This is a genomic window from Vibrio sp. EA2 (assembly GCF_033042495.1).
Classification (GTDB): Bacteria; Pseudomonadota; Gammaproteobacteria; order Enterobacterales; family Vibrionaceae; genus Vibrio.
Genome location: NZ_JAWLID010000006.1, coordinates 173,014 through 228,644, shown reverse-complemented (window position 1 = coordinate 228,644; position 55,631 = coordinate 173,014). Strand labels below are relative to the sequence as shown.

48 protein-coding genes, 1 tRNA gene and 1 pseudogene are annotated in these 55,631 nt (G+C 42.9%); 26 read left to right on the top strand and 24 right to left on the bottom strand.

Translation table 11 applies throughout. The annotated features are described in order from the left end of the window. The 7 genes from RXX31_RS14985 to RXX31_RS14955 all read left to right on the top strand — a co-directional run. Positions 1–512 (top strand): GlxA family transcriptional regulator (locus tag RXX31_RS14985; RefSeq protein WP_317590339.1); only part of this gene is annotated, 512 nt, incomplete at its 5' end. A 225-nt stretch (positions 513–737) separates the two neighbouring features. Beyond that, complete coding sequence (locus tag RXX31_RS14980) at positions 738–1,514, top strand: choline kinase (RefSeq protein ID WP_317590338.1); 777 nt, start codon at positions 738–740, stop codon at positions 1,512–1,514. A gap of 436 nt (positions 1,515–1,950) precedes the next feature. Beyond that, positions 1,951–2,268: a helix-turn-helix transcriptional regulator gene (locus RXX31_RS14975; protein WP_317590337.1), complete on the top strand. Its 318-nt coding sequence runs from the start codon at positions 1,951–1,953 to the stop codon at positions 2,266–2,268. 705 nt (positions 2,269–2,973) lie between these two features. Continuing rightward, entirely contained in the window at positions 2,974–3,462 is a 489-nt protein-coding gene (locus RXX31_RS14970) for a hypothetical protein (RefSeq protein ID WP_317590336.1), read from the top strand. Between the two features lie 245 nt (positions 3,463–3,707). Continuing rightward, positions 3,708–4,496, top strand: coding sequence for a DUF5677 domain-containing protein (locus tag RXX31_RS14965; protein ID WP_317590335.1), 789 nt, complete (start codon positions 3,708–3,710; stop codon positions 4,494–4,496). 52 nt (positions 4,497–4,548) lie between these two features. Continuing rightward, the gene (locus tag RXX31_RS14960) at positions 4,549–4,983 is read left to right on the top strand and encodes a hypothetical protein (RefSeq protein WP_140345759.1); all 435 of its coding nucleotides are present in this window, start codon (positions 4,549–4,551) and stop codon (positions 4,981–4,983) included. 40 nt (positions 4,984–5,023) lie between these two features. After that, positions 5,024–5,827, top strand: coding sequence for a hypothetical protein (locus tag RXX31_RS14955; protein WP_317590334.1), 804 nt, complete (start codon positions 5,024–5,026; stop codon positions 5,825–5,827). 647 nt (positions 5,828–6,474) lie between these two features. On the opposite strand, the gene RXX31_RS14950 is transcribed toward RXX31_RS14955, so the two are convergent. From RXX31_RS14950 to RXX31_RS14925, 6 genes are all read right to left on the bottom strand, one after another. Further along, positions 6,475–7,155, bottom strand: a complete 681-nt coding sequence (locus tag RXX31_RS14950; RefSeq protein ID WP_317590333.1) for a 4'-phosphopantetheinyl transferase family protein — start codon at positions 7,153–7,155, stop codon at positions 6,475–6,477. A 51-nt stretch (positions 7,156–7,206) separates the two neighbouring features. Next, entirely contained in the window at positions 7,207–7,692 is a 486-nt protein-coding gene (locus RXX31_RS14945; RefSeq protein WP_317590332.1) for a MarR family winged helix-turn-helix transcriptional regulator, read from the bottom strand. Between the two features lie 116 nt (positions 7,693–7,808). Next, the gene (locus tag RXX31_RS14940) at positions 7,809–8,729 is read right to left on the bottom strand and encodes a pseudouridine-5'-phosphate glycosidase (protein ID WP_317590331.1); all 921 of its coding nucleotides are present in this window, start codon (positions 8,727–8,729) and stop codon (positions 7,809–7,811) included. Between the two features lie 10 nt (positions 8,730–8,739). After that, positions 8,740–11,391: a thioesterase domain-containing protein gene (locus RXX31_RS14935; RefSeq protein ID WP_317590330.1), complete on the bottom strand. Its 2,652-nt coding sequence runs from the start codon at positions 11,389–11,391 to the stop codon at positions 8,740–8,742. 20 nt (positions 11,392–11,411) lie between these two features. Further along, positions 11,412–12,608 (bottom strand): AMP-binding protein, encoded by a 1,197-nt coding sequence (locus tag RXX31_RS14930; RefSeq protein ID WP_317590329.1) that lies wholly within the window; start codon positions 12,606–12,608, stop codon positions 11,412–11,414. Positions 12,609–12,757: 149 nt separating this feature from the next. Continuing rightward, positions 12,758–13,243, bottom strand: a complete 486-nt coding sequence (locus RXX31_RS14925) for a MarR family transcriptional regulator (protein WP_317590328.1) — start codon at positions 13,241–13,243, stop codon at positions 12,758–12,760. Between the two features lie 156 nt (positions 13,244–13,399). On the opposite strand from RXX31_RS14925, the gene upp reads away from it, so the two are divergent. The 7 genes from upp to RXX31_RS14890 all read left to right on the top strand — a co-directional run bounded on the left by upp (position 13,400) and on the right by RXX31_RS14890 (position 18,355). Beyond that, the gene (upp, locus tag RXX31_RS14920) at positions 13,400–14,065 is read left to right on the top strand and encodes a uracil phosphoribosyltransferase (protein WP_317590326.1); all 666 of its coding nucleotides are present in this window, start codon (positions 13,400–13,402) and stop codon (positions 14,063–14,065) included. Then, complete coding sequence (locus RXX31_RS14915; RefSeq protein WP_317590324.1) at positions 14,058–14,966, top strand: EamA family transporter; 909 nt, start codon at positions 14,058–14,060, stop codon at positions 14,964–14,966. Before upp ends, RXX31_RS14915 begins: the two co-directional genes overlap by 8 nt. 11 nt (positions 14,967–14,977) lie before the next feature. Then, positions 14,978–15,574, top strand: a complete 597-nt coding sequence (locus RXX31_RS14910) for an NAD(P)H-dependent oxidoreductase (protein WP_317590322.1) — start codon at positions 14,978–14,980, stop codon at positions 15,572–15,574. A 13-nt stretch (positions 15,575–15,587) separates the two neighbouring features. Next, the gene (pptA, locus tag RXX31_RS14905; RefSeq protein ID WP_317590320.1) at positions 15,588–15,812 is read left to right on the top strand and encodes a tautomerase PptA; all 225 of its coding nucleotides are present in this window, start codon (positions 15,588–15,590) and stop codon (positions 15,810–15,812) included. Positions 15,813–15,864: 52 nt separating this feature from the next. Further along, on the top strand, positions 15,865–16,539 hold the full coding sequence (locus RXX31_RS14900) for an HAD family hydrolase (RefSeq protein WP_317590318.1): 675 nt from the start codon (positions 15,865–15,867) through the stop codon (positions 16,537–16,539). Between the two features lie 545 nt (positions 16,540–17,084). Then, positions 17,085–17,723 carry a 2OG-Fe dioxygenase family protein gene (locus RXX31_RS14895; RefSeq protein WP_317590317.1) on the top strand — a complete coding sequence of 213 codons (639 nt, stop codon included), beginning with the start codon at positions 17,085–17,087 and terminating at the stop codon, positions 17,721–17,723. 5 nt (positions 17,724–17,728) lie between these two features. Continuing rightward, positions 17,729–18,355, top strand: coding sequence for a LysE family translocator (locus RXX31_RS14890; RefSeq protein ID WP_317590316.1), 627 nt, complete (start codon positions 17,729–17,731; stop codon positions 18,353–18,355). 760 nt (positions 18,356–19,115) lie between these two features. Here RXX31_RS14890 and RXX31_RS14885 read toward each other — a convergent pair. Then, positions 19,116–19,310, bottom strand: a pseudogene (locus RXX31_RS14885) (hypothetical protein). Positions 19,311–19,531: 221 nt separating this feature from the next. On the opposite strand from RXX31_RS14885, the gene RXX31_RS14880 reads away from it, so the two are divergent. The 5 genes from RXX31_RS14880 to RXX31_RS14860 are packed head-to-tail and all read left to right on the top strand — an operon-like array spanning position 19,532 to position 27,165. Next, positions 19,532–20,365 carry a TnsA endonuclease N-terminal domain-containing protein gene (locus tag RXX31_RS14880; RefSeq protein WP_317590315.1) on the top strand — a complete coding sequence of 278 codons (834 nt, stop codon included), beginning with the start codon at positions 19,532–19,534 and terminating at the stop codon, positions 20,363–20,365. Beyond that, a complete protein-coding gene (locus RXX31_RS14875; RefSeq protein WP_317590314.1) occupies positions 20,349–22,439 on the top strand; it encodes a Mu transposase C-terminal domain-containing protein in 2,091 nt (696 codons plus the stop codon). Before RXX31_RS14880 ends, RXX31_RS14875 begins: the two co-directional genes overlap by 17 nt. Continuing rightward, positions 22,436–24,064, top strand: a complete 1,629-nt coding sequence (locus tag RXX31_RS14870; RefSeq protein ID WP_317590312.1) for an AAA family ATPase — start codon at positions 22,436–22,438, stop codon at positions 24,062–24,064. The genes RXX31_RS14875 and RXX31_RS14870 overlap by 4 nt, the downstream gene beginning before the upstream one ends. Further along, on the top strand, positions 24,065–25,609 hold the full coding sequence (locus tag RXX31_RS14865; protein WP_317590311.1) for a TnsD family Tn7-like transposition protein: 1,545 nt from the start codon (positions 24,065–24,067) through the stop codon (positions 25,607–25,609). Then, the gene (locus RXX31_RS14860) at positions 25,567–27,165 is read left to right on the top strand and encodes a Tn7-like element transposition protein TnsE (RefSeq protein ID WP_317590310.1); all 1,599 of its coding nucleotides are present in this window, start codon (positions 25,567–25,569) and stop codon (positions 27,163–27,165) included. The genes RXX31_RS14865 and RXX31_RS14860 overlap by 43 nt, the downstream gene beginning before the upstream one ends. 221 nt (positions 27,166–27,386) lie before the next feature. On the opposite strand, the gene RXX31_RS14855 is transcribed toward RXX31_RS14860, so the two are convergent. Then, positions 27,387–28,097, bottom strand: coding sequence for a hypothetical protein (locus RXX31_RS14855; RefSeq protein ID WP_317590309.1), 711 nt, complete (start codon positions 28,095–28,097; stop codon positions 27,387–27,389). 188 nt (positions 28,098–28,285) lie between these two features. Here RXX31_RS14855 and RXX31_RS14850 point away from each other — a divergent pair, with 188 nt between their 5' ends. After that, positions 28,286–29,293 carry an LLM class flavin-dependent oxidoreductase gene (locus RXX31_RS14850; RefSeq protein WP_317590308.1) on the top strand — a complete coding sequence of 336 codons (1,008 nt, stop codon included), beginning with the start codon at positions 28,286–28,288 and terminating at the stop codon, positions 29,291–29,293. A gap of 163 nt (positions 29,294–29,456) precedes the next feature. Here RXX31_RS14850 and RXX31_RS14845 read toward each other — a convergent pair whose 3' ends face one another. The 5 genes from RXX31_RS14845 to RXX31_RS14825 form a co-directional block, all read right to left on the bottom strand. Continuing rightward, entirely contained in the window at positions 29,457–30,419 is a 963-nt protein-coding gene (locus RXX31_RS14845) for a nuclear transport factor 2 family protein (RefSeq protein WP_317590307.1), read from the bottom strand. 371 nt (positions 30,420–30,790) lie between these two features. After that, complete coding sequence (locus RXX31_RS14840) at positions 30,791–31,321, bottom strand: MltR family transcriptional regulator (RefSeq protein ID WP_014230740.1); 531 nt, start codon at positions 31,319–31,321, stop codon at positions 30,791–30,793. A 58-nt stretch (positions 31,322–31,379) separates the two neighbouring features. Continuing rightward, complete coding sequence (locus RXX31_RS14835) at positions 31,380–32,528, bottom strand: mannitol-1-phosphate 5-dehydrogenase (protein ID WP_317590306.1); 1,149 nt, start codon at positions 32,526–32,528, stop codon at positions 31,380–31,382. Positions 32,529–32,639: 111 nt separating this feature from the next. After that, on the bottom strand, positions 32,640–34,589 hold the full coding sequence (locus RXX31_RS14830) for a PTS mannitol transporter subunit IICBA (protein WP_317590305.1): 1,950 nt from the start codon (positions 34,587–34,589) through the stop codon (positions 32,640–32,642). Between the two features lie 579 nt (positions 34,590–35,168). Beyond that, positions 35,169–36,923, bottom strand: a complete 1,755-nt coding sequence (locus tag RXX31_RS14825; RefSeq protein ID WP_317590303.1) for a lysophospholipid acyltransferase family protein — start codon at positions 36,921–36,923, stop codon at positions 35,169–35,171. 315 nt (positions 36,924–37,238) lie between these two features. Between RXX31_RS14825 and RXX31_RS14820 the strand changes: the two genes are divergently transcribed. Further along, positions 37,239–38,597, top strand: a complete 1,359-nt coding sequence (locus tag RXX31_RS14820; protein WP_317590302.1) for an 8-oxoguanine deaminase — start codon at positions 37,239–37,241, stop codon at positions 38,595–38,597. A gap of 74 nt (positions 38,598–38,671) precedes the next feature. Here RXX31_RS14820 and RXX31_RS14815 read toward each other — a convergent pair whose 3' ends face one another. After that, entirely contained in the window at positions 38,672–39,754 is a 1,083-nt protein-coding gene (locus RXX31_RS14815; protein WP_317590300.1) for a DUF4382 domain-containing protein, read from the bottom strand. Positions 39,755–40,070: 316 nt separating this feature from the next. On the opposite strand from RXX31_RS14815, the gene RXX31_RS14810 reads away from it, so the two are divergent. Further along, positions 40,071–40,361 carry a D-fructose-6-phosphate amidotransferase gene (locus RXX31_RS14810; protein WP_317590299.1) on the top strand — a complete coding sequence of 97 codons (291 nt, stop codon included), beginning with the start codon at positions 40,071–40,073 and terminating at the stop codon, positions 40,359–40,361. Between the two features lie 110 nt (positions 40,362–40,471). Here RXX31_RS14810 and RXX31_RS14805 read toward each other — a convergent pair whose 3' ends face one another. Further along, a complete protein-coding gene (locus tag RXX31_RS14805) occupies positions 40,472–41,275 on the bottom strand; it encodes a MetQ/NlpA family ABC transporter substrate-binding protein (protein WP_317590298.1) in 804 nt (267 codons plus the stop codon). A gap of 316 nt (positions 41,276–41,591) precedes the next feature. Here RXX31_RS14805 and RXX31_RS14800 point away from each other — a divergent pair, with 316 nt between their 5' ends. Further along, positions 41,592–42,725, top strand: a complete 1,134-nt coding sequence (locus RXX31_RS14800; protein ID WP_317590297.1) for a flagellin — start codon at positions 41,592–41,594, stop codon at positions 42,723–42,725. A 323-nt stretch (positions 42,726–43,048) separates the two neighbouring features. Continuing rightward, positions 43,049–43,603, top strand: coding sequence for a porin family protein (locus tag RXX31_RS14795; RefSeq protein ID WP_317590296.1), 555 nt, complete (start codon positions 43,049–43,051; stop codon positions 43,601–43,603). Positions 43,604–43,753: 150 nt separating this feature from the next. Here RXX31_RS14795 and RXX31_RS14790 read toward each other — a convergent pair whose 3' ends face one another. The 8 genes from RXX31_RS14790 to rpsU form a co-directional block, all read right to left on the bottom strand. Next, positions 43,754–45,160 carry a HipA domain-containing protein gene (locus tag RXX31_RS14790; RefSeq protein ID WP_317590295.1) on the bottom strand — a complete coding sequence of 469 codons (1,407 nt, stop codon included), beginning with the start codon at positions 45,158–45,160 and terminating at the stop codon, positions 43,754–43,756. Further along, the gene (locus RXX31_RS14785) at positions 45,153–45,488 is read right to left on the bottom strand and encodes a helix-turn-helix domain-containing protein (protein ID WP_020904247.1); all 336 of its coding nucleotides are present in this window, start codon (positions 45,486–45,488) and stop codon (positions 45,153–45,155) included. Before RXX31_RS14785 ends, RXX31_RS14790 begins: the two co-directional genes overlap by 8 nt. Positions 45,489–46,500: 1,012 nt before the next feature. Then, the gene (locus tag RXX31_RS14780) at positions 46,501–46,845 is read right to left on the bottom strand and encodes a hypothetical protein (RefSeq protein ID WP_317590294.1); all 345 of its coding nucleotides are present in this window, start codon (positions 46,843–46,845) and stop codon (positions 46,501–46,503) included. A 922-nt stretch (positions 46,846–47,767) separates the two neighbouring features. Beyond that, positions 47,768–47,843: transfer RNA gene (locus RXX31_RS14775), tRNA-Ile, on the bottom strand. 154 nt (positions 47,844–47,997) lie between these two features. After that, positions 47,998–49,869, bottom strand: a complete 1,872-nt coding sequence (rpoD, locus tag RXX31_RS14770) for an RNA polymerase sigma factor RpoD (protein ID WP_317590293.1) — start codon at positions 49,867–49,869, stop codon at positions 47,998–48,000. A gap of 99 nt (positions 49,870–49,968) precedes the next feature. Further along, positions 49,969–51,726 carry a DNA primase gene (gene dnaG, locus RXX31_RS14765; RefSeq protein ID WP_317590291.1) on the bottom strand — a complete coding sequence of 586 codons (1,758 nt, stop codon included), beginning with the start codon at positions 51,724–51,726 and terminating at the stop codon, positions 49,969–49,971. 142 nt (positions 51,727–51,868) lie between these two features. After that, on the bottom strand, positions 51,869–52,312 hold the full coding sequence (locus RXX31_RS14760) for a GatB/YqeY domain-containing protein (protein WP_317590289.1): 444 nt from the start codon (positions 52,310–52,312) through the stop codon (positions 51,869–51,871). Positions 52,313–52,340: 28 nt separating this feature from the next. Continuing rightward, positions 52,341–52,556, bottom strand: a complete 216-nt coding sequence (gene rpsU, locus RXX31_RS14755; RefSeq protein ID WP_001145625.1) for a 30S ribosomal protein S21 — start codon at positions 52,554–52,556, stop codon at positions 52,341–52,343. 229 nt (positions 52,557–52,785) lie between these two features. Here rpsU and tsaD point away from each other — a divergent pair, with 229 nt between their 5' ends. Both tsaD and RXX31_RS14745 read left to right on the top strand, forming a co-directional pair. Beyond that, the gene (gene tsaD / locus RXX31_RS14750) at positions 52,786–53,802 is read left to right on the top strand and encodes a tRNA (adenosine(37)-N6)-threonylcarbamoyltransferase complex transferase subunit TsaD (RefSeq protein WP_317590343.1); all 1,017 of its coding nucleotides are present in this window, start codon (positions 52,786–52,788) and stop codon (positions 53,800–53,802) included. Between the two features lie 150 nt (positions 53,803–53,952). Further along, the gene (locus tag RXX31_RS14745; protein WP_317590288.1) at positions 53,953–54,768 is read left to right on the top strand and encodes an alpha/beta fold hydrolase; all 816 of its coding nucleotides are present in this window, start codon (positions 53,953–53,955) and stop codon (positions 54,766–54,768) included. Positions 54,769–54,792: 24 nt separating this feature from the next. On the opposite strand, the gene plsY is transcribed toward RXX31_RS14745, so the two are convergent. Next, the gene (gene plsY, locus RXX31_RS14740; protein WP_317590287.1) at positions 54,793–55,404 is read right to left on the bottom strand and encodes a glycerol-3-phosphate 1-O-acyltransferase PlsY; all 612 of its coding nucleotides are present in this window, start codon (positions 55,402–55,404) and stop codon (positions 54,793–54,795) included. Between the last annotated feature and the right edge of the window lie 227 nt (positions 55,405–55,631).

Here is a 55,631-nt window from a genome sequence, read left to right as displayed (position 1 = left end):
ATAAGATATTGATCGATCACGGTGACATAGTGACGGCGGGCGGTATGATGTCGTGGCTGGATCTCGGGTTTGAACTGGTCTCTAAATATTCTTCTCCCAGGGTTGTTCGCCAACTTGGTAAAACACTTGTTATCGACACCGCGCAGAGAGAACAGAGCTATTATCAACAATTCAAACCATCGTTCGCTCATGGTGATATGGTGATTGTTTCGGTTCAACAAATAATGCATCAAGGTCATATGGAACCGTTATCGATACATCAGTTAGCGAAGCAAGTAAACCTTACTGAACGTACTATGCAAAGACGGTTCCTAAAGGCTACGGGTTACAATCCAAATCAGTATTTGCAGCGTCTCAGAATACAGAATGCATGTGACTACCTGGAAAGTACAAAACACTCATTTGAATGGATAGCCAACCAAGTTGGTTACGAAGATATCAGTGCATGTCGAAAGGCCTTTATCAATATTGTTGGATTAACACCACGCGAGTTTCGAAAGAGGTTTTCCTGATTCAGATTCTGACTGAATCGAATCTGCCCCATTATCATTTTGAGGTTAGTGACATTCACTGTTCCTTCTAGCCCTTTTCCATACCTGAAATTATGCGAAAACTTTTGGTAATCCACTGATATTTTTAAAATGCCACTTGTAATAAGCACAATGTGTTCACAATATAGACAGAGCAAGTTAATTGGTAAAAGTGTTTCAAAAAACAGTTATACGTAAAGGGAATTAATGAAATCTCAAGATTTATCAAGGATGGGATCTGCTCTCGTATCGCTAGAAGAATATGAGGGAGTGCGGTGCATTAAAAAGCAAAATGTCTCTCCCGTAGAAATGGGCTTTTATCAATTTGCAGCCAAGCAACTTGTAGGCGTGAAGACACCCAAGTTACTCAAAATAGATGGTAATAATTTGTTCATTGAATACATCCCCAATAAGATTACTTTAGATGAACTAAATAACAATATTGGGACACTTAAGCAATTAGCTCATATCCACCAATCCCACTATAGACCGTCGTTTTCCGTAAAAGGGCATTCATGGTCTTTAGATGCTACAGAATTGGCACTAGAGACGTTAAAGTTTCCTAAAGTGATTCAAGACTCCATTTTAAGTATTCAATCTCGTTCAGAAGAGTTGTTTGAACATTCGGGGTTGATTTCTGGTGATAGTAATGATGGAAATTGGGGAACAAGAAATAATGGCGAGCTTGTACTGTTCGATTGGGAGCGATTTGGTTTCGGTAGCCCTGCTATTGACTTAGCTCCATTAGTTCGAGGTCTGGGGAATTCTCACGACTATCAGTCAATTGCCGAGAAGTACGCTAGCTTTAACTCCAAATTTTCTTCCAAATTGCTAGAGAAACATTTGGTTATAGCCAAGACATGGATTCTTATTGAAGTGACAAACATTTTAACTAGTCGAAATAAACCAGACGCATCAATATACATGAACTGGTACAGAGCCAACGTACCAACGTGGATTGAATCTGTGGGAAAAACTCTATAACTACACTAGATCTCATACCTACGATCTTTGCAGCTCAGTTATGCCCCATTCGAACTTACACCTAATTGATTCACAGTATCACCGAGCCGTGATTTGACATACTTTTGCTCATTCAAAAAGTGGTTACTATATTGGTGGCTATTCAAATTCAAAAACAGCCAAGGTGCGTATTTTCTGTGAACGATGACAGGAGGTGCTCAATTCTTCTATTGGAGCTCTACTTGCTCTACCTTCCTAACTAACGATAACTTTCGCCTTATAGGTGTTTTACTTAATTTTAATAAGATCGGAGCGTTTAATACACAATATATAAGTTGTATATTGCCAACAATACAACATATTTGTTGTATTAAACTATGGGGACAATCAATATGTTGTATGCCCAACTTGATACAACTAATATGTTGTTTGAAATAAAATGTTGTGTGGTGGCTCAATGGACGACGATGTTAAAAAAATAGCTCTGTTTTTGTTGGAGCGGAGGAAGTATTTAAAGCTGGAACAAAAAGATATGTACATGCGGATAGGGATGAAGCAGCAGCAATATTCACGTATTGAGGCTGGTCATGATGTTAGATTAAGCACATTGCTCAGAGTAATTGAGGGGCTGGGTCTAGAAATGAGTATACAACCAAAATCCCAAAGAGTGGGTTTTGGCGCGAATAGTGTAGTACAAATTGGAAACCAAGAACCTAGTTACGAAGATGATACGGATGATTTAGATTTTTGGTTTGACTCAAATGGTGAGAGTTAAAATACGACAGAGTCGCTTGGTGATCACAAGTGCTCACCACTGACTCGTTCATGCCCCAAAGTGTGCCAGCCTAAAATTTGGGACACATTTCTTTTGCCATCATTTGACCTACTTTTCTAATAACTAAATATGTAGTTAGTTTTGTATGGGATGTTATAGCGCCCCCTGTCTTCATATTTAATAGAGTGAGATCTATAGCGTTTAATTTTTGCTATAGATCTCAATATTGTGCATGGATAAAAAACTACTTGGCGGTACAGTTCGATTGCCAGAACGTTTTTCCTTCGGTAGTAATGGCAAACACCATTGTATGTTTATCTATTACACTGTCTTTTTTGAGATATCCATGATCACATAACTCGGATAGTGCTTGATACTCATCCATTCGGGGACATTCTATCCAGTTCCACTCAGAACCATGTACATATTTTAACTTACCATGTTGGTAGATGATGAATCCATCGTGCTGGATAGCTGCATTAAGAGTAGTGAAGGAACTTCTAAGTCTAAGCATTTCAATAACCTCATGTGTAAAATAAGTGTTTATTGTATTGGCTGTTAATCGAGGTAAGCAAAAGTTGTGTATGATTGGATAAAAGTACATATCAAGGCGCTAAAGGCTAACTACTAACGCTTGGTGGTTTTAGTTCATATCGGCTAGTGTGTTTAAGGTTATTATTTTAGGTTAGGTTGATAAGGGCATATATGAACAAGTACGAAATTTTGCGTAAAGGCAATCAAGTAGCAGCAGTTGAACTAAACTGCGCTGAAAGTGAAGAGAAAATTTACGCTTACAAAAGTCAGCGCTTTATAGCGCAACGGGTCGAAATCGAAGCTGAATCAGAAGAACAAGCCATAAAGATATTTTCTCAGAGTAATGTTGAAAACCTCCAAGTAGCTTCGGCAAAAGAAGTTAGCTCGAATTATAGTACAGGGAAAAAAGTATACAGTTTTGTAGAAGGAGTTGGTTGGCTACTGGTTGTCATAGGTGTGCTTTTCACTATTGCCATACTGGCACAACTAGGCTCCACATATAATACATCTTCAGTCGTAGTGATCAGCGGTATTATACCGGGCTTGGGACTTGCGCTAGGTGGATTGCTCTCAATTGCTTCGGCACAAGTTATGAAGGCAACGATCGCAACAGCCGAAAACAGTCAAAAAATTCTCGAACAACTTTCTACCAAAAACTAGTGGATATGAACCCACTCGGAAGTGGGAGTTGAACCTGCGTTCAACTTTCTGAAAATAACTTCTGTCCATCTTCGTTTCAGCCTGATCTGGCTGAAACATTTCTGCCCTATTCTTAGTTTGAGCTAGCCTTAATAATTTACTAGAAACTCTATTTTTATGTAGCATATCTAATGCATCTAGTGTGATATTAAGCGTAAATCGTTTCGGTAGCGATTTAGCCATATTCGAACAGCAGGGGGTAGTTTGTGGTAAAAAGTGATGATTACGCTTTGTTCTATAAAGTCGCGTGTAATATATTCGAGTCTGGCTACGAGTTTATCAACGAAACTGATGAAAATTATTATTTCCTGAATGTTGCTGCTATTAAACTATTGAAGCACATCAATACGACCGAAATGCTCATGACTAGTGAGCTTGACCTCAACCATATCGAAGGTGGGTTCACTTCTTACGATACATCCAGCGTAGTTGCACTTTTACGGGTGTGTTATGAAAACTTAGTGACTATTGCGTATCACTACTTTGTTGAAGAACTGAATTATGATCGACTTAATTGGTATCAACTGTGTGGTTATAAAAATAGGGCGAAAAATACAGATCTGGTTACTTCCCCTGATTTAGCAGAGAAAATGCGCTATGAACAAAGGTTAATTGAGGATTTAACTACAAAGCTTAAAAAAAACGAATTTGAGAAGCCTAAAAAGAATGACTGGAAACCTTTGCCTTGGTATCAACTTGGACAAGAGCTTGGTATCCCAAAATACGTTTGTAATAAGTATTCATTCTGGTCATCCCATACTCACACAGGTTTTGACTCTTTGATGCAAGTAAATACTGCTCACAACGTTCACCCGATGGAAGAAGTCGAGCGAAACAAAGTAAACTACCTATTCCTTTGCAGTGTTCTTGTGTTTTTTATTGAGGGTTATGTCGAGGTACTTAGAAAACTAGGTTATCCACTGCTTGAAGACTTAGATTTAACTGATGTCAGCGGCTTTGCGAAATTTATGAAATTACTAGATGATACGATATAGATAGAATAACGATGTTAAGCTCCTAATAACTATTTAATATAAGGAATTGAAAATGAGAAAAATTCTATTGGTATCTCTTGCTTCTATCGCTATCGTTAGTGGTTTTGTCGGTTACCACTTCACAGATAGTTCTATTCAAAGTCGAGCAAAGGACGTAGCTCTTAATAGTGATGCTTGTTTGTTCTTTAGTAGTTCATCTGAATATGGAGAAAAAACCGAGATTTATTGTTCGTATAGAAATTCACTTAGTGTTATCAAAGGGGCGACATTTGGTATAGGAAGCACTCCAATAATCACGAACGAAACCCTGAAAGGGTTGGATGATGTCGTGGTATTCGAGACGTTCAAGATCAAAGATATAGAGTCAACCAATGTTAAGTTGTACCAATACGGTAATCTATTTGAATTGAAAAATATGAATGCGTCTGATATTTCTGGATATTCAATCGCAGTTAAACGAGCTGTAGTGGGTGCTTTATACAGATAGGTGACATTATCCATAACATTTTTTAGTTTTTAGGAGAATTATGTCGGTATTCGATATTTACGACAAATCAAAGCACTGGGAAAGGGCTAAGGCATTACTAAGTTCTAATTCTCCTGTTGATCACTACTACGCATGCTTAGAACTAAGATTTAGCATTGAGGCTATTGTCTACCAGAAAATACTTCATGGACTGAACAAGTTACCTAAAGCTGTTGTTGAGACTTGGCAGCCACATAAGGCAATGAAAATACTGGAAGAAATTGACAGTCTGGCCACTTCTAACTGTGTTGTTCATTTCAATTTAGAGCAAACGAAAGAACCCCCAACAGAAGGTTGGTTAAAGCTTGGTGAGCAGAAAATACCAGAAGTTAAATGGTTAACAAAAAATTATCACAAGCTAGGTAACTTCCTTCACCTAGCAGAGCCAAGAAAGGCTGTTAAGCATGAGTCTAGAAACGTTCGAGAAAAGATAGCCCAAATAGCTAGAGATCTCGAACCTTATATGTCTGGTAATTTAGTACTGACCACAAATAGTATTGAGATCGGCTGTTGTCCTATATGTAATGACGGTTTTGCTTTCTCTCCTGCCAAAGTTAAAAATGGAGAATGCAGGCGCTGTAATAACCCTAAATGTGGTGCTGTGTTTACTGCGAGTCGAGAAGAGAATGAATCACAAGTAACTTTTAACTATAAAACGTTTGATATTGATTGCCCAAACTGTGGTAATAGCCTCGTTATACCTGAGGAAAAAGTTAGAAACTTGGAAGGTTTTAAATGTGATAAATGTGAATCACATTATGCTATTAAACCAAATTATGAGTTTGCACTACGGTCTGATAGGTAAACCTGCCACCCTACTGTCGCTCCTGACTACTTGCTGATGGGGATTGCAATACCTCAGATAATCCGCCAAGTGCTAATTTAGTAAAATATGTAAAACGTATTTGTCCAAAAACGAGTTTGAAAGCGTTGGTTGGGGCTGTGATGAAGAAACCAGTATGATACTTTAATACTCAGTGATAGCCCGATTCAGACTTGGTTGTAGAAATTAGTATGAATCTTTTTTTGGGGTTACGTATCATTTAGAACGGTACGAACAGGGTTATTTGACTGTTTAGTATGAAACTTTATTCCTCTCCCACAATTGGTGTGTGAGAGTAATAAAGTCTCATACTAAGTAATAAAGATTCATACTTAGTATTAAAGTATCATACTAAAATGGCAGCGATCACATAGGTACGCTGCCAGAACAGCGCTTCATACGACTTCACGTCGCACGCCCCATAGCGCGTTAGTGCGATTACTCAGCAATGGTTCACGCTGTTGAGTTTGCAATACTTGTAGTTATAGCAGGGCATAGTTTAGTTAGTGCTGCTCAGCTCAGAACCTCCAAGTTTCTTTCACTGTTAACAATTTCTGCTGTGATTAGCATTTGCATATCTATTCCAATACAAAATTTATCCACTACACCTTCTTTTTTGAATTAGGGAGTCAAGACTTTATCGGAGTATAAAATCCTATGTTGTCGATTTGCATGAAACTAATATCCCCGATTGGTATATCACTTTGCCAGCAGACACTTAGAGTTCCCCAACCTAGACAAATGGTTTTTATCTTGTAGTTCTTTCCTTGCCAGCGTAGTTTGTACGATTTGTCAACTAAGCTCGCGGCACAGTTTATGGTGTTTAATCTATCATCTAGCCCACAACCAACTGCCTTGAGTAGGGATTCTTTGGCTGTCCATATTTTAAGAAACCCTTGATTTATATTCGGTGTAGCCGTTAAGTGGTTCCTTTCTGCTGGGTGCAATATGCTCTTTGTGAGTTCCGAAATATCCTCTCTATTTTTATAGACCTCAATATCGATACCTATATTGAGTTGGTTATTCCCATTTAGAACAGCTAAGGCGACTGCTCCTGAGCTATGACTTAAGTTAAATGATAATGGCTCTTTTACAAATGGCTTACCGTTCTCATTTGTAAAGAACTGCCATTTCATTTTGTCCTTTTCTGGGTAATTCTGACTTAGTATGTGGCGTTTCAAGCTATGTGCAAAAGCGTATTCGATCTGTTCTTTTTCAAACTGAAATCGATTAAAACGCTGGTATTCAGTGGCATCTAAACATTTCTCCAGTTCGAAAGGGCATTTGGTGAAAAAAATATGTAGCTGCATTGAGGTGACTCCCTTTTCTCGACATGTTTTTGATGTTGGACGAAAAATTGTTTAATTTCGCGTTAATCTTGGTGAAGAAGAGGTCTTGTCACTAGAGCCAAGTGAAATTTTGGATAGAGTACTCTTGAGCTCTGCTTGGTTGAGAGAATGGAAAGTACGTTTACAAATCTGGTTCAGGTCTTTGCGATATTGAAGTGTTCGCTCCTGACCTTTCTCAGTCAACTGAACTCTGATGCTTCGACGGTCAACCGGATCAGAATAACGTAACGTTAATTCTTTGCGCTCTAGCGAGTCCAAGCGTCCCGTGATCGTCCCAGTAGTGACTCTTGTGTAGTAAGCAAGCTCAGAGGGTGTGAGATATCCCTTGGTGCTATGCTGTTGTAAAACGTCAAGAATCGTAAACTCGTTAGGGGTGATTCGATGATGTTTGAGCTCTGTCCGTTTTAGATCGTTGATGTAGTTGGTAATGTTCCTAAACTGATGATACAGGCGCATCGCACAATCGTCTCCAGTGCGGGCAGTATCTGTTGTTTTCACAGCGCATTTTCCTTGTCGATGTGTTTTGATGTTTCTGTGGCCTGAAGGTCATAGAGCAGCCTCTCATTGAGAAGCGACTTCAGGCCAAATGGTGTCAGAAGGGAATCTGCTCAGGGCTATTTCTGTGGATAATGGCGGTGGTGTGCCACCGCGAGTTCTCCTGCTACTCGAGCGGTATTAATCAGCACTGCTTGATTTGCTTCAGCAGAACGCCCAGCAGTGGATTTTTCGATCGCTTTCATAATGAACTTGGTCACCGAATTTCCTGTTACTCCCTCTCGTTTTGCTCTCGCTACAGCATCTTGAACCAACAGCTGGATATCCTGGCTATCGATAGCATCTTCATCTCGGGTTGGCGTTGTTATCAGTAAGCCACCTGCTCCAGGGAGAGAGCGGTTGATTTCAATGGCTCTGGCTATCTCATCTGCATGATCCATTCTCACTGGGCTTTTGTGTCCACTGCTCTGACAATAAAACGCAGGAAAATCGTCAGATCGGTATGATACCACTGGTACGCATTGGGTTTCTAAATATTCCAGAGTCAGACCGATATCGAGAATATTTTTTGCTCCGGCACAGACGATGGCCACTTTGGAACGCGTAAATTGAATCAAATCCGAAGATATATCCATCGAGGTTTCAGCTCCACGGTGAACACCTCCTATCCCTGCAGAACTGAAAAATAAGATGCCTGCAAGTTCGGCGATAACAAGGGACGACGCTACGGTTGTTGCCCCCATTTTTCCTGAAGCCAAAACAAAAGGTAGGTCTCTGCTCGAGACTTTCGGAATATTTGGGGTTGATGCAAAGCGCTCGATCTGTTCGCGATTCATCCCTACTAACACCACGCCATTGTCGATGCCGATTGTTGCGGGGATGGCACCAGATTCACGCACGGCGTCTTCCACCTTGAGGGCCGTGTTGACGTTGTCAGGATAGTCTAACCCATGAGTAATCACATTGGATTCTAGTGCTACAACGGCTTGACCTGCTTTAAGTGCGGCTTTTACTTCTGGGTGAAATTCAAGTGTAATCATTTCCTTCATCCTACTTTTGTTGTTCTTGGGTGTTGGCCCACAGTTTTTGTTTGAGCTCCTGCACTCCGAAGGCTTTTAGGACCTGATAGTGGTCGGCATCTAGCTCAACATAGGTTGGTCTTTCTCTGCTAAAGGTTGTAGCTTTTTCAAGGAATGAATAATGATCATCTTGTGCCTTAACAATGGTAACTGGTGCGTTTAAGCAGCGATTTTTTAACTCCTCGAACTGATAGCTAAAGCCATACGTCATGGTGACGATACGAATAATACGTTTGACTAAATCGGGCTCCAACATAGGGAATCGTTCACAGATGAATGCGACAAAGTCTTGCTCTGAATGACACAGTTCAAGACACCGCTCCATCAGGCGACCTTCCACTTTGTGAGCAAACACAGAGAACAAAATGGCCAGAAATACTGGATTTTTGAAGCTGGCGTTATGCTCAAATTTTTGCTCTCTTTCCATCTGTGTGATCGGAGCTCCGGGGGCCAGCAGGTAGAGTGCATCAACAGTTTCACCCATGGCTTCCAACTGAGCGGCGGCTTCAAACGCTACTCGCGCACCAAAGGAGTATCCCCAAAGTGTATAGGGACCTTCAGGTTGAACTTTTTTTATTTGTTGGATGTCTGCTTTGGCCATGTCACTGATCGACGCGCGTGGAGTTTCATCGGCATTAATTCCTTCAGCCTGAACGCCGTAGAAAGCTCGCTCGGTGAACAACTCATTGGCAAGGTGCTTTAGATTAAGTGGATAGCCACCAAGACCGGGCCAGCAGAATACTGGACTGTGAAGACTTTGGTTTAGATGGACTAATCTTGAACATGGGTCTTGTGCTGATGAATTATTATCAATCCAATGAGCCAAACCGCTGACACTTGGTGTATGGAACAAAACTTGCAGCGGCATTTTGATACCAAAATGACTGTTTATACGGTTGACGAGAGCCACTGCCGTTAGAGAGTTTCCGCCAGACTCAAAGAAGTTGTCTGTGGCTGAAACAGACTCCCATTTCATTATACGGCACCAAATCTCACCGATTTTCTGCTCTGTCTCTGTAGTGAGTGGCTCGAGTGCTCGATTAGCATTAATCTGCTTTAGTTCGTCTAACTGGGATAGAGCAATATAGTCAACCTTTCCATTGGCTGTCTGCGGCAGTTTATTCAGCAGCAGAACTTTGTTTGGAATCATGTACTGTGGCAGTAATAAGGCCAGTTCGTCTTTGAGTATTTCTGTTGGTCCCTGCATATGGACTCGATCTTCATTCATGCCTTCACTCGTATACTGAGCTTCGCTAATCGGTCCGCCGACACCAAAGTAAAGACACTTCATCGGTTGACCATGCTCGGCTAGGATTGTTCGCATTTTGATGGCGGCTGGCAGATCATTATCGGTTTTAGAGCTGTACCCCGAAGACATGATCCCAATTCGTGACGTGTTGCTTTGCAGGCGGTGAAGTGCACGACCTAGGTTGATATAGTGGTCATCTATGTTTTCGTCATTACACACAAGACCGATACCAAAACTTGAGCGTTCGAAGACTTTCTGGTTGATAGCAATAACATCATTCTTTTGTAACATCTGGTCAGTCAACCAATGTAGGTCACCATCTTGATATTGATATAAGCCAGGTAGCAGTCCCGCTACTTTATCGTCATGTATTTGTACAAGGCATTGCGGACTGGTTGGTTGATGAGTGACTCGGTAGGGTTCAAAACGGTAGCTACCGAGGTAAACGTCTTCACTTTCCCCATCATACCAAGACGGTAACTTGTCGTGTTCGATCGAGTGATCTTGAAGTAGCGATAGGCCATGTTCGGGCAGTAATTCATCAAATAGACCCAGCATATGGCCAGTTTCCATTTCCAGTACTTCTAACAGATTGTTTTTATATACAGGCTCGATAGCACTCCATTTTCCGATGAAGTGGACATTTAGCGTAGGAACATGTGCTGTTGGCAGGGTGTGGATTTTGATCAAGCAGTGTTCTGCTGGATGATAATAGTAGATCCCTGGTGTAATCCCGAGCAGTCCACGGATCTCAAAATACATTTGCGTCGCGTATAAGGCGCCTGGCGATGCGTACGCGTATTTTGGAAGCAGACGCTCTTCACTGATGAACTGGCCAAAGTTTCTTATGAGGCGACCAAACGCAGAAAGGGAAAGAGTCTCAACATCACGTGAATGTTGAGCGGACGTAGGTTGACGTTCCAATACACTCAGCAGCATTGCTTTTGACACGGGAGTTTGGCCTTCAAAAAAACGGTACGTTTTTCGGCCAAAGGCGTTCGCTCGTTGAGTGACTGTTGCTGTTTTTCCCGGTAATGGAAGAACATCAATGGTATCACAGTGGTTCAGATCGCGACATCCGGAGTTCGATAGTTGTGCTTTTACCTGAAGCTTATTGGATTTTGATTGATGATGGCTGTCATGATTGCCTTGATCCATCAGAGCTGCTTGTCTTTCATCGAGCTCTACGCAAGCGATTAAGTTCTGGTGACCAGTACGTGGATCATTTTTGACCACCATAGCGGCCGTTTTAACCCATTGATGATTCTCTATCGCCAAGCGTATTTCATCGAGTTCAACGCGGTACCCACGGAGTTTTATTTGGCTATCGGCTCTGCCGACAAAGTGTGTGTAGCCCTGAATATCTTGTTTCACAAGATCTCCGGTTTTATACATCACTTCATGACCTTTTCATTCGTCATATCAGGGCGTTGATAGTAGCCTTTCGCAACTTGTACGCCGGAAATATGCAATTCACCGATTTCACCGACTCGTGCTGGCTGACCATCTTCTCGCAATACATGGTACAAGGTGTTCGCGACAGGCTTGCCAATCGAAATGGCGTCTGGGTAATTGGCCAACGCATCGCGAGATAGAGTAAATGTAGAAGAGTTGATCGTACATTCAGTCGGCCCGTACAAGTTGGTCAGCTCAGCATGAGGTAAACATTGCAAGAATTCACCAGCCAGCTTGCGAGTTAATGTTTCACCACCACTAAATACCTTGTTCAAGCAAAGGCAATCAGTAAATAGCGGGTGATCCACCAATGCCTGAAGGAGCGTGGGTACACACTGTAGTATAGAAATATCATGATTTAGCAAAGTCTCAATCATGGCATCTGGATCGCGGTAGCAATCTTTCGGGCCGATCACTACTTGGCTACCAAATGCTGGCGCAAGAATTTCCCACTGAGCGGCATCAAAGCTGGCTGGAGTCTTCTGAAGGATCCGATCATGCTGATTGAAATTAAACTGTTCTTTCATAAAGGCGATTTGATGAGAGATATTTGCGTAGGTCACCATCACACCCTTAGGTTTACCTGAGCTGCCAGAGGTATAGATGATGTAGGCCAGCTGATTGTCATCGGGAACACTGCGCTCAACCGTATGCATAGTGTCACTCTTGTCTAGGCACTGCAGCTCGGCTTGTGTCAATACAGTGACATCTCGCGGAACAATAGACTCTAACTGGGATTTTAGGTGTGGTTGAGTGAGGATCACTCTAACACCAGAGTCGGCAACCATATACCTTATTCGCTCTTCTGGGTATTCAGGTGCCAGAGGCAGGTACGCGTGCTCGGATGCGAGAATACTCCATGCGCCCGTTATCATCTCTAATGACGGGTCACAGTAAAGACCAACACATGGCCCATCGGCTTCGATATGTTGATTGATAAGCTGTGCATTATGTGCCACCAATGCTTTAAATGTCGCGTAATCAATAGATGAATCACAATCTTGGACCGCAATATGCTCAGGGTACATCTCCACTTGAGAGTCAAGCATAGTGAATAAGCATGGCTGATGGATGGTGGTTTGGAGCTCTGAATCTAGCTCCGGCAGAATCTCAAGTTGATCTAATAAAGTACTCATAGCAAGTTAATTTCCCTATATGCAATTAGTATATCGGAAAGTAAGATACTAGCACATTGCATTTTGTCAAGTAACTTTTCAAAGAGATACTCATCTTGGAGTTATTGAGTTGGAGTAAAAAAAACCTGCAAAACTGCAGGCTTGAGAAATTAAGATTCGTTGGTCAACAGCCAGGTTCTAAGTAGGCTGGCCAATTGCTCACGTTGTTCGTCAGTAAGTGGGTCAAGGATGGCCTTTTCATTGATAACATGCCCCTCAACAACCTTATCTATCAATTCCTTACCTTTTTTTGTTAGTACGACTCTACAGCTTCTTCTGTCTTCTGGACTTGCGATACGTTCAATCAACTCCCGTTTCACTAACTGCTCAATACGCGTACTCATTGCGCCGGAGGATAGCATCAGTGTCTGATACAGTTCGGTGGGGGTCATCGGTTCGTTAAAGCGTCTCAATGTGGCTAGGATATCGAACTCAATTTCACTTAAATTGTTGTTTTTAAATGTCTTGTTTAGTTTTTTGTCAACAATTCGACTCATTCGACTTAATCGGCCAATGACACCCATCGGTGAGCAGTCTAGATCTGGTCGTTGATGTTGCCACTGTACCAACAACCTGTCTACATGATCGTAATTCATTTTTACTCCTTAATATATTTTTTGAAAAGATACTTGAAAAAAAGCATTTTCGTCGGTATCGTCTGTGGTATATCTTTTATGAAAGATACTCACTTAAAAGTTACAGGCATTCTACCACCAATCTTGTCAGTAACAAGCACTAAAAGGAAAAGTATTATGTGTCTTCAAGGAAATGTTCATGTTTTACCCCATACCTCCTATCTGGCCTATCTGCATACTAAAATCCGCGACAAGCACGCTGACTTAAGTACATTCACGCATTTTAGTGATCAGGTTATTCGTCAGTTGCTGATTAAAGCGTCAGAATTGCTGGATTATTCAGAGCAGCATGTCACGACACCGATTGGTGATGTGTATCAGGGAAAAGTGCTATCAAAAGGTCTCTGTGGCGTCTCCGTTATTCGTGCAGGCGAAAGTATGGAGCGTGAGTTTAAGCAGATGTTTCCAGAACAGCCTATCGGCAAGATACTGATTCAAAGAGATAAAGTTACCAAACTACCAGAATATTTCTATTCTCACTTTCCTTCAGAGATCGCACAAAAAACCGTGTTCTTATTTGAACCTATGCTTGCAACGGGTGGTTCGTTACTTAAAGCGATCGATGTGCTGCTGGAGCAGGGCGTTTCTATCGAAAATATTATTGTGGTGAATTTTCTGGCGTCTCCCGTAGGGCTGGATCGGTTAATGACCGCACACCCTTCCGTTCAACTGATCACCGCATCTATCGAAGAGACCATGAATGATGAAGCGTTCATGAGACCTGGCATTGGAGATTTTGGAGACCGTTATTTCGGTACATACCTGGTACAAAGCTATGAATAAATATCAAACCTTGATGAATGTGGCTCTGACAGCACTGGCTCCCATTGTATGGGGTAGTACGTATATCGTCACAACAGAGCTGTTGCCTGCAGACTTGCCTTTATTAGCCTCTGTTATTAGAGCACTTGGTGCGGGATTGGTTCTATTGTTGTTTTGCAAGATCCGGCCAAGTGGCATTTGGTGGGGAAAAATCGCAGTGCTTGGACTGCTTAATATTGGGTTGTTCTTTTATTGCTTGTTTGCAGCAGCGTACTACTTGCCTGGTGGGCTCGCAGCTCTGGTTATGTCGATTCAACCGCTCATTGTTATGGGATTGGGAGTTATTTTCTTTCAAAACAAACTCAGCGTAACTCATGTCGCCTCTGCCGTGGTGGGCGTCGCTGGTATTAGCCTCTTAGTTCTGAACAGCGCGCTCGAACTGAATTGGTGGGGAGTTTTAATCGGTTTAATAGGTACATGCAGTATGGCTCTGGGCATTTTACTGACTAAGCACTGGGGACGCCCAAAAGGCATGTCTTTACTTGGTTTTACTGGCTGGCAGTTGACGCTGGGTGGTTTGATGCTGTTGCCGATTGCCCTTTGGTATGAAGATTTCCCTCAAACACTGACGTCTCTAAATATTACTGGTTATGCCTATTTAAGTCTGATCGGTGGGGTATTTGGTTACTTTGTTTGGTTCCGTGGTATTGAAAAGTTAAATCCGGTCACGACGTCGTTTCTTGGTTTTCTCAGTTCAGTCTCCGCCTGTTTGCTGGGGTATATCTTCCTTGGTCAGTCGTTTACTCAGCTACAAATTGTTGGTTCTGTTGCCATTATTGTCTCTGTATATATGGCTCGTCCGAAACCAGAAAAACAACCGAGCGCGTTAACTCAAGCGCCAATGACATCTTTACACCGATAAGAGATTGAACCATGAAACTTAGTATTATTTCAGGAAGCCACCGAAGCAACTCATACAGCTTAAAGGTAGCTACCTATTTACAGCGTCTGGCCCGATTGGAAGAGTTTCAAGAGACACAAATCATGGATTTGAGTGTCCTAGATTTTCCTTTTTGGAATGAAGGCGTTTGGAATGGCAGCGAACAGTGGAACGATTGGAGAGCTACAGCTCAAGAGTTGCAGCAATCAGATGCCATAGTACTGATTACGCCAGAATGGCATGGCATGGTGACACCGGCTTTGAAGAACTTTCTTCTACTTTGCACTAATCAAGAGTTGGGCCATAAGCCTGTACTACTTGTTAGTGTATCTGCAAGCGTTAATGGTGTTTATCCAATCAGTGAGTTGCGGATGACTGGTAGTAAAAATAACCATGCCTGTTTTATCCCGGATCATTTGATTTTCCGTCATTGTGAGAGCCTTCTTTTATCTGATCAGGCTGTCAGTGATGAGCAATTCGATCGCCGATCTAAATACAGCATGAAGTCATTAAAGGCGTACGCTAAAGCACTCGGTACGGTTCGTCTAACGCTGGAAGAAAACATGCAGCAATTTCCATTTGGTATGTAATAAGGAGAGCTTCATGCCACACATATCTATCAAGCATTTCCCTGCCGAGTTGACTCAGCAGGAGAGAAAAGACTTATCCGACGTTATATCTTCTTCTATTCAAAGAGCGCTTCAATGCAGTGAAGACGTTATTTCAGTTTCTATGGAGGAAGTTGCGCCAGAGGACTGGATGGCTGATGTTTTTCATCCAGAGATCGCAGCTAAACGCCAGTACTTAATTAAGCAACCGAACTACTAGTCATCTAGAGCCCCGTGGACTCTGGGCTACTGAGTTAATGAAGGAATAATAAATGAAACACAGCTCCCCGGTCATTATGTTCGATCTAGATGGCACATTGTTCGACACTGCCCAAGCTATTGCCACCGCATTTAACGCTACGTTTGCATCTAAGCAACTGCCAGCAAAGGAGAGTAAGGATATCTGCGATACGATAGGGTTACCGCTAGAAAAAGCGTTTTCCCACCTTCTCAATCAACCGGAGCACACCCGAATTGTGGAGGAATGTGTAACTGAATATCAGCGTCAGTTTCGGGAGGTAATACTTCCTGCTGCAAAACAGCTGTTATTTCCTGGTGTGCTCGATGGGTTAAGTCACCTAAAAAATCATCAGTTTAAACTTGCTGTTACGACCAATAAGTTTTCACGCAGTGCAAATGCGTTACTCGCAGCTGCGGGGATCGCAGATTTTTTTGATGTAATTGTTTGCGCCGATGAAGTTGAAGAGAAAAAACCGGCACCTGAATCTGGCCAGAAGATTCTAGATCACTTCCAAGCCTCAAAAGAACAAGTGTTGATGGTCGGGGATACCACACATGACATCTTTATGGCGAACAATCTCGGATGCAAAGCCATTGCGGTGAATTACGGCATTCATTCTGAAACGGAACTTAATAAAGCTAGCCCAACTTGGATGGCAGCGGACTTTCGCAGTGTGGTCGATATATGTGAACGGCATTTCATGTGAGTGGATCATTTTTCGTAAGTCCACCATGTACAAATATATAACTATCTTCTACTTATTCACCTTTGGAGGAGATGAAATATGGTAAATATTTATATTGCTATCACATCAACTTACATCAATATAGGTTACCTAGTAACATTATACACTATTGTATTTTTTATTTTTACGGGTTCGACAATTTTTGACGATAACCATAATCAGATAATGCCATTAAGATACAAATTAAGCTTTGTACTTGTATCTGTGATTCTCATGCCATATCTGTACATTGTCTACGTTACTGAAATTTGGTCTCTATACCGAAAAGGAATGAATATATCTACGAAATCTAAGCCGTAAATTAGTTATCATTAATATAAGGCATTAATATTAATATTTTTGATTTAAATAATCCTATTAGGAGATATTATTAAAATGGAAGAGTTGGCAAAGGTTACTAGAAATCAATATTCATGCAATAGGATTTCTGAAAATATTTTGAATCACGGATACAGCTTTATGCCTGCCGAGAAGTCACAAAAAATCCATGTAAGGTATTAAGTGATATGCCTCTTAGCGAGTGGGAGTGGTTTTGCAAATCATGGGAGGAGTTAGTCTTAGATGAGTATATGAATGATAATGGTAAATATCGTTATCGTAAACATGCAGTCTTAATAAGTGAGAAGTACACAAATAATATCGTGCAACTTTTTGATATACCCCATTACCAGAGTAAGTATTATAACACTCTAAATGGAGATGTTGAGAGATGGTACACTCCTATTTCTCAAGATATTGTTAATTCTCGTGTTTTTGGTAAGTTTATTGAGCATGCACTACAAGTATTTAACTTGTGTGAAATAAACCACATGGACCCCAATTGGTCAAATTGGTACATAGAAGTACATCAATTTAGAATTTTTTCAAAAGAAAAGTCGGAGGGTAAACCAACTCCTGAAGGGATTCACAAAGATGGTGTATCATATATCTTTATGATTCCTATAAAGCGTTTTAATGTTGGAGGCGGAATATCTACTATTTATGACAATGATATGAAAGATATTTTTTCTACTACAATGCAAGTTGGCGATATTGTATATGTTGATGAATCAAGAGTTTATCATGGCGTATCACCGATATACTCTCAGATTGATAAAAATGGGATTAGAGATATGCTAGTCATTACATTTAAGAAGGAAATATAGCATATATGGAACAATACTATTCTGAAATACTAACGGTAACAACAATAGCTATAGTAATGGTAATAAGTCCTGGGCAAGATTTTGCTATGATTACAAGAAACTCACTACTTTATTCACGGCGAGCAGGTATGCTTGGAGCCTTAGGTATTAGTGTGGCTATATGGCTACATGTAACTTATTCACTTGCGGGAATAGCATTAATTATTTCACAAACTCCATTCCTATATAACATCATCAAGTATGCCGGAGCTGCGTATTTATGTTATTTGGGGATCAGTGCGTTGTTTTATAAGAAGGGTGATAGCTGTCAAAGTGACCTGAGTAGTAAGACTGATAATATATCTGATATTAAGGCATTTAGGGCTGGATTTATATCAAATGCTCTTAATCCTAAAACAACGTTATTTTTTCTCAGTATATTTACACAAGTTGTATCACCTGAAACTCCTATCTACATTCAGCTGATATTCGGAGCGATAATTAGTATTGCTCACTTTCTTTGGTTTGTGATTGTCGCATTAGTATTATCTTCCGAAGTTGTTACCTCAAAGATAGATACATTCAAACTTTGGATTGAAAGAATTATGGGAACAATTTTATGTGCTCTTGCAGCCAAAATTCTTTTGACTTAATAAGTGTTAGTTTTACGGAATTGTATTACATATTGAGTAATTCATTGAAAATGATTTTGTGAGTTTTAAGTTAAAATGTGTAGTGGCTAAGTACAATTGGCCACTACTTTTTAGTTTTAAAAATGTATTCGCACTTCTCAGCTTTGTAGAGTCTAACTCTGATATTAACTCTTTTTACCATACTGTTTAGTAATTTTTTTGAACTCTATTGACGTTTTGTACTTATACTTAACTCCTTTCCCAACCTTTCAGTATTCAAGGACAGATAATTCACACCGCTGAAGTGTATAAATCAAAAAAGGTTATCGATGTATATTGCCGAAGAGGTCGTCGATTTAAAGTGGTTGAGGTTGAGGTTGAGGTTGAGGTTGAGGTTGAGTTGCAAGAATCTTGTACCGTTATCACTTATGTTTTCCGAACCGTTTATGACTTACCGATAAGTGGGGCATTATTCCGTGAGACATTAGTAGTGTTGTGTGTTGTTACTTGTCGTGCCTGAACAATTAACTGGATAATATGGCTTCTGTTCAAAAATTGCTTGCAATGAGTATTATTTTTGTTGCTGAAAAGATACAAATGTGGTTAAAGCATAGTGGGAGCCTGTAAATAGCGTGTCTATTATTTTTATGAAATTTGTATTTACATGAATCATGTAAATTTTAAAGTTGTGTATTTTTATTTCTTTAAATTATCCTCTCCTAGGAAAATTTAATTTCAGTTTGTTTATATAGGCTATTTAATTTATTGCTATTACTTGTTTTTACTTAAGTGCTTTAATATCACCGCGGTTAACTATCATACAGAAACGAGCGTAATCATGACTGTATATAAACACTCGATGAGGAACACTAGAACCGCGCATAAAATTATCGAAGGCTGCTAATGTCTATGGTGGTAATGATGATGGATCAACGACCTTAAAAGATACACCGGGCAGTTCGAATTTTTCCAAGATGGGTACATTAGTTCATCGTGATCAGACATTTTTGGGCCTCCTAGCATTGTTGTATGGCATTAGTTGGAACTACTCAATGCAATAAGTATAACGCGTATTTTTTCTGTAGCTTGTTGTAGAAGTGAAAAATTTAGACTATAAGTCTTTGTAAGTATTAAAGTTGCATACTGAAATATTTTATGTTTATGATTGATTTATAAGGAATATTGTTAAGAATTAAGATGGTAAGAAGAAGTAGATATGCACCTTCAGAGACAAAATACAAACGCTGGATAAAAGAAGGCAGGGGTAATGGCTTGGGTGCTGATTATCTTCCTTGGATAACTGTTCGGGATGTCCCATCCGATGGTCGATCTCATCGTGTCTTTGGTCATAAAAGCCAGCGCACTCATCATTTACTTTCCGATTTAGAGCTTGCCGTATTTTTAACCCTTGAATGGAACTCCCAAACTACAGATATTCGAGAGCAGTTTCCTCTTAAACGTGAAGAAACACTTGATATTGCCCTTGATAATGGAATTAAGCACCCCGCCGAAGCTGGCGTTAAATTGTACATGTCATCCGATTTTATCGTCGACAGTTTAGACCTCCAATTACCACAGTACGTAATTCAAGCTAAGTACACTAATTTTTTAAAAGACCCCCGTGTTATTGAAAAGCTAGAAATTGAACGCCGTTATTGGTTACTAAAAAAGGTTCCTTGGTTTCTGGTCACAGAAAACGATGTATCCCCAATTCTTGTCCAGAATATTAGCTGGATATACCCGGCTGAGCAGGATGAGATTGATGATGAAGTCTTGTTAGACAGGACTGCGTACTATGGTGATCTTTTTCAGCAAAATCCGAATAAAACGGTTACTGATATCTGTAAGTTGACTGACCGTATTTACAATCAGCCTGATGGTTCTTCTATTTATGAAATCAGGCAATTACTGGCTAATCGCTGTTTCTACTTTGATATGTTGTCCCAACCGTTCCATCTGCTAAAAGGTAAGGATTTCGTTGTTGAGAATATGGGAAACTTAATAGGAGCTCGTCATGTTTCGAATCAATGAGGTCCTGGAGTATGAGAACGAGCGATTCCGGGTTTTGAGTCGATTCGGAAGCAATTTTGTTTGGATATCGATCGATAATAAAAGCGCCTTCCCCAGCATTATTGACTTATATTCGCTGGATTTGGCGATTCAAGATGAATTGTTACACCGAGTCGAAGATCCTTATTCCTATTTGATCATGCTCTCTCCTGAAGATGGTAGTACCGCTCAAGTAAAACGAGATTACAACTATAAACTGATAAGCCCTATCATTCATCTTGAAGAATACTATCAGCCGAAACAACGCGCTAAAGCCATTGAATTGGTCATGGCCAATCACAAAACAACCAAGCAAACATTATATCGTCTAATCCGCCAGTACTGGCAGAGGGGGCAGATTGTTAACGCGCTTCTTCCTGATTACAAAAACTCCGGGGCAAAAGGCAAAAAACGAACTCCGGGAGAGACAAAATTAGGTCGACCCAGAAAGTATAATCCGGGCTCTGGTGTCAATGTTGATGAGTTCATCGAAAAGTTATTCCGGATTGCTATTCAGAAGTATTTGTTAACTGAAAAAGGTTATTCATTTCCCTACGCTCATCGGCGTTTTAAAGATATGTATGAAACCTATTTCCCTGATGTGCCTGAGGCGGAGATTCCAACCAATTGGCAGATGAAGCACTTCTATCTGCGTGAATACACCCAGATAGAAAAAATCAAAAGCCGGGCAAGTCAGAATTCCTACAACAAAGATATTCGACCTTTGACCGGAACGGCGACTATGCATGCTTTAGGACCGGGCTCCCGCTTTGAAATTGATGCGACCATCGCAGATATTTACGTGGTGTCTGATGTGAACCGAGGCTGGATTGTTGGGCGTCCGGTTGTTTATATCGTTATCGACGTATTCAGTCGTCTGATAGTTGGGTGTTACATTGGTTTTGAAAACCCCTCATATGTAGCAGCTATGCTGGCTTTACAAGTCGCGATGACTGATAAGGTTGAGCTATGTCGTCAATATGGGATAGATATCGAATCTCAAGATTGGCCTGCTATCGGATTTCCTGATGCTATTTTGGCAGACAGGGGAGAATTGCTTGGCTATCAGATAGAAAATCTCGAAAAAAGCTTCTCAGTACGAATTGAAAATACACCACCGTTTCGAGGCGACGCCAAGGGAATTGTTGAGCGCAATTTCAAGACGTTGCAAGCAGACTTTACTCCATTTGCTCCTGGTGTCGTGACGGGAACCATCGTTAAAAAACGTGGTGGTAAGGATTATCGTCTTGATGCCAAGTTATCTATTTCAGATTTTAAAGAAATTATCCTGTCCTCAATTCTTTATCACAATCAGTACCATGTGATGAAGACCTATGACAGTTCTGCCGATATGCCAGTTGATTTGCCTTCGGTGCCATTAGAACTGTGGAACTGGGGGATCCAACACCGTACTGGCCGCTTGCGCTCAGCTCCTGAAGAAGCCGTAAGATTAAGTTTACTTCCCAGAGCAGATGCAACGGTCTCTGATTTGGGGATATGCATTTTTGGTATCTACTACACCTGCCAAGAGGCGATCGTCGAAGGTTGGATGCATAGAGCTCAAGAAGTGACTCGTCCGCAAAAAGTTTTGGTGGCCTATGATCCTGACCTTGCCGATGAAATTTATCTGTTTCCTAGCCGAAACAGTGTCGAGCACTGGGTTTGCAAACTTTCAGCACGATCCAGAGAGTTTGTTAATTGCACTTTCTGGGAAGTGTGGCAGCGACAAGAGCAGAAAAAATTCACTCACGCTGAAAGTAAAGTCAGAGCTGATCAGCAAAAACGAAAGCATGAACAGCGAGTGATCGACAAAATCAGACAAGCAGAGAAATTAAGCCCGGATACTTCAAGCATCCCGAATACTGAACGCATCGGTGATATTCGGTCGAACCGAAAGGCTGAGCTACAAAATGAACGCGACAGTAGAAAACCGAAAATACAAACAGATGTGAAAGACACGGCAGATATCATTCCTTTACATGGTGTTCCGGAGGAAGATTATGACTACCCGAGTTATGTCGATGAGTTATTCGATGATGAGGATGATAACGAATGAGTTTGCCAAGTGAATATGTTAACGCCATATATAAAAATACTGGTAATCCAGCCTATAAAGGAAATCCATTTATCGAGGCTTTGACACCAATCATGGAGCTTAAGCAACTAAAAGAAGGATTGGAAGGTAAAGTCGATTTTTCTTTGAATGATCTTCAGGATAAGCCCCGACAACGGGCTCATATGGTTGCAGCTTTACTTGATGATTTCTTCCAGCCTTTATCCCAGCATGTTCTTCTGGAAGAGCGTATATCGATTATGATCCGGCGTGGTTATGTGAGCCGAAATTTACTGGATGGTTCATTGAATAAGCATTTACAAAATGGCTACGAACGGGTGATGTCTGGTGATTTGCAGAGTTATAAATTCAGAAATGTCCTAACGACAGCAACTTGTTTATCTCTTATCGGATGTTCAGGTAGTGGTAAAAGTTCAACCCTTGAGCGCATTCTTGCCACCTACCCTCAGGTTATTTATCACGAACAACATAACTTTTTTCAACTCAGCTATCTGAAAATCGAATGCCCGAATAATGGATCACAGCAAAGTTTGTGTCTGAATTTTTTCCGTGAGGTGGATAAGCGGCTGGGTACTAATTATGAAAATACGCATGGCCGCAAACGTCACGGGGTGCCAACGTTACTGGCTCTAATGAGCCAGGTTGCGAATGAACGTGCTATAGGTGTCCTGGTTATTGATGAAATTCAACGCTTGAAAATTCGCAAGACGGTTGGCCGTGAGCAAATGTTGGAGTTTTTCGTCGAACTGGTTAACACAGTTGGTATTCCGGTGATCTTGGTCGGTACACCGAAAGCTCGCCCATTGTTTGAAGTCGAATTGCAGTCAGCAAGGCGAACTACCGGCATTGGTTCTGTTTATTGGCAACCCATGCCGCAATATCCAGAAAATCCGAACGCCAGAAGTGAATGGGTTGCTTTTACGAATAAGCTTTGGAAATACCAGTGGCTTAATCGGCGTGATGAGGTGCTTACCGATGAGATCAGAGATTGTTGGTATGAGCTATCTCAAGGGGTTTTGGATATCGTGGTTAAGTTGTTTGTCCTGGCTCAGCTACGGGCCATAGCGTCTAAACTGGAACGTATAACGGTTAACGTTTTACGCTCTGTTTATGACGATGAACTTAAACCAGTACACCCTATGCTGAATGCTATTCGCCGAGGTAACCCAACCTTGATAGCCAAATACTCTGATCTCCGAATAGAAGATATCGACAAACGACTGCTTAGCCTTCACCAAAAAATCAATCAGATCCCTGATGAGCCGGAATTACCTTTCAGTAATAACGAACAAGCGATGCGGCTTTACAAGCTACTCGTACAAACCGATTGTCAGTCTGAAATTATCATTCCTTTGGTTGAAAAAATTTTCCGTGAACAACCCAAACTGACGATGCGAGAAATGATGCCGGTCGTACTTGATTGGTATGACGAAAGTAAGCAGTTTGTCGATCAGCAACCGAAAGCGACCGTAGTTAAACGTGCAGATTGGTCAAGCCTTGAAACTGGCGATTTACGATTTGTGTATTCACAACTAACCAAGAAAGAAGGTATGTACAGTGCGCTCAAAGCCAATAAACTTATCTTGGATTTGAAAAAGATCAGTTAAATGCTCGGTTTCCCCGTTCCGTATCCAAATGAGTTGATTTACAGCTTGGTTGCCAGGGCTGGGGTTCATAGCGGAACCATATCGCCTAAGCGGCTATTGGATGAGGTTTATGGAGATCGCAAGGTTATCGCTACGGTTGACCTACCGAGTCATCTGGCTCAAATTTCCGGGCAATATCCATCGGTTTTAAATATTACGACGGCTTCACTGATATACCAGCACACGCTTTTCCCTATTTACGCGCCTTTTATTGAAGAAAGAAAAAGGCTGGCTGGCATGCGCTGGATGGCAAATCAATCCAAAGGGCTCATACACTTGGTTTTCGGAATTGCTGCTTCAATTGTTAAGCAGCCGAAGCTACTCAGATATTGTCCTCAGTGTTTTGAAGAGCAATTAGGCCAATATGGTGAGAGGTATTGGATGCGTAGCTGGCAAGTGTCAGGAGCCACATGGTGCAAAAAGCACTCAACCCCTTTGTGTGAATTTTCTATTCAACCACATTACGAACATCGTCATGAATTTTATGCGGCAGACACAACACCGGATGACAGACCAATACGGCATCATAAAAGGGAATCTTTACGCATCAGCCATGTTGTCGAACAACTTCTGCAAGTGGAACCACAAACATCGCCAACTTTTCATCAATGGAACTGCTATTACCATGATTTGGTTGTGATAGCCAGTTGTAACAGAGGTTCCAATGTAAAACATGATGAAGTTCGGGAGCGTATCCATTCGTACTGGAGTAGAGATTGGTTGGCGGATAACCAAATCACACTGACGAAGCGAGATACCGGTTGGGCCAGAACTATTTTACGAAAGCACCGAAAATCCTTCAGTTTTATACAGCACCTGATCATTCAGTCAAGTTTACTAGACCGAGATATTTCACCATCTGACATTTTGACTAACGTAAAGCGTTACCCGCAAAAGCAAAGTAATGTCTATCCAGTGGTTTTGCCGAAGCAGATCAATAGAGACAAAAGAACTCAATGGCTGAAGCTCTTGAAAGAGTGCGGGTGTAAACACGCTCGATTACATGGATCGCAAGGTTTGTACATGTGGTTGTACCGACATGATTACAAGTGGCTGATGAAAATTAACCGACGTTACGAACATCCTATCATATATGAAGATAGGCGGGTCGATTGGCCTAAGCGAGATCGTTCGCTCGTTCGTCGATTATGTCAGTTGCGACAGGCGTGTGAACAAGATGACTCTTCTCCCCGTATGACGAGTACATTCTTGCTGTCAAAACTAAAAATTGGTGCTACGCCGGAGAGGAAATTTAGGTATTTACCCTTAACTAAACAATTTCTTGCTAAGTACTCGGAATCGGTTGCTCAATACCAAATCCGACGATTGAGCAATCAGTACATCTCACTCTATTTACAAAATATTCAGATTGAACGGTGGCGTTTACTGCGAGGCTCTGGGCTGAGTGAAGAGCGTTTAACTCCACTGGCTAGATGTTTTTTAACAGGAATAACGGAAGGTATATGGGAGATTACAGATTTAAGCACATCCCGGAAGATGCGTTAGTGTTGGGCATTGGTTCGCTGTTTAAGAAAAATAGCAACGTGTTTTGGGGAATTAACCTCAGCTTTTCAAAAAAGCTTGATCGTCCATCAATCCCCATTGCTGGTGTTCCATTGATTCGACGCTACAAATCATTAAGTGCCAATCAGTCTAATCAGTTAAAAGGAAGACAGTTAACTTTTACCATTAGGGATGCTCAGCTGTGGGGCAGAAAGCGTTTAAGGGACTGCCCGGCTTTTCGTTCAATGGGGAATGGGCACAATTCTGAACAGTGGTGCTTTGAATTTGATGTGCCTGATGGTCCAACTGTTTTCCTACCTCAGCTTGAATTAGCACGTGTTCTTTTTCTACATGATAACTATATGTCCAGAATCTGTTTGGAACACGGAAAACTGTTATCAGATTTCAATATCACCAATATAAACGGGCATTGGCAGATTGATGTGATGCCAAGTTCTAGCTATCCGATCGCCGCTTTTAATGATGAGCGTTCACGACGATTCTTAAGTTGGATATTGATGGACCCTGAGGCTCGAACTTCATTTGAAAGTATTCACCAGACAATGATTAGAGAGCATACATCCAGTGGGCAGTATAAATTTTGGGATTTCTCTTTTACACCTCCTCGCTTAAGTAGAACAAAACTAGAAGTGTCAGGGTGGCTCGATTGGAACAGTAATAGCTTTTTTGTCTGGGAAATTAGAAGGGTGGAAGACTTGCCATCGAGTATGCCTGATGAACTAGATTTTTATCATCCTGATTTCAAAAGGCAGGTAACAGGTCAAGGTGGCGGAGCTAATTCAGGTAGACCTAAACGTCCAGAAGAGCACGAACTTGATGATGAGGAAGAGGCTGACCCTGATAAAAAACGTGTTGTTTTAGATACAGAATCAGTTGGCTTGTCATTTCGTAAGCCATTCAAGACTAATCGAGTAACCGATAAAACTCGGAAGGCTAATAGCGGTAAGCCTGATGATAGTGAGTCTAATGAACAACTTCCCAATAAGTTATCTCCGAATGGTGATAATGTTACAGGCACAATTGCCGGTGCTGATTATGACGTTTTGAGTGACGAAAGTGATGATGCTCATCTGTATGCTAGTAAATTTGAGATTTTCTCTCAGGTTATTGATCGTTTGGAAACTAATCACGGATGTCAAACGTACCTCTATCCGCTAAGAAAGTTGCCTAAATTGGCACGTTGTACCAAACACATGATGGCGGATGATGCTAATCCGAGATGTATGGCTATCGTCGAAGTCACTTATCATGGGCAGGTGTATCATTTTGTTGAAGTCGATACCTCTGATGCGAAAAATTCGATATCGACCATGGTTCTAACGTTAAGAGATAACAGTACATTACTTGAACAAATAGCAGAGTTAGAAATTCGGCTACTTAAGAAGTCACTAGCTTGGCCGCGTGATTACATCTCGCTCATTTGCGGAGATGGTAACTTCAAGGGAATCTCTCATCCTCCATGTAAACACAAAGGTTGTATCGACCCTGCTGATATTGATAAATGGGCAGGATGGTTTATGGGATGGTTGGATAGTTAGTATGATACTTTAATACTTGATTTTTATGGAGTAGAGCCATTTATTTCGATTTAGTATGATACTTTATTATTATTTCGAGGATCGAAATCTCTTATTGAATAAGGCTCCATAAGTTTTTTAGTATGAAACTTTATTCCTCTCCCACAATGTGCATGCTGTAAGACAGTAAAGCACAGATTTTTAACCTCTTACTAAGGCGATTAGTAAGAGGTTTTTTTATATTAGATGCCTGAAATTCCTCTGATGGTTAAGTAGCGCTTTTCGCGTTCAGTCACAATCAATTTGATTGGCGGCTGCTGGTCGGCAGACTGCTCTGTATCGACGCTGGTTTCATCATCATAGTTAAATGATATACGGCCTAAATCTAGCGGGGAAAGTGTACAGAGCTTAGATACTACCTGTTGTTGAGTCTGTTCATTGTCGAATAGTTCAGCGTAGAGCGAAGACGTATTTAACCTTTGAAGATAAAGCAGGCGTGAATGCAACGATTCGATACGATTTAGTCTAAAAGACGGGGAAAACACATTTGCTGGATTCGGGGTCACTGGCGTTTTTTGGATAAAACAAAAACGAGCTTTGTTGTCGGTATCAAATTCTATTTCTGTTTGGTAATCAATTAAGGCTCCAGCTAATGCCCCGTTTTCTCCCAAGGATTGATAAGCGACCTTCATTTTCAGTTCAGCCTTATCTTGAGAGAGCATATTGAATTGATACTCTTCAATAAAGTGTGAGCTTGTTTCACTGGGAACGGTTTTAAACCACGTCTTCAAATTAGAGCGGTTATTCGCAAGTAGATGTTTGCCTGCATGAACTAAGCAGATGTTATTCGTAAACATATCTAAGTGCTGTTCAAGAGGCTCAGTACGTCCCTCAAAATAAGCAAACCAGCGACAAGCAATATCTTTGGCGGCAAATAGGTGGGCTTGGGTCATGATATTTTCCTCAAATACTCAAAAGCGGTAGCCCGTAATTTTACTCCTCTAAACCATGTAAGATTATGGAAATTCTAGCTCAAGAGTTAGGAAGGAAAGGCGGTTTATTAGACAGGGTGATTCCTTCAAGATGATTCGTGATGCCTTTATGGCAAGCCATATTTTTAATAACGAATTGAGAAAGTAATATGCCCAACAACACAGACGTAAAACTATCACTGTTGGATTTAGTGACCATTGGTGAAGGTGCCACGGTAAGTGACGCGATCCATTCTAGTACTCAGCTAGCCATTGCGGCAGAAAAAGCAGGGTTCCATCGCTTTTGGGTCGCTGAGCATCACAATCTTTGTGATATTGGCAGTGCTGCGACTTCCGTCATTCTTAGCCATATCGGCGCGAAAACTCAGTCAATTCGTCTGGGTTCTGGAGGTGTGATGCTACCTAACCACGCTCCGCTGATTGTCGCTGAACAGTTTGGTACTCTGGAGTCTCTGTATCCAGGGCGCATCGACTTGGGATTGGGTCGAGCACCAGGTACTGACTCTAGTACAATGCGAGCGCTGCGCAGAGATAGTACGGCCAGAGGGCTGGACTTTCCTGAAATGCTTGATGAGTTACAGTCTTACTTCCAAATCGCGAAACCTGGTCAGCATGTAAAAGCGATCCCGGGGCAAGGTTTAGATATTCCTCTGTGGCTGTTAGGGTCAAGTACATTCAGTGCACAGTTAGCGGCAGAGAAAGGACTGCCGTTTGCGTTTGCATCTCACTTTGCTCCTGATGCGATGTTAATGGCGATCGAAACTTATCGAAATAACTTTAAGCCTTCAGAGCAATTTGATAAGCCGTATGTCATCGTTTGTGTCAATGCGGTTGCCGCTCCGTCTCAACAACACGCAGAATTTTTGGCGACAACAGAGTTGCAAAAATTCCATAACCTTGGTCGTGGCGTAGAAACCCTGCTACCTAAACCTGTCGAAAATATGGATTTGGTGTGGAGTGCTCATGCGAAACAACAAGTATTAAGACAATTGAGAGAGTCCGTTTGGGGGACGCCGCAGGTGGTTGCTCAAGGTTTACGATCACTGGTTGAGCGTACCGGCGCTGATGAGGTCATGATTAATTCATGGATTCATGACCCGCAATTACGAATCAAGTCTCACGAGCTAATCGCACAAGCTTGGTTTGAGGAAGCATAACTTTCGTTTCCCAGTAGTTAATGTAGGAAACTGGATATATTCGAGGTTTCTACCCAGCCTAACTTGTTATTAAGCGAAGACATCATGGCTGGGTCACTGATTGGCTGAATAGTACTTAAAATGCAAGAAGCTACTCGTTCAAGTAGCTTCTTTTTCGTTGCTATCAGGCGGTCGTGCGCCCGATATCAAATACAGGAATACTGTGTTTGGTAAACCAACCGGTGCGGTAGTCTGTCCAACAAACCCGCCATTGTTTATCTTCACCTCGACGAACTCGCAGTTGATAATGAGCGCCATAAAGTTGCTCGCCGCTTTCCGAAACCGGTCGTTCAGGAATCACTCGCGCTACAATCATCTTAGCGTGCTTACCGTCTCCCTCATCCTCAATACGCACGATATGTGCGAAGTGCTGCCAAACCGCAGCAAGATGACGAAAGTTCTTCAGTAAGCTAATAACATTATCATGCCCTTTAAAGTTACCTGCAGGAGCAAAGCCTCCCTCTATGTCCTGGCTATACGTGGTCGCGAGTAAGCCAATGTCATTTTGGTCAACAGCAAACGAATATCGAGCGTAAAGCTCTGGTAGGGCTTCTTCCAGCCGTTCCGGTACGGCCGCATTTGGTAGCAATGCCCATGGAGAGTGAAGTTCACTGACGAGAACCGGCGGCTCTTTGGATAGGTCCCAGCCATGTTCACTGGGCACATTTTTCCAATGAGGCATGAGTTTTTGGTTACCGTGAGACCAATTAACCTGTAGACGAATTTGATGCAGTAGCCAGCCATTTTCATGCCGACGGAAGCGCATGACGACGGCAGCACCGAACAAAAAATATTGTGCGTTGTTATCTTTGGCCATGGCAAAAAGATACATGCTGGTGGCTGCTTGGTCGCCTTCAATCGCGATGTAATGATTCGAGTGCTGACCGTATAGCTCCCCTTTTGCGGAGTCTTGTGCGAGAGCTTCTAGTAATGCGGCTCGACTGTCTATTGAGCCATGTTGGTGACTAATAAGCTCGGCATCATCGGCGAGCAGTAATGGAAAAGAGGCGGATTGGCCAGTGAGCCAATATTGACCAAATTGCTCCATCATCTCGCGCAAGATTGAGCGATCTGAAGTTAAACCCATTATTATTTTCTCCTAATTCAGTGTGATTAGGCATGGGAACCATGGTGTTAACGCTTATCGGTAGTATCAATGGATAAATGCGAAGGAGCATTGTTTGAAGCGCGTATGATTAGGTCATGCTTGTCATTGATGCTTGATAGGGGCGGCTCATTAGGATCCCATGCCTAGCGTTATTCTATTATCTTATTTTGGGATGATAATACCGGTCTAATGACGTGCATCTCTTCCTATGGTTCCATAATGATAAGAGATTTACTTGAGTGAGTGTTCAGTAGTAATTATTTAAAGAAGTGTATCTAGGCAGGTCCTGATGTCGTTATTTGTCGTTTTTAGCGAGGGATAAATCCCGCTAATACTCAGGTTAATGATGACTAAAAAGGACTTTCCTTGCCAAGTTCATTGCAGATTTCGACAATGGCGAGGGAAAGCCCTGATTTGATGATTTGTTGTTGGCGCTGAAGTTGAAGCTGATAGAATTCTAAATCGATGTCGTCATCCGGTTCATTGACTTCCAGTTGCACCATGCCCATTTTCTTCACCAAATGCAGCTTTTTGATCGGATCGAGAATGTTTGGGTCAGTGAACTCGTAGTCGGATGCGTCGCTGTTGAGTTGGTTTTTGAGCTTAATGATATCTTCAATATCGTGGTAAATATCGTCAGGTAGTACGCCCAAACCAAACAGTAATTTTAGACGAACAGACAGATCGCCCAGTGGGCCTGAGTCTTGTAGTAGCGGGCCGACAACCGATTGAACAGCGAAGTTATCTTTACGGAAAATTCTTTGTATCAGACCGTCGATCGACTCGTTAAAGACGTCGACCGTGGCAATAAAGAAGCCCCGCACTGAGGGTGCGCCGTTGAGTCGTTCAATGATCTCGGTTTCGTTGATGTTATCTGCCATATACTGAGTAGTTGTTAAGTCGTTATTATAAGGGGAGCATTGCCCCCCTCTGAGTTAATTACAGCTGGTTGTAGAGTGCCTCAATATGAGCCACCTCAGCGCTGTCTTCTGCAAGACCTGTGTATTTCGCTAGCGTTGGCTTCACGCCGACTTCTTTTAATGAAGTTTGTAATTCAACCGCTTGAGGATCGGTGTCGTTAGTGTACTTCAACGCCGCCGCTATCCCTTTTAAAAGTGCTTGATTTTCAGTGCCATATTCAATTGTACCGAGTAATGGCTTCACTAATCTATCATTTGCACCTAATTTGCGAATTGGCTGACGTCCAACTCGGTCAACTTCATCAACTAAGTATGGGTTGGCAAAGCGGCCTAGAATCTTCTCGATGTAGGCATTATGCATGTCTCGGTCAAAGCCGTAGCGGCGAATAAGTACTTCACCACTTTCGCTCATGGCCTGTTTTACTTCCGCCTGAATCTCAGGATCTTCAATCGCTTCCCGAATGGTGCGGTGGCCTTTCAAGCAGCCTAAGTAAGCCGTGATGCAGTGACCGGTGTTTAGGGTAAACAGTTTACGCTCCACAAACGCCATCAGGTTGTTGGTCTTTTCCATCCCTGCGATATCTGGGATTTTTCCTTTGAACTGTTGCTCGTCAACAATCCATTCGCTGAAGCTTTCTACTGTCACTTCCAGTGGATCATCGTTAGCTGCTTCTGCTGGTGGTACGATGCGGTCTACTGCAGAATCGACGAAGCCGATTAGCTCATCGGCTTTTGCGTGCAGTGACGCATCAAGATGCTTGTACACTTCGCCTTTTAAATGGGTTGTGCCGCGAACCATGTTCTCACAGGCGATGATGTTTAGTGGTGATTCATTCCCCGCTTCGAAACGTTTAGTGATGCCGGTTGCAATGGTTTTTGCAATGATGTCCAACACATTAGGACCGACGGCAGTTGTCACCAAGTCGGTTTTTACGATACGGTCAATCACGTCTTCACTTGCTGAGTTAACTGCGGTGACATGCGTGACTGTGTCGATTTGGCACTCCGTGCCCACCACTTTAACTTTGTATTCTTGTTTGTGGCTGATCTGGTCTACGAGCGGGGCATCAACGTCCGCGAATGTAACCTCGACGTCTGCGTCTGCTAAAAGTTTACCGATGAAACCACGACCAATGTTACCTGCGCCAAAATGAACTGCATTTTTCATAACTGTTACCTACCAATGTCTAAAATATTGACTAACGAATCTAGAGTGAGGCCAACCGCATAGGGGGTGACAGCTGACCTCGGTTTGCTCAGGAGCAAAATAGTGAAGTAATTAAGCGGCCTGTTCGCGGCCAAGGATGTTGAGGATCTCTTCTACATCCGTGGTGCTGGTTAGCTTCTCAATTGCTTCTGGCTCATCGAGCGCGTTCGTAATGGTGGTAATCACCTGGATGTGCTCATCGTTCTTAGCGGCAATGCCGATAACCAGTTTCGCTACATCGTCTTCGTCTTCAGTAAATTGGATACCCGATGGGTATTGGCAGATAACAATGCCAGTCTTTTTAACGCGATCTTTCGCTTCAATCGTACCGTGTGGCACAGCGATCGATTCGCCAAGGTAAGTAGGAACCAGTGCTTCACGATCAAACATCGCCTCTACGTATTCTGGTTCAGCGTAGCCAAGTTCAACCAACTTGTTGCCCGCAAAGCGAATCGCTTCTTCTTTGTTAGCCGCGCTTAAACCTAAATGAATATTTTCGCGCTGGATTTGGAATACTGATGGTGGTTGCTGTTCAAAATTGTCGTCGTTTGCTGCAAGAACCGATACTTTTACCATCTGATCATCATTAGCAGATGAAGTTTGTGCCGCCAGCAGTTTGGTGACGAGTTGGTTGTACATTTCGCTGTCCAGGAAGTTAGTCAATGAAATGTGATGTGCGTTAGGAGCATGCTTACGTGCACGATCCGTCAAATCTTTATGAGTAATCACGATATCTGCACTCTCTGATAAATTGTTAATAGCAAGGTTAGTGACGTGGATGTTCAGACCTGCGTCCTGAACTTTCTTGCGTAGCATGCTCGCACCCATAGCGCTTGAGCCCATACCGGCATCACAAGCGACAATAATGCTTTGAACTGTCGCAAGGTCTACGTCGCCTTTGCTTTCACTGTTTACCGCTGCATTGTTTTTCGATGCAGATTTCATGTCTTTCATTTGTGACGTTGCTTTGTCTAGCGCTGCTTTGTCACCCTCTTCTTCTGTCGACGTTTGGGTCTTCATCAATAGAGACGCTACGGTGAATGATACGCCAGCTGCCGACGCGATAGAGGCCAGAACTCCAACGATCGCGCCTTTTTGCGTCATCAGTAGTACTGCGAAGATAGAGCCTGGAGACGCTGGAGAAACGATACCTGCGTTGAACATAGTGAGAACGAACACTCCTGTCATACCACCTGCGATAGCCGCCAAGATAAGACGTGGGTTCATCAGAATGTATGGGAAGTAAATCTCATGAATACCGCCAAAGAAGTGGATGATAGAGGCACCACCTGCAGTTTGACGCGCGGTGCCTTTACCAAACACCATGTACGCCAGAAGAATACCAAGACCAGGACCTGGGTTTGCTTCAATCAGGAAGAAAATAGATTGACCCGTTTCTGACGCCTGTTGAATGCCCAGTGGTGAGAAGATGCCGTGGTTGATTGCGTTGTTCAGGAACAGAATCTTCGCTGGCTCAACAAAAATAGAAGTCAGAGGTAGAAGGTGCGCTGATACAAGGAAGTTTACGCCTGCTGCTAAAGCACCAGAAAGTACTTTGACAAAAGGACCGATCAGGAAGAAAGCAAGAATGGCACACAGCATACCGATGATGCCTGCAGAGAAGTTGTTTACCAACATCTCAAAGCCACTTTTCACTTTGCCGTCGATGTAGTTGTCGAATTTTTTAATCGCCAGGCCGCCCATTGGACCGACGATCATCGCTCCCATGAACATAGGGATGTCTGTACCGACAATCACCCCCATGGTGGTGATTGCGCCGACTACCGCTCCGCGATCGCCGCCGACTAATTTACCACCGGTGTAACCGATAAGTAGTGGCAGCAAGTAAGTGATCATAGGACCAACCATGGAAGCCAACGTCTCATTTGGCAACCATCCGGTTGGGATGAATAGTGCAGTGATAAAGCCCCACGCGATAAATGCGCCAATGTTAGGCATTACCATGTTAGACAGAAAGCGACCAAAATTTTGTATCTTGATCTTAGCATCTGGTGATATCATAACAATTCCCCGTTCGATGTTCTGATGAATATTGTTGTCGTAAACGGTTCGCCAAAACCGCTTGTTTGATTGCTTAGTACCCAATCAATTTATCACACAATTTCCAATTAGAACTGACAACGGGCTTTTCGTGATCTACACCCGCACTTCTTCAGATAAAAAGCATTTTTTAAGTGATGACGATCAATTTATTGATATGTAACTTAATAACAAAATGCAGATTTTAAATCTGTCAATAAAAATATTAGTGATCAAATCGATCTTATTACAAATTTGAATTGAAAATATAATGTGATCAAAATCACCTATGATTTATTTCTTGTGTCGAATTAAATATTCAGATCGATCAATATCACACTTTGTTTGGGTTTGTTTAGGTTTGAAAGTGTGATTTATATCTAATTGTGATTTTTTTGAAATTTTGTAACGAGATATACTGCGCAATATCAGTACCTGGCGACTGATTGACTGGGGGAATGAGTGTGATATCAGAAATATCGGAAAATTGCGGTTATATTTCTTACAAATTAAAAGGATAGTGCACTGCTTGTATCAGCAATGCACTATTTTTCTGGTAAGTTATTTATCGAGGTGTTGTGCTAAATATGTTCGCGTATTTTCCAGCCCCATGTATCGTGCCAGTGTCTTTTCTGGCACTTCGCGTAAGTCCACCATAATCAGTCCGTCTAGCGCGTTGTTAAAGGCAGGATCAACGTTAAAGCAGACCAGTTTGCCGTTTAAGCTCAAATACTGACGCAGTAAAACAGGAACCCCTTTGCCTTCATCAATTCGAGCGATCACACGAGACAGCAGCTGCAAATCGCCTAACGCGGTGAGCATGCTGGTGTTCCAGTTCAGGTTAGTCTCGGGAAGCGGGTTGGATGGGGTAACGTGTTCAGCACAGGCATTGTCGTAGTGATGCAGTGTCATGGACTGAGCCAGTAATTGACGTGCGGTTTGGCTGTAATCGTTACTTATGCTGACCGGACCAAACAGGTGCGTGTACTCTGGGTTTCTATGTACGAATGTTGCAATGCCTTTCCAAAGCAGTAGCAGGGCACTCATGCTCTTTTGGTATTGATCCGCAATCACCGAGCGTCCCATCTCAACCGATTTACCCATCTTGTCGATAAAGCGCTGGTCATAGTTAAACAGGGTGCGGGAGTACAACCCTTCAACGCCATGTTTTGTCATTAATTTATCGACTAACCCCAGACGATAAGCGCCTACCATGCATTGATTTTCACGATCCCAGACAAATAGGTGCAGGTAATCATGATCGAAATGATCGATATCGATCGCTTGCCCTGTGCCTTCGCCCACCTGACGAAAGTTGTATTCACGTAGACGACCGATTTCATGCAGTAGAGATGGGATCTGATAAGCGGATGTGCAGTAGACCTCAAACTCACCACTTTCAAGAAGTTTGGCTTCTGCAGGTAAGCTGTGCAGCTCATCGAGTAATTGGCTTATCGGTAACCCTGCCGCAATAGGCAGCAAAGCATTCATCGATGTGGTTTGCCCAGGAGTGCTGAGATCACGGTTAAGCAGGTAGGTATTGAGCCTCAAATAATTGACCACCTGATCATCACTGAGGTTATTCAGTTCTTTAAATTTAATCGCCTGACCAAAAGATAGTTCAATTGTTTGAGCATTCTTATTAAGCAGCTCTCTACCCAGCATTAACGTTCTTAGCAAAGGATGGATTTTTCCGGCCATGTAAAAGCGTTTAGAGTTTTGTCCGTTAATAAATACGGGGACGGTGGTCGCCTTGTTTTTACGAATTAAGGTACTGACACTGCGACTCCACTCTTTGTCTTCTAAACGCTGCTGCTTAGCGTCAACCAGTTGCGATACTTCACCTGCAGGGAAAACTAACAACAATCCGCCGTTTGCTAGGTGTCTGTTCGCCGCGCGCAGTGCTTTCATGTTGGACTTGACCGCGTCTTTGCCTTCAAACACATCTACACCAATAAATAACTGGTCGAGTTCCGGGACGGTTTTAAGGTATTGATTCGCCAAGATTTGGATGTCATCTCGAACCATCAGCAGTAATTCAGCCAGAATAACGCCTTCGACACAGCCGAGAGGGTGGTTGGCAACAATGACAGTCGGACCTTGTTTTGGGACGGCATCAAGTGAGCCATGAGCAATTCTGTAATCGATACCTAAAATCGAGAGTGTAAAGCGTAAGAAGGTTTGAATGTCTGCATTAACGGGTCTTTGCGCATAGAACTTATCGAGCTGGCTTAATCCTGTTGCCCATTCTGCGACGTTTTCACCAATGCCAAACGGCGTTTTACGAGGGAGACGAAAAGGGGTAGTGCTATCCATATTTACCTCAGCGTGCAAGTTGCTTACTGGATAGTAGGAATTACAGATGACAGTTCAGCGGCAAAACAGTGAGTCTTTGGTGACAAAAGGGTGACGATTTATTGAACGCTGAGGTTAGATTCAGAGGTCGGTGCGGAATTTTTGTCCGCTTTAGTTGGGCTTATGCTATGGTAGTTACGGCTCATTATTTGGGCTATTTACATGCCGTCATATCGGTATATTTAACCAATAAAATCACTCACATCTTCTCACGTGAAGGTGTAGGTACAAGTCCGATTCCCCTGAAATGGTTGAAACGGCTAAGGATATTTATGAATGGAAACAATCTGGATTAAGAATCCACTCGCGATTTACACTGGCAATGAGCAGGACGCTCGCGGAGGTCTGGTGATTCGCGGAAACAAAATTGTTGAGCTGGTGGCCTTAAATGCCACGCCTGACAGCAAAATCGATTCGGTAGTCAACGCCAGTCAGCACGTTATCACTCCAGGGCTAATCAATGCCCACCACCACTTTTATCAAACTTTGACTCGCGCTTATCCCGATGCTCTCAATAAAGAGCTGTTTCACTGGTTGAAAAGCCTTTATCCGGTGTGGGCGAACCTTGATCAGGAAATGATGAGTGTCGCTACTGAATTGGCTTTAGTTGAGCTTATGCGTTCAGGGTGCACGACCGCTTCGGATCATCACTACTTATTACCCAATGGTCTGGAACATGCCATCGATCTGCAAGTTGAAGCTGCACACAGCCTTGGCGTACGCGCTATTTTTACTCGGGGTTCAATGAGTTTGGGGGAAGATCAGGGCGGTTTACCGCCAAGGCATACTATCCAAACAGAGCAAACGATAGTCGATGACAGCAAACGACTGATCAATGAATATCACCAAGACCATGATGGTGCGATGATACAAATTGCGCTCGCACCGTGCTCGCCATTTTCAGTGACCACGGATTTGATGAAAGAGACGGCGCGAATCGCACACGACGAAAATGTCATGGTACACACCCACTTGTGCGAAACCATTGATGAAGAGAACTTCTGCATCAAGCAGTTTGGACTGCGTCCGGTCGATTACCTTGAAGATGTCGGTTGGTTAAATGAACGTACCTGGCTGGCCCACGGTATTCACTTTAACGCTGAAGAGATTCTACGCTTAGGCAAAGCGGGCGTTGGGGTCAGCCACTGTCCAACATCTAATATGATGCTGGCCTCCGGGATGTGTAAGAACTTAGAACTTGAGCAAGCCGGTGTGAAAGTCGGTCTTGGCGTAGATGGCTCAGCTTCAAACGATGGCTCCAATATGATCGCCGAAGTCCGCATGGCTATGTACCTGCAGCGCCTGCAATATGGCTCGGCGAAAGTCACGCATTTTGATGCGCTGCGCTGGGCGACGAAAGGTTCGGCACTGGCAATGGGGCGACAAGATATTGGGGAGCTAAACATCGGTTATCAGGCTGATATTGCTATGTTTAAGCTGGATGATATTCGTTTCTCTGGGAGTCATGACCCGTTGGCTGCACTGCTACTATGTGGTGCTCAACAGGCGGACCGAGTGATGGTTGCTGGCCAGTGGCGGGTCCATGATGGTGAAGTGATCGGTGTAGATTTACAAGATTTGATGAGTCGCCATAGCCGGGCAGCCAAGCGGTTATCTGAGCTGTCTGCAGGTTAATGTCTAATAGACTAAAAATAAAAGCCGCTCACAGGTATGAGCGGCTTTTTTATTCACTTAAGTAGCACTAGAAATTACAGAACTTCTTGGTCGATGTTTTCTTCTGTGACGTCCTGCTCTGTGAGGTCATATTCTGTAAGCTCACCCGCAAATACTTCCACTGGCGTGTAGTATTCGTGGATCAAGAAACCATCTTCAAAAGTTTCATGTGTCTCCGGCGCATCAATGGATGCCGTACAGGTGTACCCGATAGAGTAAGTACCCGGGCCGATGTAGCCGAACTCGTAGTCGTACGTTACATTACCTAGCTCATCTGTGGTCTCATTTACATCAGCAATCGCAACTGGTGTATTGAATTCTGCTGGAGCACCTAAGTCACCCATTGTGCTGTCATCCATCTCACCAGCATAGAGATAAACTGCGTGTACTGCATTTACACCATTATCGGCATTCAATGAGTTACTGTCTGTTACACACGCATCGTATTGTACTGAACTGACTGTACCACCGATATGACCAGCTTCAGATGCGTTGACTAAGCTCACTGCATTCGAATTCATGTTCATGTGATCCTGACCAGTTGGATCTGCCAGGCCTTTACGCAAATTAAACTCAACCACGTAGCTATTGTGGCCTGTGTGAACTTGCACGTATTGCCCTTTTTGCGAGAACTTCAGGCGGCCTTGATCACTAGTATCAGGTTTAGTGCCATAGCAGCTACCTTTACTGTTCACTACAAGGCCTTTCACGTTACCGTCGGTTTTTTCGACGTAAGAAAGTGTCTTACCGCTTACCTGTGTGCCATCTTTTGCGTACACACACATTGCGTAGTCACCCGGTGCAATGGTTTGTTCGCTGATGATGGTTTCAGCGTTACTGCCTTGATACTGCATCAAGTCTACTTGACGTAATGCACCGTCTTCGCTGACGTTCATAATGATAGCGTCACCAGTTTTATCACCTGTTTCAGGATCAAACGGGATTAAAACCACATCTTCAAATGCTAAAACGACTTTATTGGCATCATCGACAGGAGCATCTGAAACCGCAAGAGAAAAAGTTGCTGCTTCTGTATCGGATGAAGAGTCACCGCCATTACAGCCAGTTAGTATTAAACCACCTGTGATCGCGAGGATAGGGTAGGTGTACTTTTTCATATTGCCTCTTTTGTTTGTTCTACTATTTGATACAAATATTAGTATTAAAAACGAGAAGAATGTCATTTAAGAGTAATGGCGGAGTTAATCTTTGCTGCTGTGTTAAGACAAGTAAGGAAATGTGAACTGAATCTAACTTGTGAGACGGAAAGCGTCCTCGCATAGCTCTGTGGTTAGAATTGAAGATATTTAATCGCCGTTAATATTTATAAAACTAAGTTCTTATTGGTTTCCATCAGAGATTGACCATAATCAAGCTAACTGAGCAGTTAGAGGAGTATCTTGGTATGACGTACTGCTAGAAGGATTTAGTGCCATGATATATAAATATTTCTTACGCGAGCTCTTGGGATTAGCCATTGTGGTCTGTGTTGTTTTTGGAGTGGTAGGGGTCTTGTTGGACCTCTTTGCCCTGACCGCATTTTTTGAGCATCAAGACTCTATTGCGAATATCTTTTTCCATGAGTCGTTGTATTTTGTTATTTTCTTCATCCCGCCATACTTTCTCTGGAAGCTAATTGATCGCCCTGATTTAGTGTTAGCGACCCAAAAGTACTTAGCTGAACGGCTAGAATCTGAGCGTAGACAAAGCGTAAAGAATACATAGTAAAGCGAGTCTGAGAACTGATTTAAAAGCACAAAGGCTCATGGAATATCGCCACGAGCCTTACTCAAATGCGCCGTTTAAACTGCTATCGCACACTTCTATTTCATAGGTTAGAACGCAGGTTCAATCGTCCCTTTAAATGTTTCTTCCAGGTAGTCACGAATCGCCTGAGACTGGTAGATAGAAACAAACTTTTTGTACTCTTCTTTGTCTTTATCAGCTTCGCGGGTTGCGATAACCATTACCGCTAAAGGTGCCTGTTTAGACTCTAAGTAGATGCCCTGCTTTTTAGGATCAAGACCAGACGACATCACATAGTTCATGGTAATCGCTGCTGCATCCACATCGTCCAACGTTCTTGGCAGTTGAGCCGCATCGACTTCAACAAACTGAAATTCCTTTGGATTATCCGTAATGTCTGTCAATGCCGCCTTATGGCCAACGCCTTGTTTCAAAGCAATTAAACCTGCGTCTGCAAGCAGGAGAAGACCGCGCCCGCCGTTGGTTGGATCATTAGGAATAGCGATACGTGCATTCTCAGGAAGCTCTTCAAGAGAACGGAACTTGTTCGAGTAAATACCCATACGCATCAGAATAGATTGGCCAATAGAAACCAGGTGACCGTCGTGGCTGCTGTTATAGTTATCCAGAAATGGCTGATGCTGATAGCTGTTGATGTCGATGCTGCCATCACTCAGTGCTGCGTTTGGTGTTACGTAATCGGAAAATTCGACCACTTCGACCTTAAGTCCTTGTCTTTCTGCTTCTTTAGCTACGGCCTCGACAACTTGTGCATGAGGACCAACCGTTGCACCTACCTTAATGACAGAGTCTTCTTTTTGCCCACAGGCTACTAAACTGAGTGCTGCTATAAGAATAAAAGGTAACTGCTTAATTTGGCGAAAACTTTCCATAATAACTCCATTTATATTTTTTTGGACGTCTATACGGCTAATCTAGCATAATTATACAAACCGTCAATGTTTGATAGCTCGTCACCGACTAATGATCCCGTCAGTGAGAATTTAGCTTCTGATCTCGCATCCCCTTTACCAGTTGGTTCTCTGTCTTTAAAGATTGATTAATTATTTATGCGATGAATGTAATAAAGTTAATTTATTCAATTTGTTATGCATAAAAATCCCTAAAGTGATCGTGGTTTTCGTCGATACTCAAATGAGACTTTGGTTCCATAATTTTTAGCGGTAATAATGGAAAGGAGGGCCATGCATGCCATTGAGCCTACACAACAACACTGCAGCGTTAGCAACACAACGTTATATTGCTAAGGCTTCTGATGATTTTAATTCTTCAATACTTAAACTTTCTTCGGGAAAAAAGATAAACAGTGCGAAAGATGACGCCGCAGGATTACAAATTGCGAATCGATTAGATGTACAAAGTCGAGGACTAGATGTCGCAGCAAAGAATGTCAGCGATGGAGTCGCTATCGTCCAGACTGCTGAAGCGTCTATGCAGCAATTGTCTGGCATTTTAGAAGACATGAGAGACCAGTCATTACAAGCGGCAAATGGGGCTACCTCAATTACTGACAGGAAAGCTATTCAAAAAAATATCCAAGCTTTAAAGGAAGAGTTTCATAGTATTGCTAGTTCCTCTAACTTTGCAGGCATGAATTTGTTGGATGGAACTTATGGCAAGAAAGCACTTCAAGTGGGTTCCAATAATGAAACGATCCTGCTGGAACTAAAAGATATGCGTTCTAGTACTTCAGAGATGGGCGGAACGATATTTATAGCCAAAGAAGCCAAAGGTGAAGGCTGGACGGTCGAGGGTGATAGCCACAAACTCGGTATTGATGCTACTGATAGAGCTGGCAACGAGGTAAGTATCAATATTGAAGCCAAAGTTGGAGATGATATTGAAGAACTTGCAACTTATATCAATGGACAGCAAGAGTTGGTGACGGCGTCAGTATCCGGTGCTGGTGAGCTACAAATGTTTGTTAATTCTAGTATTGCAGAAGGTGAGGTTTCTTTTTCAGGGAGTCTGGCTAGAGAATTCAACTTCGATAGCGGCCGTAAGACGATAGTAGAGAACATTGATGTGACAAGCACTGGAGGTGCCCAGGAAGCCGTTTCTGTTATTGACTCTGCGTTGAGTTATGTGGATGGGCACCGAGCTGATATGGGAGCACTTCACAATCGATTTGACCGCATGCTCTCTAATTTAACGAATATGCACGAAAATATCAGCGCATCGAAAGGAAACCGGACCGATACGGATTACGCAAAAGAAACAACTGAAATGACTCGAGCTAAAATTCTTCAACAATCTTCATCATCTATATTAGCTCAAGCCAGATTGATTCCTAACGCAGCTTTGAACCTGCTGAATGAGTAGGGCGGCCTTATACAATTCCAGTCCTTGTGTTTGTATGACACGTTAAGTCTTCATTAGCCGCCAGTTGAGTCATACCAACACCAAGTGAATTTTTAGATATTCCTACGCAATTCTACGATAACGAAATGACGGATGTTGGTATAAGACGGGTAGGGGAGCTATTTATGATACATATTACATATGATTTGGTTGATGTGACTAGAACCCTGACTTCCAAGCACTGTTTAGAATACTATGGCGAGCGGTAATTCATTGTAATTATTGATTAAAATATCCATGGCGAGATGTGGTTATAAAACAATTAGTAAATTTTAGAGATAAAAATGAAAACTAAAAATGTATTTTCGCTGACAGTATTGTCTTTTATTGTCAGTAGTGCAGCAGTGGCTAGTACAAAAACAGGCTTTTATTTAGGGGCTGATGTGGCATTTGCAAATGATACGGAACTAGAAAATAGTGGAGTATCGATCGAGGAATCAAATGACGTTGGTTTTAATGCCGTTGTTGGATATGAGTCCAAGATAGAAGAGTCTTTTAAACTTGCAGGCGAAGTAGAATACCGAACTTTTGGTGAGGTAGAATTTTTAGGAGCCATGCAAGCAGATGGACATGCGATTTTTGCTAACCTTAAGCCTAAATATACTTTTGATTCCAATGCGTACATAGCGGGTATATTTGGTTTAGGTCAAATGACTCTGAAAGATAAGGTAAACGGAGTTGAAGAATCTGAAACAGGCTATCAATATGGTGTAGAGGGTGGATATAACATCAATGAAAGTATTAGCTTCAATGTCGGCTATCGAAGTGCAAATACTGAAATTGATGACGTAGAAATTGCGATACGTGGCTTTTATGCTGGTGCCCGATACTACTTCTAACCTAATTCACTAAAATCCTAGAGCTCTGGGTCGGTCTCATCAGACTGGCCCGCATTCTTCAACCAGCCTTTACACCATAACATTCCTGCACATAAACTATCACGCAACTTGTTATGTAGATTAACTCATTGCCAATAAATACTTTCCAATTTAAAGAAGCTCGCTCACTTCTGGCACACTGCCGGCTTGTTCTAGCAAGTATTCACATTCTGTTTGGATGAGTGACACACATAGTTCTATGTGTTCACGCTCTCCATCGTCGATTCCTTGAGCTTCGGTAAGTTCAATCGCTTCCTTTAGGGCATTTTTTATAGCACCAACGGTTTCTATCATTATGGAAGCCATTTTGGTGCCTGAATAACCCAGCAGAGCGCCGAATTCAGCTAAATCATAGCTGGTGATAGGGCGTTTGAAGTTACCTTTCGGCGGATTTTGAAAGTATTTACTTTCCCAATCCCCTATCGACATTGCAAAATATTGAGGGATACTGGCGGCACGCCCCTCATCAGCAGACAATTTACCGCTTCGTGAGTTGCGTTTTGCTCCCTCTTGAGCGATAGCTTCTATGTTTACTAAATCATAAAAAGGGGTCAGTTCAAGGCCTTTAGGGGTGACGAAGAAGCTAATATTTTTACCATGAGCATCGTAGTTTAGCGTTGCTAGATTAAAGAGCATCCATTGGGTAAGCTTTAGGTTGGTGATTACCGTGTCTATAGTTTTGACGCTCAGTAGGCGTGGGAAAGAAACGCCATCACGCATATATACGCCATCGCCTTCATCCCCATTCTGACGCTCGTATTTGTAACCTGGAGGTAAGTCAGTTGCCTGACAGCCATCAATCACATGTTTTCGTTGAACGACATCACGAGCTTCAATATAGGCACGATCGAGCCGCTCTATGATCAGTGTTCTAGTCTTCCCAATGCGAGTTAACTCAACATTAGCGACGTCCAAACCTGCTAGCTTGGCTAATGTCATGCAAAAGAACTTATTAACAGCAATACACGGTGCTCTACCGCTTTCAAACTTCAGAATGTAGTTCGAACTTAATTTGCCTTCACCAAACCCCCATTCATCACCGCGCTTAAGTAAGTTTAATTTGTTTTGCACACCAGCAACCGAAAGGCGAACCTTACCGTCCCAATAAACTAAAGGTGCTAAATTTCGCTCGAGTCGTTCTATTAGTTCCTCATCAGGTACAGGTCTAAAGCTGGTTTCCTCAGGTTCTGAGCCTGGAACTCGAAAAGATAATGCGCCAGATGTTTCCGCACCAAGCTTACGAATCAGCCCGAACGTGTTGCTTTTGGAGATAGTGGTGTTTTGTATCATCTCTTCAAAGGCTTCTCCTTCAGGAAGGAGATTTCTGAGATAGTTCTCGATACTACGTGGTGAAGCCTGAGTATCGAAAGGGATGTGTGGGGAAATTGGGAAACCCGTGTGTTTCCATTCATCTTCATAGATGAATGAAAACTCTGTTTCTGTTCCGACAGGAAGAATCAAACGACCAATTTTGGTATTCGTACCGATAAACACGTCTAACTGTTGTAGCTTACTCATACCAACCGTCCTCATTGCTTCTCACGCTGTTTTCAGCTTGGGAGGTTATTTGGCTATGTGGACGAACAAATAGGTTTAAATCGATAAGGCGTAACGATAGCCCTAAGATGTCCATGAGGACGAGTACATTGGCAAAAGTGACACTGGTATCGCCTTTTTCTACCTTCATGACTGTTCTACGAGATAAATTGGCTTTTGAAGCGAGATCATCAATACGCCAGCCTCTATCGGTGCGCTTTGAGCGAATGGCGCTACCCAGCGTTTCCATACTGAACTCGGTATTCAAATCAGGCATAGGTTGTGCTTTTACCATCTTACCTTTTTTCATAAGTGCCTTTTAATGTACTTTTGTCATTATTGGGGTCGTCTTAACATATAAGTTCACTATAACTCACTTTTGTAGTGGCTGTATAAGAAATTACCTATAAGTGCAATTTAAGTTACTTATGGTTAGTTGGCTAGTTCAATATCTCTCTTTGTTCTTTATGGGAGATATTTATCAACTAGAACGACACATTTGGCAACAGCGTAGTATTCGGATTAGTATTGGAAGAAGACAGAGAAGAGTGCGTGATCGGGGCTTACCTGACCCAAAATCGTCAGGTACAAAAAAAGGTTAGTAAACACTACGCTTACTAACCTTCTAGAATATGGTGGCCCCTCGCAGACTTGAACTGCGGACCAATCGATTATGAGCGAAGGTCTGACCGCATACTATCCTCCCAGGCTTAGCTTCTAAATTCCCCACGCATCAATCCCACAAAATCTCATCATCCTACTATTCACATTACTACGCTGACGTTGACGACGCACAGATGTGGCTGGGATTTTACGTCGACGACGACGAAGGTACTGGGGTGAGTTTGTAGCTTGGGGACAGGAGAGAGACCGGAAAGGCGAGGTGTATAAACCCCTATATCCCTGAGGTTCAGTCAATAACCAAGGGCTTTGCGCCTCAATAGTTAAAGATTTAGGTCTAGCTCAAAGTTAGAATCATCAATTTACCTTTACGTATTAGGTGATGAATATTAGAAGATAAAAGCCGAACTATTAGCTCTACCGACAAGAAAACCCAATAACCCTACCATTTACCATCGTTGACAGTGAGCCGACGACAGCAATCCAAATCAAACTCTTCAATCAATAAATCTAATAGGAAATGCAGTAATTAAAAACTACTAATCAGTGCGTTATATGTAGTTACGGCTTTGAATATAGCTGCAGCTAATTGCTGTTGAGCCCTGATAATGACACATAACGATGGACTTCTTGAACACTACCCTCCCTGAAGGAAGAAGGGTTACTGCGTTGTTCTACTAAGGCGCGAAACAACAATATGTTCAATTCGTTACAGTTTCAGTACAATTATTAATATTACATTCTTCTACACGTATAGCGTTGCCAAATTTATCATTATAAGTGGTCTTATAGTGCTTATCTTGAATCTCACGGGTCGCGGTCCATTTATTACCTTCTTTATCAGTTCCTCGCAGATACTGATTATCTCCTGCATAAATCGTTGTTCGATTCCAGGTTAAACCGCTAGTGCGGTCCTTACACTGTTCGAAGAGCATATTTCCGGTTTTTGATTTCATACAATCGACGTTTTCAGTACTATGAAAAGAATCTGCTAAGGCAGAGCTAGTTAAACCATTACAAATAACAAAAATAGCTAGTTTATACATTCCAACGCTCATAAATTACAACCCAAAAAAGAATACTATGCCGAAAGTTATCGACTTATTTTTTGGGGACAGTATCACAAAAAAACGTCAAACCTATATTGTTTCTTATTGATATCGTGAAATCGAGATAAATATCTTATTTTGATTCGTTTTTACTGTTAAAATTCTTGATAAACATATGTTTAGTGGCAGTCCCAAGGCCCATTTTGGTTTAAATCGAACGTACACTCTACCATCATCTGACAATTCATTAGCCAATGCTTGCCTTGCGCACCCTAAAAGCAGACTTTGTTGGGAAGGCTTACGCTGAGAAACTGATGAAGGAGAAAAAAGTACTTCCGCATTAGGTTTAAATAAGTCAGAGATAAAGTGGATTGAAGATACATCAAAACAAAAAGTTTGGGTTTGTGTTGATGATTTAGAATACCCAAATCATATTTGACCTTCTCGTTTGTATAGCTAAAACCTAACAACTAAAATCCTAGATCGCTGGGTCGGTCACACCAGACTGGCCCTGTAATCTTACTCTAAGGCTTATCCCGCCTGACTTCCTGCATGATGTAGTTTCTGCAATTATCGCGACGGCGTCGTCGGTCCGGTCCTATTCCTGTCTTTAACTGAAAATTTGTCGCTGTACTGTCGTCGTCGACGTCGATAAATGCACTTCAACACGAAGATGGTATTCAGCACCGAAACTGTCCCTGTTGTCTTCCTAGGACGATTTCTAGCGGCAACTTACATACAGAGGCTGATTCTGTTTTGGTACTGGTATTTTTTGCCCTGAGGTTAAAGCAGAGTAGACGTGTTTACTGATGCAGACTCTTAGAAAGGTTAGTACTTACCGGACAAGACTCCGAACCGGATATAGACCGGACCAGAAAAGACAAAGGCCCGTAGATTTCTCTACGAGCCTTCTAAAATATGGTGGCCCCTCGCAGACTTGAACTGCGGACCAATCGATTATGAGTCGACTGCTCTAACCACTGAGCTAAGGGGCCTAATAGGTCAACGATTATAGGGGAAGCGCTGCGAGGTGTCTAGATACCAGCATGGCTAATTGCGCTTAGTTTTTATCCACTTAGCACAGTGGATAATAAAAAAGGTGACCTAGGGTCACCTTTTTTGATTTTTTAAAGCTTGTTAGCGCTTCGGTTACTCGTCTAGGAAGCTGCGCAGAGTTTCTGAGCGGCTTGGGTGACGAAGTTTACGCAGTGCTTTTGCTTCGATCTGACGAATACGTTCACGAGTAACATCGAACTGTTTACCTACCTCTTCTAGAGTGTGGTCGGTGTTCATGTCGATACCAAAGCGCATGCGAAGTACTTTTGCTTCACGTGGCGTTAGGCCTGCAAGCACGTCTTTTGTCGCGCCTCTCAAGCTTGTCGCTGTTGCAGAGTCTAATGGTAGTTCAAGCGTCGTATCTTCGATGAAATCTCCTAGATGCGAATCTTCGTCGTCACCAATTGGTGTCTCCATTGAGATTGGCTCTTTAGCGATTTTCAGCACTTTACGAATCTTGTCTTCTGGCATCTGCATGCGTTCTGCCAGTTCTTCTGGTAGTGGCTCACGACCCATCTCTTGTAGCATTTGACGAGAGATACGGTTTAGTTTGTTGATCGTTTCGATCATGTGAACCGGAATACGAATCGTACGAGCTTGGTCCGCGATTGAACGAGTGATTGCCTGACGGATCCACCACGTTGCGTATGTCGAGAACTTGTAACCACGACGGTATTCGAACTTATCTACCGCTTTCATCAAGCCGATGTTACCTTCTTGGATTAGATCCAGGAACTGTAGACCACGGTTGGTGTATTTCTTCGCGATAGAAATTACCAGACGTAAGTTCGCTTCAACCATCTCTTTCTTCGCACGGCGAGCTTTTGCTTCACCGATAGACATGCGACGGCTGATGTCTTTAACGTTTTGAACGCTCAGAGATGTCTCTTCTTCAATCATTTTTAGCTTAGTGATTGAGCGACGGATTTCTTCTTCGTTACGTTTGATCTTCTCTGCGTATGGTTTGTCAGAAGCCAGAACTTCATCTAACCAAGCATCACTTGATTCGTTACCAGTGAACAGAGCGATGAATGACTTCTTCGGCATCTTGCCGTATTCAACTACTGACTTCATGATCAAACGTTCTTGCGTACGAACGCGATCCATAGAAGTACGCAGCTCATTCACCAGGTGATCGAACTGTTTTGGTGTTAGACGGAATTCTTTGAACACGTCTAGCATCATTTCATTAGCTACGGTTGCTTTCGGGCTTTCGTAACCATATTCATTGATTGCTAATTGTAGATTTTGGTATGTGCTACGGAGCTGATTAAACTTCTCCAGAGCCAGTTCTGGATCGATACCAACATCTTCTTCAGAATCATCATCTGAATCGTCGTCTTTGTCTTCGTCTTCGTCATCATCAACGTCTGTGTTATCTTCATCTTCTAATTGAGATTCAGACAGCTCAGAACCGATGTGTGTTGCTGTAGGTGCAGCGGTATCGTCTGCATCTGGGTCTACAAAGCCAGAAATTAGGTCCGTAAGGCGAAGCTCTTCCGCTTGAACTTTATCAAATTGTTCAAGAATGTACGGGATCGTTCCTGGGTATTCAGCAACCGATGATTGAACTTGGTTAATACCTTCTTCAATACGTTTTGCGATGTCGATTTCGCCTTCGCGGGTCAGTAGCTCAACAGTACCCATTTCGCGCATGTACATACGTACTGGGTCTGTCGTACGACCAATTTCACTCTCTACGCTAGAAAGTGCAGCGGCTGCAGCTTCGGCTGCATCTTCATCGGTAATATTTGTGTCATCATTTAGTGCTAAATCATCAGCATCAGGAGCAGTTTCTACTACCTTAATGCCCATATCATTGATCATCTGAATGATGTCTTCTACCTGTTCTGAATCTACGATTTCAGCAGGTAGGTGGTCATTTACTTCGGCGTAGGTCAGATAGCCTTGTTCCTTGCCTTTAATAACAAGTGACTTTAGCTGTGACTGCGGATTTTGATCCATAGACGGTATCCAACTTCGTAATCTGGTGAAGGAATCAGTATGCGAAATGCAAACCACTAACTATAACAAATTAAATTGATGCTGACTAATTAAACAGGGTTACGCTTTTAAATCTAGCATAAGTGCTAGCAGCTCCCTTTTCTCCTCGGCTGATAAACCGACGCTTCTTGCTTTGGCCTGCAGGTTTTCAATTTGTTTTTCTACACACTGGGCGATAATTTTGTCCAGTGAGTCTAAAAATATTTCTTCTTGGTTGTCTTCATCGAGCGGAATGTCCCAGCTCGCAAGACGAGACAGAAGTGCCTCATTCTGGCTACTTCGCCAGTGCTCTAATAATTGGCCTGTGTTTATATGGGGATGCGCCTGGCATTTATCAAGTACATCTACAAATAAACTGAGGCCTGGTATGGATAATTCTCTCACTGTGGAGAGGTCCGGTACCATTTGAGCATAGCTCGGATTTTGAATAAGTAGAGCGATAACCTCACGCATTGGTGTTCGTTTGATCTCTTTGTGCGGCTGAGGTCGAGTTTCGTTCACTTTTTTACGAGCTTGACGCAGGCGGTTATCAAAGCCTGTGCGTTCATCAAGCAGTTTTTCTAGTAGCTCCTGAAAGTATGGATCAGGAATCTTGTCTATCAAGGCACTAGCATAAGCTCTGAGCGCCGATTTTCCCTCAATATTGCCCAAGTTAATTTGATGCAATTCGATCAGGTTATCAAACAGGTAGCTCGATAGTGGTGTCGCTTGCTCAATTTGTTGTTCTAGAGCTGCCTTGCCGTATTTGCGAACATAGCTATCTGGATCTTCACCGTCCGGTAAGAACATGAATTTCAATGTGTTACCAGTTTTTAAGTACTGAAGGGCATTTTCCAGTGCTCGCCATGCGGCTTCTTTACCAGCTCGGTCGCCATCGTAGCAACACACCACCGTGTTAGTTTGACGAAACAGCATTTGAATGTGATCGCCAGTGGTGGAAGTGCCTAATGAAGCAACGGAATAATCGACGCCATATTGTGCTAAAGCGACAACGTCCATATAACCTTCAACCACTAAAATTTTTGGCGGCTCTCGATATGCCTGCAGTACTTCATAAAGGCCGTAAAGTTCTTTACCTTTATGGAAGATGGGCGTTTCCGGTGAGTTAAGGTATTTCGGTGTACCATCGCCTAGCACGCGGCCACCAAAACCAATAACTCGACCGCGGCGGTCACGAATCGGGAACATCACACGCCCGCGGAATCGGTCGTAGCGATTGCCTTTATCGTTTTCAATCAACATGCCGCCCGTCACGAGCATGTCTTGAGCGTCTTTTTGCTGGCCGAAGTTCTTACGGACTAAGTCCCATTCGTCAGCCACGTACCCGATGCCAAACTTCTGCACGATTTCGCCAGATAAGCCACGATCTTTTAGATATTCAATCGCGACTTTGTTAGCTGGTTGTTTTAGCTGGTTACGATAGAACTGAGCGATACTGCCCATGAGATCGTAAAGGTTACGTTTTTCACTGCTGCTTGCCTGTGGGCCAGACTTAAACTGGCCTCCACCACTACGCTGTTCACGTGGGACATCCAGACCTAAATACGAGGCAAGCTCTTCGATGGCTTCCACAAAGTCCAGACGTTCGAACTCCATGATGAAGTCGATTGCGTTGCCATGGGCGCCACACCCAAAACAGTGATAAAACTGTTTTTCCTGACTCACGCTAAAAGAGGGCGTTTTCTCATTATGGAATGGGCAACAAGCGCCGTAGTTTTTGCCTTTTTTCTTAAGTTTCACGCGTGCGTCAACGATATCGACAATATCAAGCCGAGCTAGAAGGTCATCGATAAAACTGCGTGGGATGTGTCCAGCCATAAAACCTAACAAAAAAGAAAAATCATGATTGGTGTGAATGAATTACGAGAAAGCTTGTGTGCGACTTTGAGTTATTTCATTCAGATACAAACAAGCCGTGCGCTCCAAAGGATAGCACGGCTTGCTGCAATTGGGTGGGGTGTTAAGCCAATTTAGCGCGAACTAAACCGCTTACTTTACCCATATCTGCACGCCCTTGAATCTGCGGTTTCAAAACGCCCATTACTTTACCCATGTCTTGCATGCCAGCTGCACCAGACTCTGCAATTGCTTTCTCGATAAGAGTGACAACTTCATCGTCTGTCAGTGGTTGAGGCATAAAATCCTCAAGAACGGTAATTTCTGCTTGCTCCGCATCAGCAAGATCTTGACGACCCGCTGCTTCATATTGCGTAACAGAATCGCGACGTTGTTTAACCATCTTAGTCAATACCGCAATAATGTCCTCGTCGCTCAGAGTGATCTGCTCGTCGACTTCACGTTGCTTAATTGCTGCTAAGGCTAAACGAATAGTACCAAGGCGCAGTTTGTCCTTGGCTTTCATCGCTAATTTTTGCTCTTCTTTGAGTTGATCAATCAGAGCCATAACTAAATTCCTCTATGGAGCTCAGTTATTAGTACAGGCGAACGCGACGAGCGTTTTCGCGAGCTAGCTTCTTAGCGTGACGCTTTTGAGCTGCTGCTTTAGCGCGTTTGCGAACTGTAGTTGGTTTTTCGTAGTGCTCACGACGACGCACTTCAGAAAGGATACCTGCTTTTTCGCAAGAGCGCTTAAAACGACGTAGAGCAACGTCGAACGGTTCGTTTTCACGTACTTTAACTACTGGCATATGCCTTTCACCTCAGGGGTTATTCGTTAATGCTGGCATTCAACAGACCAAATCACAATTATTCGGTCACTTACCAGCTGATCAAAAATGGTGCGGAATTTTAATCCGATCACAACTGCTTTGTAAAGCCTTTTATCGATTATTGTCTGTACAAAATTTGTTTGCAGCACCAAGGCAAGGTAATATGACGCCCAAATTTCCTCTATATAGAAAGCATACTGAGATAACCATGCGCATTATTGGTATTGAAACCTCTTGTGACGAGACTGGCATCGCTATTTATGACGATGAAAACGGCCTATTGTCACACAAGCTTTACAGCCAAGTAAAACTTCACGCAGATTATGGTGGTGTGGTGCCTGAGTTGGCTTCACGTGACCATGTGAAGAAGACGATTCCTCTCATTAAAGAGGCATTAAAAGAAGCAAACCTCACGTCAAAAGACATTGATGGTGTGGCTTACACTGCTGGTCCTGGTTTGGTTGGGGCATTGTTGGTTGGCGCAACCATTGGTCGCAGTGTTGCTTACGCGTGGGGTGTGCCTGCCGTACCTGTTCATCACATGGAAGGTCACTTACTGGCGCCAATGCTGGAAGACAACCCGCCGCCGTTCCCGTTTGTTGCGGTACTGGTATCTGGTGGTCACTCTATGATGGTGGAAGTCAAAGGCATTGGTGAGTACCAAATTCTGGGTGAATCGATTGATGATGCAGCTGGTGAAGCCTTTGATAAAACGGCGAAGCTAATGGGACTGGATTACCCTGGTGGTCCGCTGCTTTCCAAATTAGCAGAGAAAGGCACGCCGGGTCGCTTTAAGTTCCCTCGTCCAATGACGGATCGCCCGGGGCTGGACATGAGCTTTTCTGGTCTGAAAACATTCACGGCGAATACTATCGCGGCAAACGGTGATGATGAGCAGACGCGTGCAGATATCGCGCTGGCATTTGAAGAAGCGGTCTGTGCGACGCTGGCGATTAAGTGCAAGCGTGCTCTGGAGCAGACTGGTATGAAACGTATTGTTATCGCGGGTGGTGTGAGTGCCAACCGCCGCCTACGTGCTGAACTGGAAAAACTGGCTAAGAAAATGGGCGGTGAAGTTTACTACCCACGTACAGAGTTCTGCACCGACAATGGCGCGATGATCGCTTATGCGGGTATGCAACGTCTGAAAAATGGTGAAGTATCGGATATGGCTGTTGAAGCTCGACCTCGTTGGCCTATCGATCAGTTAACGCCGATTGCGTAAGCGCATTTATCTTGTACAGGCCTCTATTAATAGAGGCCTTTGTTTTTGATAACAGAGCACATCAATAACAGGTGATTGTATTTTGCAATAACCTCGGGCTGCTTAGTTCATTGACAACATCGGATAGAAAAATAAGTAATGGATATCGCAATGAATAAATTTGAAATTGAAGGTCAGCAACTTGCCTACCTGGATAAAGGCGAAGGACCAGTACTGCTGTTTGGTCACAGCTATTTGTGGGATAGCCAAATGTGGGCTCCACAGGTTGAAGTTTTGAGCCAGTTTTATCGCTGTATCGTGCCTGATTTATGGGCACACGGTGAGTCAGAGTTTGCGCCAGCATCGACTCGTTCTCTTGTCGATTATGCGCAACAAATGTTGGCGTTGATGGATCATTTACAAATAGAGGAGTTTTCTATTGTTGGTTTGTCTGTTGGCGGCATGTGGGGCGCGGAGTTAACTGCTCAAGCACCACAACGCGTGAAGTCGCTGGTACTGATGGATACTTTCATTGGCTGGGAGCCAGAAGTCACACATAAAAAGTACTTCGCAATGCTGGATACCATCACTCAAGTTCAATCAGTACCCGAGCCGATTGTTGAAGCCGTTGCACCACTTTTCTTTGCCAATGATGTAGAGCAAGCGAACCCAGAACTCATCGAATCATTCAAACAAAGCTTACGAGCGTTACAAGGTGAGCGTGCGGTTGAAGTGGCGCGAATTGGTCGTATGGTCTTTGGTCGACGTGATGTGATTGAAGATTCGGAGAAGTTTGCATTACCGACGTTAATTGCTGTCGGCCGTGAAGATAAACCGCGTCCGGTTTTCGAATCTTATTTGATGAATGACTGCATCACAGGCAGTCAGCTGGTTGAGATCCCAGAAGCGGGCCATATTAGCTCGCTTGAGCAGCCGGAGTTCGTCAATCAGATGTTATTGAACTTTTTAAACAAAGTTCACTCTTAAAGTTGCATTAAACAAAACTCGGCATTACGCCGAGTTTTTTTCTGTTAGTTTCTTTTGACCGATTTTAGGCTCTTCGCCGGATAACAAGCGGCGGATGTTCTGGTGATGTTTAAATACGATCAGGCAACACAGCATCGCGACAGGCAAGGTGTACTGTGGCTTAAACATCCAGGTATAAAAAGGCGTCAGCAGTACAGTGACCAGTGCGGCAAGGGAAGAGTAGCGGAATATGACGGCAACACAGAGCCAGGTCAGCATGACCAGAGCCGTAAGGTCGAGACCGATTGGAGCGATAGCCCCCAGAGCGGTGGCAACGCCTTTTCCCCCTTTGAAATGGAAGAAAATAGGGTACATATGACCAAGGCATGCGGCGATCGCAATGACACCAAGGATGATCGGATTGATCCCTAGGAAGTAGCCTCCCCACACAGGAATGGTGCCTTTGAGCATGTCACACAGTAATACTGAGATGGCTGCACCTTTACCACCAATGCGTAATACATTGGTCGCGCCTGGGTTATTGGAGCCAACTTTACGCGGGTCTGGCAATTTTAACAGGCGACAAATTAACACCGCACTGGAAATAGAACCCAGTAAATAGGCGGCCATTGTCATTATCAGTGCCAGTGCGTCCATAGAAGTCCTTGATGGATTGGAATTTAATGCTCAGTTCCAGCGTAATTGCTATCATAGCGTGAATCTGCTGCTAGCAGAAATACTCTCTACAAAGGAGCTTGCATTATGTGAGTTCCTGTATATAAAGGTGTTTTGCAGTTTTTATACCTAAGTCAACTGGTAGCGACCGAGTTATAAGTCACTTAGGTATAGAATATTACGATCAAATTACCCTCAACGGGTATCCG

What these genes read in the sequence shown, in the direction of transcription:
- RXX31_RS14820 (WP_317590302.1), top strand. Translation starts at nt 37,239, where the DNA reads ATGGAAACAATCTGGATTAAGAATCCACTCGCGATTTACACTGGCAAT.
- RXX31_RS14980 (WP_317590338.1), top strand. Translation starts at nt 738, where the DNA reads ATGAAATCTCAAGATTTATCAAGGATGGGATCTGCTCTCGTATCGCTA.
- RXX31_RS14810 (WP_317590299.1), top strand. Translation starts at nt 40,071, where the DNA reads ATGATATATAAATATTTCTTACGCGAGCTCTTGGGATTAGCCATTGTG.
- RXX31_RS14890 (WP_317590316.1), top strand. Translation starts at nt 17,729, where the DNA reads ATGGAACAATACTATTCTGAAATACTAACGGTAACAACAATAGCTATA.
- plsY (WP_317590287.1), bottom strand. Translation starts at nt 55,404, where the DNA reads ATGGACGCACTGGCACTGATAATGACAATGGCCGCCTATTTACTGGGT.
- RXX31_RS14830 (WP_317590305.1), bottom strand. Translation starts at nt 34,589, where the DNA reads ATGATATCACCAGATGCTAAGATCAAGATACAAAATTTTGGTCGCTTT.
- RXX31_RS14850 (WP_317590308.1), top strand. Translation starts at nt 28,286, where the DNA reads ATGCCCAACAACACAGACGTAAAACTATCACTGTTGGATTTAGTGACC.
- RXX31_RS14840 (WP_014230740.1), bottom strand. Translation starts at nt 31,321, where the DNA reads ATGGCAGATAACATCAACGAAACCGAGATCATTGAACGACTCAACGGC.
- RXX31_RS14805 (WP_317590298.1), bottom strand. Translation starts at nt 41,275, where the DNA reads ATGGAAAGTTTTCGCCAAATTAAGCAGTTACCTTTTATTCTTATAGCA.
- RXX31_RS14875 (WP_317590314.1), top strand. Translation starts at nt 20,349, where the DNA reads ATGTTTCGAATCAATGAGGTCCTGGAGTATGAGAACGAGCGATTCCGG.
- RXX31_RS14900 (WP_317590318.1), top strand. Translation starts at nt 15,865, where the DNA reads ATGAAACACAGCTCCCCGGTCATTATGTTCGATCTAGATGGCACATTG.
- RXX31_RS14800 (WP_317590297.1), top strand. Translation starts at nt 41,592, where the DNA reads ATGCCATTGAGCCTACACAACAACACTGCAGCGTTAGCAACACAACGT.
- RXX31_RS14815 (WP_317590300.1), bottom strand. Translation starts at nt 39,754, where the DNA reads ATGAAAAAGTACACCTACCCTATCCTCGCGATCACAGGTGGTTTAATA.
- RXX31_RS14790 (WP_317590295.1), bottom strand. Translation starts at nt 45,160, where the DNA reads ATGAGTAAGCTACAACAGTTAGACGTGTTTATCGGTACGAATACCAAA.
- RXX31_RS14950 (WP_317590333.1), bottom strand. Translation starts at nt 7,155, where the DNA reads ATGCAGCTACATATTTTTTTCACCAAATGCCCTTTCGAACTGGAGAAA.
- pptA (WP_317590320.1), top strand. Translation starts at nt 15,588, where the DNA reads ATGCCACACATATCTATCAAGCATTTCCCTGCCGAGTTGACTCAGCAG.
- RXX31_RS14930 (WP_317590329.1), bottom strand. Translation starts at nt 12,608, where the DNA reads ATGAGTACTTTATTAGATCAACTTGAGATTCTGCCGGAGCTAGATTCA.
- rpoD (WP_317590293.1), bottom strand. Translation starts at nt 49,869, where the DNA reads ATGGATCAAAATCCGCAGTCACAGCTAAAGTCACTTGTTATTAAAGGC.
- tsaD (WP_317590343.1), top strand. Translation starts at nt 52,786, where the DNA reads ATGCGCATTATTGGTATTGAAACCTCTTGTGACGAGACTGGCATCGCT.
- upp (WP_317590326.1), top strand. Translation starts at nt 13,400, where the DNA reads ATGTGTCTTCAAGGAAATGTTCATGTTTTACCCCATACCTCCTATCTG.
- RXX31_RS14870 (WP_317590312.1), top strand. Translation starts at nt 22,436, where the DNA reads ATGAGTTTGCCAAGTGAATATGTTAACGCCATATATAAAAATACTGGT.
- RXX31_RS14760 (WP_317590289.1), bottom strand. Translation starts at nt 52,312, where the DNA reads ATGGCTCTGATTGATCAACTCAAAGAAGAGCAAAAATTAGCGATGAAA.
- RXX31_RS14855 (WP_317590309.1), bottom strand. Translation starts at nt 28,097, where the DNA reads ATGACCCAAGCCCACCTATTTGCCGCCAAAGATATTGCTTGTCGCTGG.
- RXX31_RS14795 (WP_317590296.1), top strand. Translation starts at nt 43,049, where the DNA reads ATGAAAACTAAAAATGTATTTTCGCTGACAGTATTGTCTTTTATTGTC.
- RXX31_RS14915 (WP_317590324.1), top strand. Translation starts at nt 14,058, where the DNA reads ATGAATAAATATCAAACCTTGATGAATGTGGCTCTGACAGCACTGGCT.
- RXX31_RS14940 (WP_317590331.1), bottom strand. Translation starts at nt 8,729, where the DNA reads ATGATTACACTTGAATTTCACCCAGAAGTAAAAGCCGCACTTAAAGCA.
- RXX31_RS14780 (WP_317590294.1), bottom strand. Translation starts at nt 46,845, where the DNA reads ATGTATAAACTAGCTATTTTTGTTATTTGTAATGGTTTAACTAGCTCT.
- RXX31_RS14785 (WP_020904247.1), bottom strand. Translation starts at nt 45,488, where the DNA reads ATGAAAAAAGGTAAGATGGTAAAAGCACAACCTATGCCTGATTTGAAT.
- RXX31_RS14955 (WP_317590334.1), top strand. Translation starts at nt 5,024, where the DNA reads ATGTCGGTATTCGATATTTACGACAAATCAAAGCACTGGGAAAGGGCT.
- RXX31_RS14975 (WP_317590337.1), top strand. Translation starts at nt 1,951, where the DNA reads ATGGACGACGATGTTAAAAAAATAGCTCTGTTTTTGTTGGAGCGGAGG.
- RXX31_RS14895 (WP_317590317.1), top strand. Translation starts at nt 17,085, where the DNA reads ATGCCTCTTAGCGAGTGGGAGTGGTTTTGCAAATCATGGGAGGAGTTA.
- RXX31_RS14745 (WP_317590288.1), top strand. Translation starts at nt 53,953, where the DNA reads ATGAATAAATTTGAAATTGAAGGTCAGCAACTTGCCTACCTGGATAAA.
- RXX31_RS14970 (WP_317590336.1), top strand. Translation starts at nt 2,974, where the DNA reads ATGAACAAGTACGAAATTTTGCGTAAAGGCAATCAAGTAGCAGCAGTT.
- RXX31_RS14960 (WP_140345759.1), top strand. Translation starts at nt 4,549, where the DNA reads ATGAGAAAAATTCTATTGGTATCTCTTGCTTCTATCGCTATCGTTAGT.
- RXX31_RS14835 (WP_317590306.1), bottom strand. Translation starts at nt 32,528, where the DNA reads ATGAAAAATGCAGTTCATTTTGGCGCAGGTAACATTGGTCGTGGTTTC.
- dnaG (WP_317590291.1), bottom strand. Translation starts at nt 51,726, where the DNA reads ATGGCTGGACACATCCCACGCAGTTTTATCGATGACCTTCTAGCTCGG.
- RXX31_RS14865 (WP_317590311.1), top strand. Translation starts at nt 24,065, where the DNA reads ATGCTCGGTTTCCCCGTTCCGTATCCAAATGAGTTGATTTACAGCTTG.
- RXX31_RS14910 (WP_317590322.1), top strand. Translation starts at nt 14,978, where the DNA reads ATGAAACTTAGTATTATTTCAGGAAGCCACCGAAGCAACTCATACAGC.
- rpsU (WP_001145625.1), bottom strand. Translation starts at nt 52,556, where the DNA reads ATGCCAGTAGTTAAAGTACGTGAAAACGAACCGTTCGACGTTGCTCTA.
- RXX31_RS14825 (WP_317590303.1), bottom strand. Translation starts at nt 36,923, where the DNA reads ATGGATAGCACTACCCCTTTTCGTCTCCCTCGTAAAACGCCGTTTGGC.
- RXX31_RS14925 (WP_317590328.1), bottom strand. Translation starts at nt 13,243, where the DNA reads ATGAATTACGATCATGTAGACAGGTTGTTGGTACAGTGGCAACATCAA.
- RXX31_RS14845 (WP_317590307.1), bottom strand. Translation starts at nt 30,419, where the DNA reads ATGGGTTTAACTTCAGATCGCTCAATCTTGCGCGAGATGATGGAGCAA.
- RXX31_RS14860 (WP_317590310.1), top strand. Translation starts at nt 25,567, where the DNA reads ATGGGAGATTACAGATTTAAGCACATCCCGGAAGATGCGTTAGTGTTG.
- RXX31_RS14880 (WP_317590315.1), top strand. Translation starts at nt 19,532, where the DNA reads ATGGTAAGAAGAAGTAGATATGCACCTTCAGAGACAAAATACAAACGC.